This window comes from Streptomyces chlorus (genome assembly GCF_042655885.1).
Lineage (GTDB): Bacteria > Actinomycetota > Actinomycetes > Streptomycetales > Streptomycetaceae > Streptomyces > Streptomyces chlorus.
In genome coordinates, this window is record NZ_JBHSOA010000030.1 from 56,401 (window position 1) to 105,329 (window position 48,929).

At 69.4% G+C, this 48,929-nt stretch carries 46 protein-coding genes, 1 tRNA gene and 1 pseudogene (1 of these 48 running past the window's edge); 28 read left to right on the forward strand and 20 right to left on the reverse strand.

Features of this window, described 5'->3' with window-relative positions; genetic code table 11:
* Positions 1-841 carry the 5' portion of a PucR family transcriptional regulator gene (locus tag ACFPZI_RS15265; RefSeq protein WP_381363360.1) on the reverse strand. The gene continues 365 nt to the left of window position 1, outside the view, so the window shows 841 of its 1,206 coding nt (coding positions 1-841); the start codon lies at positions 839-841; the stop codon falls past the left edge of the window.
* 97 nt (positions 842-938) lie between these two features.
* On the opposite strand from ACFPZI_RS15265, the gene ACFPZI_RS15270 reads away from it, so the two are divergent.
* The gene (locus tag ACFPZI_RS15270; RefSeq protein WP_381363362.1) at positions 939-1,607 is read left to right on the forward strand and encodes a pirin family protein; all 669 of its coding nucleotides are present in this window, start codon (positions 939-941) and stop codon (positions 1,605-1,607) included.
* Positions 1,608-1,678: 71 nt separating this feature from the next.
* On the opposite strand, the gene ACFPZI_RS15275 is transcribed toward ACFPZI_RS15270, so the two are convergent.
* From ACFPZI_RS15275 to ACFPZI_RS15285, 3 genes are all read right to left on the reverse strand, one after another.
* Positions 1,679-4,606: a hypothetical protein gene (locus ACFPZI_RS15275; RefSeq protein ID WP_381363364.1), complete on the reverse strand. Its 2,928-nt coding sequence runs from the start codon at positions 4,604-4,606 to the stop codon at positions 1,679-1,681.
* A 2-nt stretch (positions 4,607-4,608) separates the two neighbouring features.
* On the reverse strand, positions 4,609-6,465 hold the full coding sequence (locus tag ACFPZI_RS15280; protein WP_381363366.1) for an HSP90 family protein: 1,857 nt from the start codon (positions 6,463-6,465) through the stop codon (positions 4,609-4,611).
* Between the two features lie 62 nt (positions 6,466-6,527).
* Entirely contained in the window at positions 6,528-7,514 is a 987-nt protein-coding gene (locus ACFPZI_RS15285) for a hypothetical protein (RefSeq protein WP_381363368.1), read from the reverse strand.
* A gap of 567 nt (positions 7,515-8,081) precedes the next feature.
* Here ACFPZI_RS15285 and ACFPZI_RS15290 point away from each other — a divergent pair.
* Positions 8,082-8,681, forward strand: coding sequence for a TetR/AcrR family transcriptional regulator (locus ACFPZI_RS15290; protein ID WP_381363369.1), 600 nt, complete (start codon positions 8,082-8,084; stop codon positions 8,679-8,681).
* 13 nt (positions 8,682-8,694) lie between these two features.
* Here the strand turns inward: ACFPZI_RS15290 and ACFPZI_RS15295 are convergent, their stop codons facing one another.
* Positions 8,695-9,729, reverse strand: a complete 1,035-nt coding sequence (locus ACFPZI_RS15295) for an SMP-30/gluconolactonase/LRE family protein (protein ID WP_381363371.1) — start codon at positions 9,727-9,729, stop codon at positions 8,695-8,697.
* A 214-nt stretch (positions 9,730-9,943) separates the two neighbouring features.
* On the opposite strand from ACFPZI_RS15295, the gene ACFPZI_RS15300 reads away from it, so the two are divergent.
* Together ACFPZI_RS15300 and ACFPZI_RS15305 are read left to right on the forward strand one after the other, a co-directional pair.
* Positions 9,944-11,755, forward strand: a complete 1,812-nt coding sequence (locus tag ACFPZI_RS15300; protein WP_381363373.1) for a flavin-containing monooxygenase — start codon at positions 9,944-9,946, stop codon at positions 11,753-11,755.
* Positions 11,756-11,976: 221 nt separating this feature from the next.
* Positions 11,977-12,561: pseudogene (locus ACFPZI_RS15305) on the forward strand (IS5 family transposase); the annotation flags it as partial.
* Between the two features lie 45 nt (positions 12,562-12,606).
* Here the strand turns inward: ACFPZI_RS15305 and ACFPZI_RS15310 are convergent.
* Positions 12,607-13,221 (reverse strand): HEAT repeat domain-containing protein, encoded by a 615-nt coding sequence (locus ACFPZI_RS15310; protein WP_381363374.1) that lies wholly within the window; start codon positions 13,219-13,221, stop codon positions 12,607-12,609.
* 153 nt (positions 13,222-13,374) lie between these two features.
* On the opposite strand from ACFPZI_RS15310, the gene ACFPZI_RS15315 reads away from it, so the two are divergent.
* Entirely contained in the window at positions 13,375-13,770 is a 396-nt protein-coding gene (locus ACFPZI_RS15315; RefSeq protein WP_381363375.1) for a contact-dependent growth inhibition system immunity protein, read from the forward strand.
* Positions 13,771-13,815: 45 nt separating this feature from the next.
* Here ACFPZI_RS15315 and ACFPZI_RS15320 read toward each other — a convergent pair whose 3' ends face one another.
* Positions 13,816-14,670, reverse strand: coding sequence for an IS5 family transposase (locus ACFPZI_RS15320; protein ID WP_381363377.1), 855 nt, complete (start codon positions 14,668-14,670; stop codon positions 13,816-13,818).
* Between the two features lie 93 nt (positions 14,671-14,763).
* Between ACFPZI_RS15320 and ACFPZI_RS15325 the strand changes: the two genes are divergently transcribed.
* The gene (locus tag ACFPZI_RS15325) at positions 14,764-15,387 is read left to right on the forward strand and encodes a hypothetical protein (RefSeq protein ID WP_381363379.1); all 624 of its coding nucleotides are present in this window, start codon (positions 14,764-14,766) and stop codon (positions 15,385-15,387) included.
* A gap of 87 nt (positions 15,388-15,474) precedes the next feature.
* On the opposite strand, the gene ACFPZI_RS15330 is transcribed toward ACFPZI_RS15325, so the two are convergent.
* Together ACFPZI_RS15330 and ACFPZI_RS15335 are read right to left on the reverse strand one after the other, a co-directional pair.
* A complete protein-coding gene (locus ACFPZI_RS15330) occupies positions 15,475-15,645 on the reverse strand; it encodes a DUF397 domain-containing protein (protein ID WP_381363381.1) in 171 nt (56 codons plus the stop codon).
* Complete coding sequence (locus ACFPZI_RS15335; protein ID WP_381363383.1) at positions 15,632-16,480, reverse strand: helix-turn-helix domain-containing protein; 849 nt, start codon at positions 16,478-16,480, stop codon at positions 15,632-15,634. Before ACFPZI_RS15335 ends, ACFPZI_RS15330 begins: the two co-directional genes overlap by 14 nt.
* An 87-nt stretch (positions 16,481-16,567) precedes the next feature.
* Between ACFPZI_RS15335 and ACFPZI_RS15340 the strand changes: the two genes are divergently transcribed.
* The 3 genes from ACFPZI_RS15340 to ACFPZI_RS15350 all read left to right on the forward strand — a co-directional run bounded on the left by ACFPZI_RS15340 (position 16,568) and on the right by ACFPZI_RS15350 (position 18,636).
* Complete coding sequence (locus ACFPZI_RS15340) at positions 16,568-17,011, forward strand: ATP-binding protein (RefSeq protein WP_381363385.1); 444 nt, start codon at positions 16,568-16,570, stop codon at positions 17,009-17,011.
* 111 nt (positions 17,012-17,122) lie between these two features.
* The gene (locus ACFPZI_RS15345) at positions 17,123-17,722 is read left to right on the forward strand and encodes a type IV toxin-antitoxin system AbiEi family antitoxin domain-containing protein (RefSeq protein ID WP_381363386.1); all 600 of its coding nucleotides are present in this window, start codon (positions 17,123-17,125) and stop codon (positions 17,720-17,722) included.
* On the forward strand, positions 17,719-18,636 hold the full coding sequence (locus ACFPZI_RS15350) for a nucleotidyl transferase AbiEii/AbiGii toxin family protein (protein ID WP_381363388.1): 918 nt from the start codon (positions 17,719-17,721) through the stop codon (positions 18,634-18,636). Before ACFPZI_RS15345 ends, ACFPZI_RS15350 begins: the two co-directional genes overlap by 4 nt.
* A 140-nt stretch (positions 18,637-18,776) precedes the next feature.
* Here the strand turns inward: ACFPZI_RS15350 and ACFPZI_RS15355 are convergent, their stop codons facing one another.
* Both ACFPZI_RS15355 and ACFPZI_RS15360 read right to left on the reverse strand, forming a co-directional pair.
* Positions 18,777-19,604, reverse strand: a complete 828-nt coding sequence (locus tag ACFPZI_RS15355; protein WP_381363390.1) for a serine hydrolase domain-containing protein — start codon at positions 19,602-19,604, stop codon at positions 18,777-18,779.
* A gap of 18 nt (positions 19,605-19,622) precedes the next feature.
* On the reverse strand, positions 19,623-20,108 hold the full coding sequence (locus tag ACFPZI_RS15360; protein WP_381363392.1) for a GNAT family N-acetyltransferase: 486 nt from the start codon (positions 20,106-20,108) through the stop codon (positions 19,623-19,625).
* 88 nt (positions 20,109-20,196) lie between these two features.
* On the opposite strand from ACFPZI_RS15360, the gene ACFPZI_RS15365 reads away from it, so the two are divergent.
* The gene (locus ACFPZI_RS15365) at positions 20,197-20,673 is read left to right on the forward strand and encodes a MerR family transcriptional regulator (protein WP_381363394.1); all 477 of its coding nucleotides are present in this window, start codon (positions 20,197-20,199) and stop codon (positions 20,671-20,673) included.
* 235 nt (positions 20,674-20,908) lie between these two features.
* On the opposite strand, the gene ACFPZI_RS15370 is transcribed toward ACFPZI_RS15365, so the two are convergent.
* From ACFPZI_RS15370 to ACFPZI_RS15380, 3 genes are all read right to left on the reverse strand, one after another.
* A complete protein-coding gene (locus ACFPZI_RS15370; RefSeq protein ID WP_381363396.1) occupies positions 20,909-21,757 on the reverse strand; it encodes a DUF4429 domain-containing protein in 849 nt (282 codons plus the stop codon).
* 67 nt (positions 21,758-21,824) lie between these two features.
* A complete protein-coding gene (locus ACFPZI_RS15375; protein WP_381363397.1) occupies positions 21,825-23,042 on the reverse strand; it encodes an alpha/beta hydrolase in 1,218 nt (405 codons plus the stop codon).
* A gap of 87 nt (positions 23,043-23,129) precedes the next feature.
* Positions 23,130-23,804, reverse strand: coding sequence for a TetR family transcriptional regulator (locus ACFPZI_RS15380; RefSeq protein ID WP_381363399.1), 675 nt, complete (start codon positions 23,802-23,804; stop codon positions 23,130-23,132).
* Positions 23,805-23,981: 177 nt separating this feature from the next.
* On the opposite strand from ACFPZI_RS15380, the gene ACFPZI_RS15385 reads away from it, so the two are divergent.
* Positions 23,982-25,604: an MFS transporter gene (locus ACFPZI_RS15385; protein ID WP_381363401.1), complete on the forward strand. Its 1,623-nt coding sequence runs from the start codon at positions 23,982-23,984 to the stop codon at positions 25,602-25,604.
* Between the two features lie 259 nt (positions 25,605-25,863).
* Entirely contained in the window at positions 25,864-26,172 is a 309-nt protein-coding gene (locus ACFPZI_RS15390; RefSeq protein ID WP_381363403.1) for a small hydrophobic protein, read from the forward strand.
* Between the two features lie 223 nt (positions 26,173-26,395).
* On the opposite strand, the gene aceE is transcribed toward ACFPZI_RS15390, so the two are convergent.
* A complete protein-coding gene (gene aceE / locus ACFPZI_RS15395; protein WP_381363405.1) occupies positions 26,396-29,143 on the reverse strand; it encodes a pyruvate dehydrogenase (acetyl-transferring), homodimeric type in 2,748 nt (915 codons plus the stop codon).
* A gap of 409 nt (positions 29,144-29,552) precedes the next feature.
* On the opposite strand from aceE, the gene ACFPZI_RS15400 reads away from it, so the two are divergent.
* The 6 genes from ACFPZI_RS15400 to ACFPZI_RS15425 all read left to right on the forward strand — a co-directional run bounded on the left by ACFPZI_RS15400 (position 29,553) and on the right by ACFPZI_RS15425 (position 34,404).
* Complete coding sequence (locus ACFPZI_RS15400) at positions 29,553-29,990, forward strand: DUF3052 domain-containing protein (protein ID WP_055595440.1); 438 nt, start codon at positions 29,553-29,555, stop codon at positions 29,988-29,990.
* Between the two features lie 180 nt (positions 29,991-30,170).
* Entirely contained in the window at positions 30,171-30,629 is a 459-nt protein-coding gene (locus ACFPZI_RS15405; protein WP_381363406.1) for a peroxiredoxin, read from the forward strand.
* A gap of 153 nt (positions 30,630-30,782) precedes the next feature.
* Positions 30,783-31,358 (forward strand): TerD family protein, encoded by a 576-nt coding sequence (locus ACFPZI_RS15410; RefSeq protein WP_055595442.1) that lies wholly within the window; start codon positions 30,783-30,785, stop codon positions 31,356-31,358.
* A 301-nt stretch (positions 31,359-31,659) separates the two neighbouring features.
* The gene (locus ACFPZI_RS15415; protein WP_381212555.1) at positions 31,660-32,235 is read left to right on the forward strand and encodes a TerD family protein; all 576 of its coding nucleotides are present in this window, start codon (positions 31,660-31,662) and stop codon (positions 32,233-32,235) included.
* A gap of 76 nt (positions 32,236-32,311) precedes the next feature.
* Complete coding sequence (locus ACFPZI_RS15420) at positions 32,312-33,451, forward strand: DUF475 domain-containing protein (protein WP_381363408.1); 1,140 nt, start codon at positions 32,312-32,314, stop codon at positions 33,449-33,451.
* 215 nt (positions 33,452-33,666) lie between these two features.
* On the forward strand, positions 33,667-34,404 hold the full coding sequence (locus ACFPZI_RS15425) for a TerD family protein (RefSeq protein WP_381363410.1): 738 nt from the start codon (positions 33,667-33,669) through the stop codon (positions 34,402-34,404).
* Positions 34,405-34,422: 18 nt separating this feature from the next.
* Here ACFPZI_RS15425 and ACFPZI_RS15430 read toward each other — a convergent pair whose 3' ends face one another.
* Entirely contained in the window at positions 34,423-35,325 is a 903-nt protein-coding gene (locus ACFPZI_RS15430; protein WP_381363412.1) for a TerD family protein, read from the reverse strand.
* Positions 35,326-35,529: 204 nt separating this feature from the next.
* On the opposite strand from ACFPZI_RS15430, the gene ACFPZI_RS15435 reads away from it, so the two are divergent.
* The 3 genes from ACFPZI_RS15435 to ACFPZI_RS15445 are packed head-to-tail and all read left to right on the forward strand — an operon-like array spanning position 35,530 to position 40,150.
* Positions 35,530-36,696 carry an HpcH/HpaI aldolase/citrate lyase family protein gene (locus tag ACFPZI_RS15435; protein ID WP_381363414.1) on the forward strand — a complete coding sequence of 389 codons (1,167 nt, stop codon included), beginning with the start codon at positions 35,530-35,532 and terminating at the stop codon, positions 36,694-36,696.
* 32 nt (positions 36,697-36,728) lie between these two features.
* A complete protein-coding gene (locus tag ACFPZI_RS15440; protein WP_381363440.1) occupies positions 36,729-39,338 on the forward strand; it encodes a phosphoribosyltransferase in 2,610 nt (869 codons plus the stop codon).
* Positions 39,338-40,150 carry an HAD family hydrolase gene (locus ACFPZI_RS15445; RefSeq protein ID WP_381363416.1) on the forward strand — a complete coding sequence of 271 codons (813 nt, stop codon included), beginning with the start codon at positions 39,338-39,340 and terminating at the stop codon, positions 40,148-40,150. Before ACFPZI_RS15440 ends, ACFPZI_RS15445 begins: the two co-directional genes overlap by 1 nt.
* A 203-nt stretch (positions 40,151-40,353) precedes the next feature.
* Here the strand turns inward: ACFPZI_RS15445 and ACFPZI_RS15450 are convergent, their stop codons facing one another.
* The 3 genes from ACFPZI_RS15450 to ACFPZI_RS15460 form a co-directional block, all read right to left on the reverse strand.
* Positions 40,354-40,575, reverse strand: a complete 222-nt coding sequence (locus ACFPZI_RS15450) for an FmdB family zinc ribbon protein (RefSeq protein WP_381363418.1) — start codon at positions 40,573-40,575, stop codon at positions 40,354-40,356.
* 105 nt (positions 40,576-40,680) lie between these two features.
* Positions 40,681-42,120 (reverse strand): hypothetical protein, encoded by a 1,440-nt coding sequence (locus tag ACFPZI_RS15455; protein WP_381363419.1) that lies wholly within the window; start codon positions 42,118-42,120, stop codon positions 40,681-40,683.
* A 73-nt stretch (positions 42,121-42,193) separates the two neighbouring features.
* Positions 42,194-43,012, reverse strand: coding sequence for a DUF4097 family beta strand repeat-containing protein (locus ACFPZI_RS15460; protein ID WP_381363421.1), 819 nt, complete (start codon positions 43,010-43,012; stop codon positions 42,194-42,196).
* 252 nt (positions 43,013-43,264) lie between these two features.
* On the opposite strand from ACFPZI_RS15460, the gene ACFPZI_RS15465 reads away from it, so the two are divergent.
* The 7 genes from ACFPZI_RS15465 to ACFPZI_RS15495 all read left to right on the forward strand — a co-directional run bounded on the left by ACFPZI_RS15465 (position 43,265) and on the right by ACFPZI_RS15495 (position 48,438).
* Positions 43,265-43,339 (forward strand) — tRNA-Val (locus tag ACFPZI_RS15465).
* 311 nt (positions 43,340-43,650) lie between these two features.
* A complete protein-coding gene (locus ACFPZI_RS15470; RefSeq protein ID WP_381363423.1) occupies positions 43,651-44,541 on the forward strand; it encodes a tyrosine-type recombinase/integrase in 891 nt (296 codons plus the stop codon).
* Between the two features lie 74 nt (positions 44,542-44,615).
* Positions 44,616-45,065 (forward strand): hypothetical protein, encoded by a 450-nt coding sequence (locus tag ACFPZI_RS15475; RefSeq protein ID WP_381363424.1) that lies wholly within the window; start codon positions 44,616-44,618, stop codon positions 45,063-45,065.
* A gap of 89 nt (positions 45,066-45,154) precedes the next feature.
* Positions 45,155-45,379, forward strand: coding sequence for a hypothetical protein (locus tag ACFPZI_RS15480; RefSeq protein ID WP_381363426.1), 225 nt, complete (start codon positions 45,155-45,157; stop codon positions 45,377-45,379).
* Entirely contained in the window at positions 45,380-45,892 is a 513-nt protein-coding gene (locus tag ACFPZI_RS15485; protein WP_381363427.1) for a hypothetical protein, read from the forward strand.
* Positions 45,893-47,124: 1,232 nt separating this feature from the next.
* Positions 47,125-47,376, forward strand: coding sequence for a helix-turn-helix domain-containing protein (locus ACFPZI_RS15490; protein WP_381363429.1), 252 nt, complete (start codon positions 47,125-47,127; stop codon positions 47,374-47,376).
* Between the two features lie 297 nt (positions 47,377-47,673).
* Positions 47,674-48,438, forward strand: coding sequence for a hypothetical protein (locus ACFPZI_RS15495; RefSeq protein ID WP_381363431.1), 765 nt, complete (start codon positions 47,674-47,676; stop codon positions 48,436-48,438).
* A gap of 315 nt (positions 48,439-48,753) precedes the next feature.
* On the opposite strand, the gene ACFPZI_RS15500 is transcribed toward ACFPZI_RS15495, so the two are convergent.
* Positions 48,754-48,858, reverse strand: a complete 105-nt coding sequence (locus tag ACFPZI_RS15500; RefSeq protein ID WP_381363433.1) for a GntR family transcriptional regulator — start codon at positions 48,856-48,858, stop codon at positions 48,754-48,756.
* Positions 48,859-48,929: the final 71 nt, after the last annotated feature.

Sequence of the window (48,929 nt, forward strand, 5' to 3'; positions counted from 1 at the left end):
CGGCGGCCTGCGCGGACCGGGTCGCCGCCTGGAGGTCCGGCACCACCGGACCCGCCACCACCGGCCCCTGCGCATACGGCCCGATCAGCGACTTGGCCACGGCCAGCGGATTGTCGCTGCCGCCCGCGATCACGACCAGCCGGTCCCCGAGCACCCCCGTCAGCACCTGGAGCTTGGCATGCCGGGCGGCCCGCCGGATCGCCTCCACGGTCAGCTCCGAGTCGCCGTCGGGCGCGGTGCCGAGCAGCACGCACACATGCTCCGGCGAGTTCCACCCCAGGGCGGCGGCCCGTGACACGGCGCCCTCGTCGGCCTCGCCGCTGAGCACCGCGTTCACGACCAGCGACTCCAGCCGCGCGTCCCAGGCGCCCCGTGCCTCGGCCGCCTGCGCGTACACCTGCGCGGTGGCGAACGCGATCTCCCGCGCGTACACCAGGAGTGCCTCGCGCAGCACCGACTCGTCGCCCGGCGCGGCCACCTGGTCGATGGCCGTTTCCATGACCTCGATGGTGGTGCGCACCATCTCCACCGTCTGCCGCAGCGTGATGGCCCGGGTCAGTTCGCGCGGCGCGGTCCCGAAGACGTCGGTGGAGATGGCCTGCGGTGCGTCGGGGCGCCGGAACCACTCGGTGAAGGCGGCGATGCCCGCCTGGGCGACCAACCCGATCCAGGAACGGTTCTCCGGTGGCATCGCCCGGTACCAGGGCAGTGTCTCGTCCATCCGCAGGATCGCCTGCGCGGCGAGGTGGCCGGACGACTTCTCCAGCCGCTTCAGTGTCGCGGCATGCGGGTGGACGGGGCGTGCTGGGGTTTGGGGCTTGCTGGTTTCGGGTTCGGGCACGGGGACAAGACTGCCTCATCCGGACGCCGCAACGCGTCGCCGGGTCTCCCACGGGGTCTCCCCCCGGGGCTCCGGGGGCTCTCGCGCCGGGACTACCGTGGACGGCGTGACGGACGTACGGCGCGCACACGAGCGCTTCCAGGGCGGCGACCCGGCGGCCGGGATCGAGAGCCGGCACGCCTTCTCCTTCGGCCCGCACTACGACCCCGACCACCTCCGCTTCGGCGCGGTGATCGCCTGCAACGAGGAGCGGCTCGCCCCCGGCGCCGGCTTCGACGAGCATCCGCACAGCCACACCGAGATCGTGACGTGGGTGGTGGAGGGCGAGCTGACCCACCGCGACTCCACCGGCCACGAGACGGTCGTCCGCCCCGGCGACGTCCAGCGCCTGAGCGCCGCCTGTGGCGTACGGCACGTGGAACGCAACGACGGCCCCGAGCCCCTGACCTTCCTCCAGATGTGGCTGGCCCCCCTGGAGCCCGGCGGCGACCCCTGCTACGAGGTCGTCCGCGGCATCGCCGACTCCACCCCGTACGCCCTCCCGGAGGCCGGCGCCATGCTGCACGTCCGTCGCCTGACGGCGGGGGAGCGCACGGCGATCCCGGACGCGGCGTACGTGTACGCCCACGTCGTACGCGGCGAAGTCCTCCTGGACGAGGCCCGGCTGGGACCGGGGGACGCGGCCCGCCTCACGGACACGAAAAGGCTCGTGGTGGCGGCGGCGTCGGACGTGGAACTGCTGATGTGGGAGATGCGGGCCGCATAGGCAAGGACCTGTCAGGCGAATCGTGGCCCCCGGTGCCGGGACGGGCTGCCGCCCCGGCACCGGGCCCTCCGTCACTCCTCGTCGCGCAGTTGGGCCGCCAAGGATGTCAGCGGCTCGGTCTCCTCGGTGTGGCCCAGGGCGGTCAGGCGGGAGACCGCCGCGTCGAGGCGGGCGAGGGCGGGGGCGGGGCGTTCCAGGTAGATGCCCTCCACGGCACCCGCGAGGCGGACGCACTCGGCCCACTCGCCGGCACGGTCCTGCTCCGGTCCCGGCTCACCGAGCAGGGTGAGGGCCTTGTCCAGGGCGGTCAGGGCGTCCTCGTACGCACCGGCGTAGGCGTTGATCCGCCCGTGCTCGTAGGCCAGGGCCGTCTCCAGGGAGCGGCCGTGGGCCTCGTACTCGGCGGCGCGGGCCTCGTCGGCGATCCGGCCGGCGTCGGCGAGGAAGGCGCGGGCGTCGGCCAGGCCGTCGGGTCCCTGCTGCTGGGCCTGGAGGCGGGCGAGTTCGCGCAGGGAGTTGCTGAGGTACTCGTAGCGCGGGGCTCGGGCGTGGGCGGCGAGTGCCTGGTCCGCGGCCTTACGGGCCCGGCCGAACTCACCGGACTTGCCGAGGAGTACGGCCGTCTCCGCGGCGATCATGGCGTGGCTGCCGGGATCGTCGTCCCAGCCCGCCGACTCGGCCGCGAGGGCGACGAGCTCCACCGTCGCGGCCTTGAGGTCCTCCCCCGCGTGCAGCGCGCGGGCGCGGGTCAGGCGCAACTGGGCGACGAGCCGGTCGTCCAGCTCTCCGGCGGTGACGTCCGGTTCGGCGAGCAGCGAGTCGAGCAGCGCGATGCAGTCCTCGACGTGGCCCAGGTCGAGGCTGAGCTGGGCCGCGTTGCTGTAGGTGCAGTACGCGGCGAACCGACTGCCGCGGCGGAGGTCCAGCTCCGCGGAGCGCGTCAGGTGCCGCAGCGCCTCGTCGGGGCGGCCCAGGTGCATGCAGACCTCGGCCAGTTCGGCGTGCAGGCGGGAGGTGTCGACCACGTCGGCCGACCAGTCGGCGGCAAGCCGCAGGCCCTCGGCCAGGTCCGCGTGCGCGGCCTGCGGGTCCTGGAGGCCGAGCCGGAGCCGGCCACGCAGGGCGAGCGTGCGGGGCAGGTGCCAGGCCGGGCCGTGCGACCTCAGCCGGTCGAGGAGACCGTCGGTCTCGGTGAGCGCGGCGGGCAGGTCGCCGGACAGGGCGTACGTGGTGGCCCGCAGCAGCAGGGCCCCGGCGATCTGCCCGACGGCGTCGTGCCGGGTGGCGAACCCGTGCAGCAGGTCCACCTCGGCGAGGGCCGGCGCGACGTGCTCCTCACTCCCCGACGTCTGCAGGCGCAGGCCGAGCGCGGTCGCCCGCAGACGCAGCAGGCGGGCCTCCTGGTACGGGGCGAGACCGGACGTCTCCTCGTGCAGGCGGACCAGGGACATGTGGGCGGCGGTCAGCGCGGCGGCCTTCGCCTCGGCACCGTCGGCGTCCTCCGTGGGGATCTCGGCGGCGGCGAGCAGGGCGCAGGCGCGGGCGAGTGCCGCGTGACCCGGCAGTCCGGCGTCGTCGTACAGACCCGCGGCCTCCTCGTGGAGGGCGACGGCGTCGGCGAACTCGTCCTTCTCGCCCGTCCGGCTCGCCTCGTCGGCCAGCAGGTCCGCGTACAGCCGCACGAGCGGGCCCACGGCCTGGTCGTCGGGATGGGTGTAGTCACGGGCGGCGACGAGCGTGCGCAGCCGCGCCCAGCAGGCCTGTGCGTCCGGGTGCCCCTGCTCGTCCCATGCCCGTGCCTGGCAAATGAGTTCAGGCAGCGAATCGGGGACAGTGGCGGCCGTACGGGCGGCGGGTGCGGCGACCGGGGCCACGTCGTCGAGGCTGCGGGTGCGCAGGGTCAGTTCCAGCGCGTCCAGGAGCGGGGCACGGTCGAGGCGGTCCCTGCGGCGGTCGGTGTGGGCCGTGGTTCCGTTGCGGGCGTCGAAGCGGGCGGCGAGGTCGTCGGCGCGGTCCCGCACCTCGGCGCGCAGGCCGGCAACCGTCCAGGTGCGGCCCGCGTATCCGGCAACGGGCAGTTCGCCGTGGCCGAGGAGCTCGACGCGCTGGAGGAGGACCTCCACGCCGGTGAGGAAGTCGAACAGGTCCTGCGGCGAGTCCACTTCGGCGAACAGGTTCCGGTTCTCGGCGAGCAGTTCGAGACCGCGTGCCTCGTTGCCGGTCAGCGCGCAGAACTCCAGGTGTCGGCCGATCTCCCCGGACATCGAGGGGTTGCGGCGGCAGCCGCGGTAGCCGGCGAGGTGCAGTTCGCGCGCCCGGTCGGTGCGGCCGGTGCGCAGCAGGGGCAGCAGCGCGTACGAGAGGGAGCGGGCCGGCTCCTCCTGGCAGGATTCCTTCCCGGCCAGGACCGGCTCCCAGGCGCGCAGCGCCCGCTCGTCGTCGCCCGCCGCCAGGTGGTACAGGGCACGCTCGCAGATCTCGCAGGCCTCGCAGTCGCTGAGCCGGGTACGGGCGCGGCCCGCCCACAGCTCGTAGGCGAGGGCGGTGTCCCCACCGATGTGGGCGGCCAGCTGGTACGCCTGCCCGTAGTAGGGCTGGAGGTCCAGACCGGCCTTCTCGTACCGGTCGCGCATCTCCGTCAGCCACTGGCGCAGGCTGGCCAGCGGTATCTCGGGCAGTGCGCGCAGGGCGTTGGCCACCCACTTGAAACGCCAGAACAGCAGGTGCCGCAGCCGCTCGTCGAAGACGTCGGGCTGCTCGTCGAAGAGGGTCAGCAGGCGGGCGAAGACGACGGGCGACTTCCGGGGTTCGGAGCCGTAGGTGTACGCCTCCTGGAGTTCGAGCAGCGCGTCGACCAGCGGGCGAGTTTCCTCGAACTGCTCCGCGGCGTCGACGAGTTCCTCGGCGGTGACGGTACGGGTGCGGCCGTAGGGGCGCTCGTCGTTCTCCCGGAGCGCCTGGTACAGCTCGTCGGTGGTCTGGGGTGCGGCGGTCGGCATCGTCAGCTGTCCTTGCGGAGTGCGTGTGCGAGAAGATCGAGGAAGGAGCGGTTGATGAGGCTCGACTCGGCGGGTCTGAGCGGACGCCGGGACAGCATCGCGGCCTGCCCGTAGAGGGCCTCGGCGCTGGTGCGGGCCAGCTCGGGCTCGTCGATGGTCACGGCGGTGCGCACCAGCGGGTTGAGCTGGTTGAGGATCAGCTGCGCCCGCGGTGCCTCCTGGCGCAGGGCGCCCAGGATGTCGCCCCACAGGCCGCCCTCCTGCTCGCGGGCGAGCTGGGAGCGGGTGCGCTCGTGTCGTGCCTCGCGGCTGTCGACGAGGAGGGCGGGGGCGGAGGCGGGCTGGAAGGTGCGCAGCGCGACGTCGCAGTCGAAGACGGCGAGGGCGTCGCGGGCCAGGGCCAGGTAGGCCGCCGCGGCCAGTTCCGTCTCCCGGTCGACGGGGTCGAGGTGGGCGGTGAGGGTCGCCGGGTCGAGGTCGGCGACCGTGACCTCGGGCCTGATCTCGGGCAGCCGGTGGACCAGTTCACGGTCGTAGGTGTAGCCGCCGTTGACTACGCCGAGTCCGGCGGCCGAGGCGATCGCCGCGACCTGCCGGAACTCCTCCACGCTCGACGTCACCAGCACGGTGCGGTGAGTGCGCGCGAACTCGTCGAGGGTGCAGTGCCCGTCGGTGGTCTCGAACGGCAGCCAGGGCAGCAGCATCCGCAGGATCTCGTCGTCGTGCACCGCGAGCGACTTCACGGCCAGGTGGTGCGCCTGGAGGAAGCGGCCGAGCAGCTCCGGGTCGCTGGCCGCGGCCCGGGCGATCCACGCGCGCAGCCGCTCGGCGAGGGCGTCACGGACGGCGGCGAGGGTGTCGTCCTCGTACAGGGACTCGCGTGATGCCGTCGGGCGCAGGCTCTCGGCGTCGACGACGCAGCGGACGAAGAACGCCCACTCGGGCAGGATCTCCTCGGCCTGCTCGGACAGCAGCATGCCCTTGACGTGCACGCGGTGGCCGTGGCGGCGACCGACCGGCACCGCCTCGGGCAGCACGCACGCGATGCCCTTCAGGCCCACGGCCGGCAGGTCCAGCTCGATCGTGTCCAGCGGCGTGAACCCGAAGACCTCCTCGCCGTACGCGGCCAGCGCCCGGGAACGGGAGCCCGGCGTGGGGTACGTACGCACCCAGGGCGCCGGCTCGGGGTTCACGGACGCACCCGTGCCGCCGGGGCCGCCCGTACCGTCGTCGAAGGTCACCAGGTGGCGCAGCAGGGAGCCGAAGTGGCGGGCCAGCGCGTGCACCCGCACGGGACGGGTCCACTCGCCGGCGTCCGCGCGCGGGGTCAGCGTGACGGTGGTGCCGGGCCGGGGCCGGGCGGAGGCGGGCAGGACGCGCACGGTGTAGCTGCCGTCGCCGCGTCCCCGCCACTCCACGGCGGGCGCGTCGGGGGTACGGGCGGAGCGGCTCAGGACGTGGATCTCGTCCGCGACCAGGAAGCAGGAGAGCAGGCCGATGCCGAACTGGCCGATGAAGTCGGCACGTTGCTCGGCGATCCTCTCCGCCCGCTTGCTGCTGCGGCCGATGGTGGCGAGGAAGGTGTGCACGTCGGCCTCGGTGAGACCGACCCCGTCGTCCTCGACGCGGACCACCAGACCGTCGGCGTACAGGCGGATGCCGAACGCGTCGGCGGGCGCGTCGGGGGCGAGGCCGTGCCGGGCGGTCAGCGCGTCCACCGCGTTCTGCAGGAGTTCGCGCAGGTAGACACGAGGGCTGGAGTAGAGGTGGTGGGAGAGGAGGTCGACGAGGCCGCGCAGATCCACCTGGAAGGTGCGGTCGGCGCCGGCCGGGTTCGTGGCGGTGTCGGGGAGAGTCATCGTGCCGTCCGGGATGGCGGGCGGGAGGGAGGGAGGGAGGGAGGGAGGGGAGGGTCGCGGGCTCAAGCGTGGCGTCGGAAGCGGGCGTACTGCCTCTCGGGCTGCGCCATGAACGTCCACGGCCAGGTGGTGTAGGCGCCGTCCAGTTCGTGGAAGACACGTCGGCACACGGTGCTCTCGGAGGCCAGCGCCAGGGCCATGGCGAACATGTTGAAGTCGTTCTGCCAGCCCAGGCGCCGCTCGTGGCCGGGGTGCAGGATGCTGCGGCGGGCGGCGTCGCTCAACTCGGCCTGGATCTCAGGTGTGTCGAGGCAGCTCTCGTCGTCCGACTCCACCCAGTCCTCGATGTGCGCCATGGCGATCACACAGCCGAGGTGGTGCCCCTCGGGTGCGCCGGCGAACGCCTCGCGCGCGAACTCCAGAGCCTGGCCCGGCTCGCCGCCCCACCGGGGCTGCAACTGGCCCACCCGCTCCAGGTGGCTCGACAGGTCCAGCGGGTCGCGTCGCAGGGCGGCGTCGAATCGGGTCTCGTTGACGGCGTCGCCCAGCGACATACCACGGCCGGAGGTGAGCAGTTGGCGCCACGGCGTGACCCATTCGGGCCGCAACTCGACTGCCTCGAACAACTGTTCCTCGGCGATGCGGAGCCGCTCGTGGAAGATCCGCCACTGTTCCTGCGTGACGTTCACGGCGCGTGCCGCGGTGCGTGCCTCCCAGCCCCAGACGATGTGCCGCGTCCCGGATATCAGCAGAGCTGTCGCCCGGTGCTCCTTGTCCTCCTCGACGGCCCGGCCGATCCAGTCCTGCAGACCGTCCAGGTCGGCCAGTTCACCGAGGATGTGGTGATCACGGCCGAGGTCGAAGGGCTCCAGCGCCGCCTTCACCCCTTCCCAGTCACCCGCGTCGGCCGCCTCCACCAGCGCGAGCACCCGTACGTCCCCGAGCGCGCGCAGCGTGTACACCCCGTTCTTCTGCCTGCGGGTGGGGGGAAGGGCGTACGGATCCGCCCCCGGTCTCTCCGCACCCCTGCCGAACAGCTTGCCGAACATGCCGTGCCTCCCTGGTCCCGCGTGATCAACCGGTGCAGCATAAGCGGCCCCACCGACACCACTTCCACAGGGTTTTCACCGGCACTTCACGGCCCCGGCCCATCCCTCTCACCCCTCCCGGCCCCGCTACGACTCCGGCTCGTGACCGAGCTGTCATGAGGGCCTGGCAGCCGGGCGTGCGGACGGGGAGACCGGGGCCGGCAGGGCACGGGGCTGCAACTCGCGGTGCCGGAACTGCTCGCCAACGTCATCCGGCACGTACCCGGGCGTCGATGTGGCAGCTGCTTCCTGCTGCTGCCCGGCACGGTACGGGTGGAGGTTTCCGGCAGTTGTTCGCTCCTGGCCGTTCCGGCAGCGGGGACACGCTTGCCGATGGCGGGCGCGGGCTGCTCGTCGAGGCGGTGACCGATCGGTGGGGGGTTAGGCCGTCTCCGGCCGGTGGCGGCCGGACCGTGTGGTTCGAGTGTGCCCTCAGCCCCGCACCTCGGCCGGCGCCACGTCCGTGAAGGGCAGGGGTGTGCGAGCCGACGCGGCGGTGTCGAGCGAGCGTTGCCGTACCCTGCCGGGATGACGCAGCATCCCGTGCCGGACCAGCGGCAACGGCCCGCGAACGACGGGCCCAGGGCCGCCGCCCGCAACCGTGCCGCGCTGGTCGCCGCCGCCCGGGAGATCTACGCGGAGCACGGCCTGGACGCCCCGCTGTCCGCGATCGCGCGCCGGGCCGGCGTCGGGCAGGGCGTCCTGTACCGGCACTTCCCCGACCGGGCCGCCGTGACGACCGCGGTGCTGGAGGAGAACGTCCGCCAGATCGAGCAGGCGGCCGCGGCCGAGGACGCGACCTTCGCCGGTGTGCTCGGTGTGCTCACCTGGCACCTGAAGGAGTCGGCCGCGTTCATCGGCCTCCTGCACGCCGACGGATCGGACCGCCGCTCCGGCGTCCGCGCGCACGCCCTGGCCCTGTCCCAGCGGGTCGAACGCGCCCTGCGCGCCCACCTGCCCGACGACGGCGGCCACCGGCTGAGCGCGGCGGACGACCTCATGCTCGCCGTCGCCATGGTCTCCGGCGCCGTCACCGGCCCCTCCCACGAGGAACGGGAACGCAGGGCGCTGGCGGCCTGGCGACTCCTCGGCGTCGAGGTGGGACCGGTGCGGCCCTTCTACGGGTAAGAGGCTGGGGGCCTCAGCCGCCGTTGGACTGCCGGGTGCCCTTCGCCAGCGCGTCGAAGGTGTACAGGTAGCCGCCCGCGGGCCCGCTGATGGTCATGTACGCCTTGGTCCCGCCGGGCGTGATCGCCACGTTCGTCGCCGACTCCAGGCCCTCGGCGGCGCGCGCGGGCACCTCGACGGTCGCCAGACGCTCACCGTGCCGGTCGTACACGACCATCGCGGGCCGGCCGTGCAGCGCCTGGTAGAGGTTGCCGTCCGCGTCCACGGCGATCGAGTCGGTCTGCGCGATCCCGCCGTCGACCCGGATGGCGGTGTGCCGGGCCGTGACCCCGCCCCTGGCGCCGACGGGGAGGTAGGAGATCCGGTTCTCCGTCAGCTCGCTGAACCACAGCCCGCGGTACTCCGCGTCGAAGGAGACCCCGTTCGTCGCGGCGAGACCGTCGGCCAGCACGGTGGCCTCCTCGCCGTCGCGGTCGATCCGTACCACCCGGCCGAGCGCCTTGCCCTCGGTCAGACCGCGCGAATCGCTGACGTACAGGTTGCCGTCCTGGTCGAAGGCGATGTCGTCGGGGTTCATCCGTGCCCCGTCGACCTCACCGGAGAAGAAGGTCCGCAGGTCGCTGTCGGCCGGATCATCAGGGTTCAGGCTCACGATCTCGCCGTGCGCGAAGTCGGTCAGGTAGAGCCGCCCGTCGTACGGGCTGAACTGCGCCGAGGTGTAAGCCCCGCGCCCGTCGGTGTGCACCGCCCGCTTCGTCTTCTTGCGGACGTCGAAACGCATCACCTTCGGCTCGCCCTCGGGCGCGGTGACGTCGACGACGAACAGACCGCCGTCCGCACCGAAGGTCGGCCCCTCCAGCAGCGTCATCCCGGTCTGCTCGTGCACCGCCGTCAGCCGCATCACCTGCTGCGCCCGGATCGTCCGGTCCGCTCCGGGCACACCGGCCGTCTGCTCGCCGGTGTGTCCTCTCTCCGTACCGCATCCGATGAGGGAGAGGGAACCGAGGGCGGCGAGCACGGCGAGGGAGCGGAGGGGGAGTCGTCGCATGGGGCACTCTTCCTGTCGGCTGTGGGGGAGTGGGGTTGAGGGTGCCGGCGGCAGTGAGGCGGGGACGGGTCAGTACGCGCCACCGCGCGTCCGAATCTCAACCGGACAGTGCTGTCCGGTAGTTGTTACCGTAGCGGAGCCGCCGACCGCACAGGTCGACGCGACCGGAACAACAGAGGATTGAGGCAGGTCCCCCCACGTGACGTTCCCTCACATGTCGCCCCACCGGACCCCGTCCCGCGAGGAACTGGACGCGCTGAGGCAGCGCTACCGCTCCGAGCGCGAGCGACGCGTACGCCCGGACGGCGCCACCCAGTACCAGGCCCCCGAAGCCGAGTTCGGCTACTACGCCGCAGATCCGTATGCCGGTGAGGCTGTTGAGCGGAAGCCGCTGCACGACACCGTCGACGTCGCCGTGGTCGGCGGCGGATTCGGCGGCATCCTCGCCGGGGCGCGGATGCGGCAGCGGGGCGTGCAGTCCGTCCGCGTCGTCGAGACGGGCGGCGACTTCGGGGGCACCTGGTACTGGAACCGGTACCCGGGCATCCACTGCGACATCGAGTCGCACGTGTACCTGCCGATGCTCGACGAGACCGGATACGTCCCGGAGTGGAAGTACGCCCCCGGCGAGGAGATCCGCCGCCACGCGGTGCGCGTCGCCCGGCAGTTCGACCTCTACGAGGACGCCCTGTTCTCCACGTCGGTCACCTCACTGACCTGGGACGAGGCCGGCGAGACATGGCTCGTGACCACCGACCGCGGCGACGCGTTCCGGGCCACGTACGTCGTCACCTCCACCGGCACCCTCTCCACGCCGAAGCTCCCCGGGATCCCCGGCATCCAGGACTTCAAGGGGCACACCTTCCACACCTCGCGGTGGGACTACACCTACACCGGCGGCACCCCGGACGGCGGCATGACCGGCCTCGCGGACAAGCGGGTGGGCGTCGTCGGCACCGGCGCCACCGGCATCCAGGCCATCCCGATGCTGGCCGAGGACGCCGCGCACGTCCACGTCTTCCAGCGCACCCCCTCCACCGTGGACGTCCGCGCCAACCGCCGCACCACCGCCCGGGACGTCGGCGCCGACCGCGAAGGCTGGGCGCACGAGCGCCGCGAGAACTACCTCCGCATCGTCTCCGGCGAACCGGCCGACCAGGACCTCGTCGCCGACCGCTGGACCGAGTCGGCCGGCCTCCTGGAGAAGCTCCTGCCGAGCTTCCGCCGCCAGGACGACCGGGAGGCCTTCGAAGCGGCCTACGAGGCGGCCGACGCCGCCAAGATGAATGATCTCCGCACCCGCGTCGAGCAGACCGTCACCGACCCGGACACGGCGGAGAAGCTCAAGCCCTGGTACCGCTACGCCTGCAAGCGCCCCACCTTCTCCGACCAGTACTACCAGGCCTTCAACCGCGACAACGTCACCCTGGTCGACACCGCGGACACCCACGGCATCGAGCGCGTCACCGAGAACGGCGTGGTCGTCGGCGACACCACCTACGACCTCGACTGCCTGATCTTCGCCACGGGTTTCTCCGTCGGCACCTCGGGCGTCCTCTCCGGCAAGCTCCCCGTCCACGGCCGGGGCGGCACCCAACTCCTGCACGCCTGGGCGCAGCAGGGCCCGCGCACCCTGCACGGCTTCACCAGCAACGGCTTCCCGAACCTGATCCAGATGGGGTCCCTGCAGAACGCCAGCAGCGTCAACTTCACCCACATCCTGGACGAACAGGCCGTCCACGCCGCCGCGTTGGTCGCCGCCGCCGAAGCCGAGGGCGCCCTGGTCGAACCGCCCCGCGAGATCGAGGACGCCTGGCTCGAGGTCCTGGCGAAGGACGCCCCCGACCACGAGTGGTTCCACGCCGAGTGCACCCCCGGCTACTACAACCGCGAAGGCCGAGGCCGCCCCAACGGCCCCACCGCCTACCCCCACGGCGCGTTCGCCTTCCACCGGCTCCTCGCTCAGTGGCGCGAGGAGTCGATCGACGACATCCTCCAGCCGAGGACGCCTGCCCGGGAGCGCTGAGCCGACGGAGGGAGGGGGCGCTGTGACGCTACGAAGTACGGCGGTTCGTGCGTCCTGCGGCGCGGTAGGCCCGGGCCGGGCACGGCTTGCCGGATGCCGTACGGGGCGCGGTAGGGGTGCCGGCGCCCGTCCGGTCCGTACCTGAGCCGGCTGCTGGCGGCGTCGTCGGTGAGCCGGTTGTGTTCGCACACGAGGGGGCCGCGGCGGCGGGGCACAGCGGCTGGATGCGGGCCCGTGTCCGGGCGAGGCTTCACCGCATCGTCCTCGACGAACTCGGCGCCCGCGGAGAGCTGGACTGGTCGCGGTGTGCAATCGACTCGGTCAGCCTGCGGGCCATAAAAGGGGGCCACTGACCGGACCGAATCCGACCGACCGCGGCAAGTTGGGATCGAAGATCCACCTGATCACAGACCGGAACGGACTGCTTCTCTCGCTGGGCATCTCGGGCGCCAACATGCACGACAGCCTCGGTCTTGAGCCGCTGGTGTGCGGGATCCCGCCCATCCGTTCCCGCCGCGGCCCCCGCAGGCGACGGCCGGCGACGGCCGGCGAAACTGCACGCCGACAAGGGATACGACTACGTCCACCTGCGCCGATGGCTCCGCAACCGCAGCATCCGCCACCGCATCGCCCGCAAGGGCGTCGAGTCCTCACAACGGATCGGCCGCCACAGACGGGTCGTCGAAAGGACCGTGTCCTGACTCGCCGGATGCCGTCGGCTCCACCGCCGCTACGAACGCGAGGCAGAACACTTTCTGGCCTTCGCCGGCATAGCCGCAGCCCTCATCGGCTACCGACGACTGAGTCGAACCCGCCCGGCCCAACTATGCGCCAGAGGCCGTTCGGCCATGCTAGAGCGGGCGATAGGTCTGGTACTTGCCTTCCAGCGACGAGGCCGCTGCATCGGCCACGTCCGCCCGCGGAGCTGCCGCACACCTCTCCAGGAATGCGCGGACCCGCTCACCTGGCCATCCGGCTGCTGCCGCTGCGGCCCAGAAGCGCAGTCCATCATGAGACTGCAGCGGTGCAAGAAAGTCGAGGATGTAGTCGACGGTCTCCGGCTCCGGCACCGAGCGCAGCATGGCGACAGCGCGGAGGGCTCCGTCGGCAAGCATGGGCGTTCCGCTGTCCAGGCACCATCGCACAGGGCTTGAGGTTCCCTCTTCGACGCCGCGCAGACGCACGATCGAGTCGCCAAGGGCGACATACACCATCGTGGCATCCAGGGGCCGCTGAGCCAGATCGCTCAGGAACGGGACCGCTGGCCGGTGATCGCACGCTCCGAGAGCCATGACCATCTGGTACTGAGTTTCCCATGTCCGCAGGTCGCGAACCTCGCGCTGGAGGGCCCGCAGCAGCGACGGGCCGGCGGTCTCGGCAGCGAGTCTGCGCAGTCGTTTCGCGGCTGCACGGCGTTTCGCCGAGGACCTGTCGTCAAGCTGAACAACCGCCTCGTCCAACGTCAACACCGCGTATGCCTCCTGATGGGATCTGCTCGAACTGCAACGCTAGGTGCTTCCACTGACACTGAACGGCGGGCAATGACTTCGGGCATCAGACAGCCATAGGAAACGACCTCTGAGACCGCGTTTGAGATCTGGTCGTAGGACAATCGATCGGTGACGCGCCCCTTGAATCGTGACCGCTCCCTTGAAGAGCTTGAACGCGACCGCTGGCCGGCCCCGTCAGCCGACGACACCCGCCTTGTCGCTACTGCACACGCCTTGCGGCGTCGGCCGATCGGCGAGCTGACCGTCGAGGACATGCGCTTGTTGATCGGGCAGGACATAGGACTGCCCCACCTCCTGCCACTGGCACTGGAAGTGCTGCGGGAGAACCCGATGGCAGAGGGGGACATGTACGAAGGTGATCTGCTGTCCGCGGTCCTCACCAGGAACCCATCGGTCTGGGCCGAGTCTTTTGAACTCGGCCGAGAGCTTCGCGTGATCATCTCGAAGTTGACCGACCTGCCGCCTGACCTGCAACAGAAGGTTGAACGGTTCCTGGCTCCATAGAGCACCGACGCAGGACGTTCCCCATGGAAGGGAAGGCCGGCGTGTCTACGGAACGTCTCGCCGGAGCAAGCGCGGGCCCGGCCGCGTCGCCGGCCGGCCACGGGTGAGTCGGCGGACCGTGATGCCGATCATTGCCCAGCGGATCATGGTCTCTGAGCGGGCCGGGCCGGTCTCGTAGTCACGCGCGAGGCGGCGGTGGGCGGTGAGCCACGAGAAGGTGCGCTCGATCGCCCATCTCTTGGGCTGGACCTGGAATCCGCGCTGGCCCGGGGCCTTGCACACGATCTCCAGCTCGCGGCCGAGGATTGTGCGTGACCACTCCATGAGGCGGCCGGCGAAGCCCTGGTCCGCCCAGATTTTCTGCACGCCCGGATGGTCCAGGCGGGTCCACGGCAACGAACGCTTCGCGCCGTCGCGGTCCTGGATATTCGCCGCGACCACGTGAACCGCCAGCAGCAGGCCCAGGGTGTCCGTGACGATGAACCGCTTGCGGCCCTTCACCTTCTCGTCCGCGTCGAAGCCCCGGGTGCCGACGGGGACCGTATCGGCCGTGCGCACGGACTGCGAGTCGATCAGCCCGGCGCTCGGTTCCGCGTCACGGCCGTCAGCCTCACGGACCCGGCCGCGCAACGTGTCGTGGACCTGCTCGACGGTGCCGTCGTCGTGCCACCAGGTGAAGTACCAGTACACAGTGGGCCAGGGCGGGAAGTCCTTCGGCAGCCGGAGCCAGGCGCACCCGGTCCGTACCACATAGAAGATCGCGTCCACGATCCGCCGACGTGGGTGCTTCTCCCGCCGCCCGCCCTTCGGCCCGACCCTCGCCGCCGGCAGTAACGGCTCTACCAGAGCCCACTGCTCATCCGTCAGATCCGACGGATACCCGCCCCCAGAGCCACTCACGCAAGGCTCAACGGCCCCTTTCGCCCCGGGACACGGCAGATCTCAAACGCGGTCTCAGTGAGCCTGTGATGAAGGCTACTTGGCGGGTAGCGAATGCAGGCAGAGCAGGATGCGGCAGGCGGAAGCGGTGATCGCTGCCGGGAGCGGGCAGTGACCTGGTGCGATGCCTGTGGCAGGCTGCGGATCATGGGGTGGTCGTTCAAGGTGCACGGTGGTGTCGCGGCAGGGCTGGGCGCCGTTCTGATGGTGCTGGCCGGGCTCACTCGGCTGCCCGGGACCTTGCTGCTGATCGAGGAGGGGCCGCTGCTGGCGCTGATCGTTGTACTGCTCTTCCCGATCTTCATGGCCGCCCTGGCTCGCCTCTTGCTGGCGCGGGTGGACAAAGCCCAGGTCTGGCAGGCCTTGAGGTGTCTTCCCGGCAAGGTTCAGGCAGGGCTTGCGGTGCTGGTCCTGTCGGGTATGGCGATGATGTTCCTCAGTATGGGGCGGGAGGGGAATCTGCAGTCCGCCGAGGTGAGGGACGGGAAATACTTCGCTTTCGACACCACTGCACGCGGCACGGTCGAACTCTCCCGGGAGCAGTATCAGGCTGTCCTGGAGACCGATCAGCGCAGCCTGCTCACGATGCCCGGCGTGGTCCTCGTCGGTGCCGCATGCGCAGTCCTGGCGGCCGGTGAGTTGCGCCGGGCGGATCGTAGCGTCGTGCCGTCGAGGTAGAGGGTGGCAGCGGGTCCCGTCGCATCGGACGTCGACGAGACCACGCCGTCGTGTTGGGGCGGTTGATGCAGCTCTCGGGCGGAGCGGTCAGCGCAGGCCGTTGACGAAGGTCTGCCAAGCGGGGGCGCTGATGGTGAGGATGGGGCCGGTCGGGTTCTTGCTGTCACGGACCGGGACAGTGACGGTCGGGCAGCCGGCGGCCACCTCGACGCAGTCGCCGCCGGTACTGCCACTGTAACTGGACTTACGCCACTGCATGTTCCTCGGGCTGGGACCGGTCTCCATAGCGCTCCTCCAACACTCGCGCGATCAGTGCCGCTGAGTCCTCCACAGAGAGGGCCGCGGCCTGGAGACGAGCGTAACGGCGGGAAGCTTCCCTGAGGATCTCGGGATTAGCCGTCATGTGACCGGAGATGAGGTCTTCCGTGTAGATGATGTCCGGGTCGTCGTCGAAGCGGAGCAGATTGAACGTCCCGTCAAGGCTGGCGTGTGCGCCTGCTGTGTTCGGGAGTACTTGTACGTGCATCCAGCGGTGACCCGTGAGTTCCAACAAGTGAGCCAGTTGGCGGCGCATGACCTCGCGGCCGCCGATCGGGCGGAGCAGTACCGACTCGTCCAGGACTACCCATGTAAGCGGTGGCTGCTCCCTGTCCAGGATGCGTTGTCGTTCCACGCGAGCTGCCACCAGGCCGTTCAGGTCGTCCGACATCCCCGTGGCGAGCACCGCCCGTGCGTACTCCTCCGTCTGCAGCAGCCCGTACACCACCTGTGCCTGATACGTGGAGATGTACGACGCCTTCGCCTCCATCTCCGCGTACGGCTGGAACCACGTGGGCAGTTGACTGCGTAGCACCAGGCCGATCAGGCGGGAGAAGGTGCCGTCGGTGCCGAGGGCGGCGTCTACGCGTTCGGAGAAGTCGCGGGTGGGGATCTTCTTCGTGGTCTCGATCTGGCCGATCAGCGAGCCCGTGCAGAAGATGATCTCGCCGAGCCGGCCCTGATTGAGGCCGTGGGCCTCGCGTTGGCGGCGCAACTCCCAGCCGTAGTAGTCGAGGGGGGACGCGCTGGGGTCGAGCGTCTGGATGTTGGCCACAGTGGTGCCTCCGGCCTGGTCTTGACGTCTCGCGACGTTGGTTTCGTTGCGTAGTCGAGCGTACGCAGAGCGTCGCATTCTGGTGGTGTGAATCAAGTAACTGGTCCGCGTGCGGCGGACGTCGAGACGCGGTACCGGGCCGAGTTCGCCCTGGGTGAGCACTCGGTACGGCACCTGCGGCGCATTCTGCGGCTCTACCTCAAGGAATCCGGCCTGCTGGAGGTCGCCGACGCGGCTGAACTCGCGCTGTCGGAGCTGCTCGCCAACGTCATCCGGCATGTCCCCGGCCGCCGTTGCGGGATCTGCTTCCTGCTGCTGCCGGGAGCGGTCCGGGTCGAGGTCTCCGACGCGTGCCCGCGACTGCCCGTGGCGGCAGCGCAGGAGGCGTTGGTCGAGGGCGGGCGTGGGCTGCTTCTCGTGGAGGCGGTGACCGACCGGTGGGGTGTTGCGCCGTGCCCCACCGGTGGCGGCAAGACCGTGTGGTTCGAGTGCGTCCTCGGCGCCGCACCCCTCACGACACCGAGTGGGTGAAGATCGGGTTCCTCGTGGTCATGCAACACAAAGAAAACTTTAGTTTTGGGTACAGTGCTACGCAAAACTAAAGTTTACTTTGAGTTTTACGACCAACCTGAGGGCGGATATATGGCCAGAGACCGTGTCGCCAGCCGTGCTGCCCTCTGGCGGATCGCGGCTGGGCAGCGCGGCTACTTCACAGCCGCGCAGGCGGTGGAGGCCGGGTACTCCTACCAGGCCCAGCGCTATCATGCCCAGCACGGCAACTGGCTGGTGATCGACCGCGCGCTCTACCGGTTGCGGGAGTTCTCCGACCTGCCGGGCGAGGGCGACGAACAACTGGTGCGCTGGTCGCTCTGGAGCAGGGGGAGGGCTGTGGTCTCCCATGCCACCGCCCTCGCCGCACACGACCTGGGGACGGCGAACCCGTCCCGTATTCACCTCACTGTGCCGCGAGGCTTCCGGCAGAAGTCGGATGCGGTGATTCTGCACCGCGCCACACTCACGCAGTCGGATGTGGAGGACCGGATGGGATACCGGGTGACGACGCCGTTGCGCGCCATCACCGAATGTGCGGCGGCGGGTGAGGACCAGGATGTCCTGGACGGGGCGGTGAGCGAGGCGTTGGAACAAGGAATGGTGTCCCGCCGGAGGCTGCTTCACGCCGCCCAACTGCTGGGTCCACGAGCGGAACTGGGCGTGGAGCGGGCGCTGGGAGCGATGTCGTGACCGGCCGCTACCGTGACGCCGCCGACTTGCGCCGCGCCCTGGAAACCCGGCTGAAGCAGGAAGCCGACAGATCCGGAACCGATCTGGCCCGCAGGCGGCGCCTCGTCGTCTTCGACCGCATGGCGGCGCGCCTTGCGGAGGATCAGACCAGCGGCTGGGTTCTCAAGGGCGGGGCGGCCATGGAATTCCGGCTCACCGGACGGGCCCGTACGACGAAGGACCTGGATCTGGCGCTGAGGCCCGAGGACGGCTCCGACATGGACGGGAGCGAAGTGCGTGAGCTGCTGATCGACGCACTGGCGGCCGACCTGGATCGTGACGGGTTCCGGTTCCGGGTCGGTCCGCCCGTGTCGTTGACGGCGGACACGGCGGGGCGGGGTGGCTGGCGGTTCTCGGTCGAGTCCCATCTCGCGGGCAAGGTGTTCGCGGGCGTCAGAGTGGACGTCGTGGACCGTGGTGAGGAGATCGCCCGGACAGAATTCCTCCCGCTGCCCAACACGCTTGAATTCGCCGGCACTCCGCAGCGCGTGATCGAGACCGTTGACCGCCGACAGCACTTCGCGGAAAAGTTGCACGCCTTCACGCGTGACTACGGCGACCGTCCCAACACGCGGGTCAAGGACCTGGTGGACCTCGTCCTGCTGGCCGAGGACGGCCTGCCGGGCGACGCGACGCTTGTGCAGGTCGTACGGCATGTCTTCGCCGTCCGCGCCACGCACGAGGTTCCGGGCGAGCTCGCGGACCCGCCGCCCCGATGGCGGGACAGCTATCCCGAGCTGGCCCGGGAACTGGCCACCGAAGCCCCACCGACGCTCGATGCCGCCCTCGAGCTGGTACGAGGGCTGTGGGCGGTGGCCCTCGCCGATGAATCACGCGTCCCGCCTCGTGCCGAAGAGATGGGGCAACCGAGTTGACACGGTATTGGCCAAGAAGGAAGCGGTCGGAATCGGGCCGACATGCCGGACCTTGGTCAGGTCCGCGCGGGAAGTCCTGTCCGCAGGCGCCGCTGTCCGTGGCGGTCAGGTCGCCGCGGGTGCTTCCGCGGAGTGCGTCTTCAGCCGCGCACTTCCGCCAGCACCGCGTCCGTGAAGGGCGGCCAGGCCTCGATCGCCCAGGGGCCGAAGGCGCGGTCGGTGAGGGCCGCACAGGCGACGCCCGCCGCCGGGTCGATCCACAGGAACGTGCCCGACTGGCCGAAGTGGCCGAAGGTACGGGGCGAGGAGGAGCCGCCCGTCCAGTGCGGGGTCTTGGAGCCGCGGATCTCGAAGCCGAGGCCCCAGTCGTTGGGGTTCTGGTGGCCGTAGCCCGGCAGGACGCCCTTGGTACCCCGGTACTGGACCGTCATCGCCTCGGCGACGGTCCGCGGGTCCAGCAGGCGCGGGGCCTGCACCTCGGCGGCGAAGCGCAGCAGGTCGTCCACCGTGGACGTGGCGTCCTTCGCGGGGGAGGCGGTGCCGTCCAGCGACGTCGACGTCATCCCCAGCGGCTCCAGCACCGCCTGCCGCAGGTACTCGGCGAACGGGATCTCCGTCGCCTTCGCGATGTGGTCCCCGAGCTGCTCGAACCCGGCGTTGGAGTACAGACGGCGCTCACCGGGGGCGGAGGTCACCCGGTGCTCGTCGAAGGCGAGGCCGGAGGTGTGGGCGAGGAGGTGGCGGACCGTCGAGCCCTCGGGACCGGCCGGCTCGTCCAGCTCGATCGCACCCTCCTCGTACGCCACGAGCACCGCGTACGCCGCGAGCGGCTTGGTGACCGAGGCGAGGGGGAAGCGGTGGCCGGTGGGGCCGTGGGTGCCCAGGACGGTGCCGTCCGCCCGGACGACGCCCGCCGCCGCGGTGGGAACCGGCCAGTTCTCGATCAGCGCGAGGCTCTTGAGCGACATGCCTTCGAGGGTATGCGTTCACAGCCGCAGCTCGAGCAACGGGTCCGGTCGCCGGGTGAAGCCCATCGAGGCGTAGAGGGGCTCGGCCTGCGCGGACGCGGTGAGTCGGACACGGCGGGCGCCGCGCTCCCGGAACCACTCCAGCAGCGCCTCCATGCAGGCGCGCGCGTGGCCCCGGCGGCGGGCGTCCGGGTCGGTGGCGACGCTGAACACGTAGCCGTCGGTGCCGTGCGGGTCGTACGCGCCGCCGATGCGGTACTCGATCGTGCCGGCCACCAGCGCCGACAGCCCGCCCCGCTCCGGCCGGTCCACGACGAACGCCGCGAACGGGCCGTCCGGCTCGGCGAGCTTCGCGCGCAGCACCGGCAGCGCGTCGGCGTGCCAGTCCGTGGCGGGGGAGGAACGGGCCATCGAGTCGATCATCACCTGACGCAGGCGCAGTACTTCCTCCGCGTCGTCGGCCACCGCACGGCGTACACGAGGTACACGAGTCATGGCCGGCATGCTAATCGGCCAGGGCGCCGGCCCTCCCGCCGTTTTCCCGCCGGCCGTGCTTGCCTGGAGTGCACTCCAGGGATCTAGCGTGGAGGGTATGACGGTGACGGAGACCACGGGTGAGAGCACGGGTGCCAGGACCGACACCTGCGCCGGGCCGCCGCAGGGCGACCGGCGGCCGGACGGCGCGGACAAGTACACGATCAGCGAGGTGGCCGCCCTCACCGGGCTGAGCGCACACACCCTGCGCTGGTACGAGCGCATCGGGCTGATGCCGCACATCGACCGCTCGCACACCGGCCAGCGCCGCTACAGCAACCGCGACCTCGACTGGCTCGCCCTCGTCGGCAAGCTCCGCCTGACCGGGATGCCGGTCGCGGACATGGTCCGGTACGCGGAGATGGTGCGGGCGGGCGACCACACCTACGCCGACCGCTTCGAGCTCCTCAAGGCGACCCGCGAGGACGTGATGACCCGGATCGCGGAGCTCCAGGGCACCCTCGCCGTGCTCGACCGGAAGATCAGCTTCTACGCGGACGCCGGGCGCGCCCTGGCGTCGGAGAGGTCCCGTTAGCGACGGCAGGATCGCGGCGGCGGCACGGGGCGACGGCGGTCCCGACGGGCTGGGCGGCGGACACCGTCGGCCACACCGTTCGGTCGCGGCTCATCTGTGAAGGCCGTGAGCACTGTGCCGCAAAGTGCTCACGGTTTCGCAGGCAATGTGCCTCTGGGGGCGGGATTCTCCTGCATCCGCGAGCCTCCCACCGTGGAACCCGCTGTGGACCCCGGCGGAGCGCCACGACCAGGGCCTACAGCTCCGCCAGCAACTCCGCCTTCTTCGACGAGAACTCCTCGTCCGTCACCAGTCCCGCCTGGTGCAGTTCCCCGAGGTGGCGTATGCGGTCGGCGATGTCCGCGGGGTCGCGGCGCACGGCGGCCGCGGCCACCGCGGGCACCGGCGCGGACGTGCGCGCCGCCGCGAGGACGGCCGCCGCGAACGGCAGTGACTCGTGCACGGGCCCGTAGCCCAGCCCGAACACCACGGCTGCCGGGTCCTGGTCGGCGTGCGGGGGCTGGGCGGGCTCGTCGCGGCGCAGCAGCCGCAGATGCCCTTCGAAGACCTCCGGGGAGCGCCACTCCACGCCGCACAACTCCCCGATGGAGAAGCGCTGGTCGCCGGCCTTCCACTTGGCGGACGAGGCACCCGTCCAGAACCAGCGGAAGGAGACCGTGGTCCCGTCGAAGGCGGCCCTTCCGTCGTACGCCTTGAACCGCAGCGGCGCCTCGGGGGGCGGTACCAGGTGGCGCTCGGCGGGGCCCGACTCGGTGAGCAGGGCGAGGAGTTCGTCGGCGTAGTACTCGGCGAGCGTCCCGCGTTCGGCGGGCAGCACGAGCCGGTAGGGGTCGCAGCTGTCCTTCAGCTGTCCGGCCGCCGCCTCCATCAGCGGGTCGGCGCCGGGCCGCGGCTCGATGCGCAGCACGACGGTGTCGCGTCTGCCGGGGGTCAGCGTCACTCCGGCGATGGCCTCCACGGGGATGCGGCGTTCCCCGAGTGCCTGAAACAACTTGGGTGTTCTGATCCCCCTTTCGTACCGGATGAGCACGGAGTCGGAATCGAACTCCCAGGCAGCGTGAAATCCGGCCAGTACGTCACCCATGCGGCTCATCGTATGCGGCGCGAGCTTTTTCGTCCCCTCCCCGTGCATACCGCGGTTCCTCCGTTCTCTACGCGCGTCCCGATGCGGCGGCGTGGGACAAACCCGCCCGGCATAGGCCGTTCTCGTGTGCGCAGTCCACCGCGCGGTATGCGCCAACGCCGATCTCGGCGAAGTTGCGCAGGCTGTCGGTGCCCGGCACGAAGTACCCGCTGTGTCCCCGGGCCTCACGCGCCGACAGCACGCGCGCTCCGAACGCCGGGGACACCGGGTCGGTCCCGTGTCCCAGCCCGCCGACCTCCAGGTAGGGCACGTCCTGGATCCAGTCGTCGGCGTCCCGCATCGCCCACACTCGTGCGTGGGTGCGCAGGTCGGTGACCGTCCCGGCCCGCATGCCGGGACTGCCGGCCACCGCTATGTCGGTCACCCGGCCGGGCAGCGCGGGCGCGGCGAGCCCGCACACCACGGAGCCGTAGCTGTGGCAGAACAGGGAGACGCGGGCCTCGCCGGGCAGGGCGCGCAGCAGCGAGCCGAGGCGTGCCGCGCCGTCCTCGGCGCGCGTCGCCATCGCCGACTCCATGCCGAGCCCGCTGGGCGCGGTGTAGTCGGCCCAGGCGATCACGGCGGTACGGGTCGAGGGGGCTGCCGTGTGCTCGGCCGCGTAGAGCGACTGGGCCATGCCGACGGGCGCCGCATAGCGACGGTAGGTGCGCTGGAAGGTGAGCAGATCGGTGTCGACGCCGGGGACGACGACCGAGACCCGCTCGGCCTTGCGCAGGTTGCCGAACACCTCGGCGGCCCGGCCGGGGCCCGACGGGTCGAAGGCGAGGATCTGGCGGCCGGAGCTCATCAGGGCCGTGAAGCGGTTCATCCGGCGGCCCGCCTGATGCTGCCCGGCGGGCGTGAGCCGTTTGTCGCGCATCCGTTCCCGCTCGATCTCGCGGGCCTGCCCCAGCGCGATGCGGTTGGCGCGGTAGCGCAGCGTGACCGGGGCGCCGTTCATGTTGCCGACCGCGAGCGGGAAGCGGTGGGCGAGGCCCACCCGCTGCGCCTTGGTGAGGGAGGCGAAGAACCGGGTCAGTTCGGCGGGCGCGGACTGGGGGGCGGGCAGCCGGTGGCCTCCTATGTGGCCCCGCTCCCAGGCGATGAGCGAGGCCGGGAGCGGTGCCGTGTCCCGCTGGTGGCGCAGTGCCGTCCAGCCGGTGGTCGCCAGCATCACGAAGACGACGGCCAGTGCGAGGAGCGCACGCCACACGTTCAGTTGCGGGGTGGTGTCGAAGGAAGTCACTGAAAGGACACACTAGGAGAACGAGAGGGTCTCGCGTCAACCGGGTGACGAGTATCACGTTTTGATGCGTCGGCGTGTGAGCAGTGGTCAACCGGCGGTGGGCCGGGTGCCGCTCCAGGGCCCCGCCAGGGCGGGCCCCAGCTGGTCCAGGTGGGCCGTCGTCAGCTCGCGCAGGGCGGCGAGGCCGGAGTCCCCGGCGGACCAGGACCGTTCCGCCACCCGGACCACGCCGCAGACCGCGGCCACCAGGATGCGTGGCCGGGGATCGGTGTCCAGGTCGACGCCCTCGCGGCCGGCGATCACGCGGGCCAGCCGCTCCTCCAGTTCGCTCGAGCGCCGCAGATGGGCGGCGAGCAGCGCGGGCGTCGACTCGATCGCCCGGTACACCCGCAGGTGCAGCTCCAGCGGCACGACCTGCTCGACGACCTCGTTGATGCCGTCCCAGCTCTCCCGCAGGGCGCCGCGCAGCACGTCCAGCGGAGGCTCGCCGGGCGGGCGCCCCCGTACGGCGTCGACGACGAGGGACTCCGCGAGGTGCGGGACGTAGAACGCGACCTCCTCCTTGCTGGCGAAGTAGCGGAAGAAGGTGCGCTGCGAGACGTGGGCGGTCGCCGCGATGTCGTCGACCGTCGTCCCCTCGTAGCCGCGGGTCGCGAACAGTTCCAGGGAGGACCGGACCAGTGCGTCGCGGGTGAGCCGCTTCCTGTGCTCCCGCAGCCCCGGCGCCGGTACCGCGCCGACGACGGTCCCGACCGTCTCCATGGTTCCTCCCGTGGCTCTCCGGATCCTTTCCCCCGTGGTTCCCCGCGGTTCCCCGTGGTTCCCTCGGGGCGCTTCCGGAACTGTTCTCCCATTTCAGGCTATACGGGCATGTCGACCGAGTTAATGATCGGTGAATTGGTTTGTCAACTGTCAGTGGCTGTCATTAGCCTCGAAGGCATGACTAGTCAGACCACCATCGACGCGACGGGCCCCGGGGACAGGACTCCTCCGGACGCCCCGTCGGACGCGGCACCCGGCAGAGGGCTGCGCGGCCATCCCTGGCTCACCCTCTTCACCGTCGCCGTCGGCGTCATGATGGTGGCCCTCGACGGCACCATCGTCGCCATCGCCAACCCTGTCATCGCCCGTGACCTGGGCGCCAGTTTCGCCCAGGTCCAGTGGATCACCAACGCGTACTTCCTCGCCCTCGCGGTCTCCCTGATCACCGCGGGCAAGCTCGGTGACCGGTTCGGCCACCGGCAGACCTTCCTCATCGGCGTCGTCGGCTTCGCCGCCGCCTCGGGAGCGATCGGCCTGTCCGACAGCATCGCGTCGGTCATCGTCTTCCGCGTCCTGCAGGGTCTGTTCGGCGCGCTGCTGATGCCGGCCGCGCTGGGCCTGCTGCGCGCGACCTTCCCGGCCGAGAAGCTCAACATGGCCATCGGTATCTGGGGCATGGTCATCGGTGCCTCCACCGCCGGTGGCCCGATCCTCGGCGGTGTCCTCGTCGAGCACGTCAGCTGGCAGTCGGTCTTCTGGATCAACGTCCCGGTCGGCGTCGTCGCGCTCGCCCTCGGCGTGTGGATCCTGCTCGACCACCGCGCGGAGAACCGCCCGCACTCCTTCGACGTGCCCGGCATCGGCCTGCTGTCCGGCGCGATGTTCTGCCTGGTCTGGGCGCTGATCAAGGCCCCCGAGTGGGGTTGGGGAGACCTCAGGACCTGGGGGTTCATCGCCGTCTCGGTGGTGCTCTTCGCGCTCTTCGCGTTCTGGGAGAAGCGGGTCAAGGAGCCGCTGATCCCGCTGGCGATGTTCCGCTCCGTCCCGCTGTCCGCGGGTGTCGTGCTGATGGTCCTCATGGCCATCTCCTTCATGGGCGGCCTGTTCTTCGTCACCTTCTACCTGCAGAACGTGCACGGCCTGAGCCCGGTCGACGCCGGTCTGCACCTGCTGCCGCTCACCGGCATGATGATCGTCGGCTCCCCGCTGGCCGGCGCGGTGATCACCAAGGTCGGTCCGCGCATCCCGCTGGCCGGCGGCATGGCCTTCACCGCGCTCGCCATGTTCGGCGTCTCCACGCTCCAGAAGGACACCGGCAGCGCCGTGATGTCGCTCTGGTTCGCCCTGCTGGGCCTCGGCCTGGCCCCCGTCATGGTCGGCGCCACTGAAGTCATCGTGGGCAACGCGCCGCTGGAGCTCTCCGGTGTCGCCGGTGGTCTCCAGCAGGCCGCCATGCAGGTCGGCGGCAGCCTCGGTACGGCTGTGCTGGGCGCGGTGATGGCCTCCAAGGTCGACAGCGACCTCGCGGACAACTGGGCGGGCGCGGGACTTCCCCCGCTCACTCCCGAACAGGCCGCGCAGGCCGCCGAGGCCGTCCAGGTCGGGGTACCCCCGGTGAGCGAGCAGATGCCCCCGGACATGGTCGCGACGGTCACCGACGTGGCGCACGACACCTTCCTCTCCGGCATGAGCATGGCTTCCCTGGTCGCCACCGGAGTCGCCGTCGTGGCGGTGGGCGTCGCCTTCCTCGCCAAGCGCGGTGAGAACGTGGAGGCCGGCGCGGGCGTCGGCCACATCTGACGGACCCGGTGACCGGGTTCGCTCATCAGGGTGAACCGATGCGGTGATCCCTCCCGTTCGGAGGGGGCCGCAGGTGACAGTGGGTCATGCCCTCCGTAGGGCCTGGAGGATGCCGGCTGCGGCGCGCTGCTGGAGGGGGGGGCAGCGCGCAGGCAGCGGCCTGCCCGCCATCGCTTCGGGGGCATTCACGCCCCGAGCGGGGGTACCCGCATGTCGAACCCCACTGCAACTCCAACCAACCCAGGGGTTCTGGGAGTTGATGATGGCGAGTTTCGGAAACGGCACGCGCAGGCACCCCCGCTCACGTGGCCGGACGTGGTCAGGGAGCGGGACGGATCGCGCGACGCTCGGAATCATCGGAGTCATCTGCGCGGTCGCCGGATTCTTCGTGCTGGGCATCGTTCTCGGCCCGGTGGCGATCGTCTGCGGCTGGCTCGCCATGGGCCGCAGCTGGGGCGGCGCTCGCCCGGTCCCGGCGCTGATCGCCGTGGTCCTGGGCGCCATCGACACGCTGCTGGCGGTCATCTGGCTGGCCTCGGCCACCGGCCCGGGCTACGGAGTGTTCTGACGACCCGGGAGATCCGGGCCCGGACGGAGGACTCCGGGTCCGGACGGACGAAGCCCCGGGCATCGGACGGACGCCTCCGGGACGGAACAGGAGTGGGGCCTCCGGCGACTCGCCGGAGGCCCTTCTCCATGCGCTCTGCGCCCCGCACCATGTGAGGCGCTCCGCGCGCCCGTGGGCGGCGTCCGACGCCCGTCACAGCCGTCGGGCCCCGCCCGTCACGGGGTCAGGCGTCGCCGCCCGCCGGACCCGGTTCGGCCGCGGCCACGTCGAGCAGCCGGTAGCGGTCGATGGCCTGCTTCAGCACGGACCGGTCGACGTGCCCCTCGCGGGCCAGCTCCGTCAGCACGCCCACCACGATCGACTGCGCGTCGATGTGGAAGAACCGCCGGGCCGCCCCGCGCGTGTCGGCGAAGCCGAAGCCGTCCGCGCCCAGCGACTGGTACGTCCCCGGTACCCAGCGCGCGATCTGGTCCGGCACCGACCGCATCCAGTCCGACACCGCCAGGACCGGCCCCTGCGCCGAGGACAGCTTCCGGGTGACGTACGGCACCCGCTGCTCCTCCTCGGGGCCCAGCAGGTTGTGCCGCTCGCACTCCACGGCCTCGCGTCGCAGCTCGTTCCAGGAGGTCGCCGACCAGACGTCGGCCCGCACGTCCCACTCCTCGGCGAGGATCCGCTGCGCCTCGAGGGCCCAGGGCACCGCGACACCGGAGGCGAGGATCTGCGCGGGGAGCGAGCCCGCGGTGCCCTCACGGAAGCGGTACAGGCCCTTGAGGATGCCGTCCACGTCCACGTTCTCCGGCTCGGCCGGGTGCTGGATGGGCTCGTTGTAGAGGGTCAGGTAGTAGAAGACGTCCTCGCCGTGCGGGTGCTGCTCGTCGCCGCCGTACATCCGGCGCAGACCGTCCTGCACGATGTGCGCGATCTCGAACCCGAAGGCCGGGTCGTAGGCGACGCACGCCGGGTTCGTGGACGCCAGCAGCTGCGAGTGGCCGTCCGCGTGCTGAAGACCCTCACCGGTCAGAGTCGTACGCCCCGCGGTCGCACCGAGGACGAAACCGCGTGCCAGCTGGTCACCCATCTGCCAGAACTGGTCACCGGTGCGCTGGAAACCGAACATCGAGTAGAAGACGTACACCGGGATCAGCGGCTCGCCGTGCGTGGCGTACGCCGAGCCGGCCGCGATCAGCGAGGCCGTGCAGCCGGCCTCGGAGATGCCGTCGTGCAGCATCTGCCCGTTCGGCGCCTCCTTGTACGCGAGCAGCAGATCCCGGTCCACGGACTCGTACTTCTGACCCAGCGGGTTGTAGATCTTCGCGCTCGGGAAGAACGAGTCCATGCCGAACGTGCGGTACTCGTCCGGCGCGATCAGTACGAACCGTTTGCCGATCTCCTTGTCCCGCATGAGGTCCTTGAGGAGCCGGACAAAGGCCATGGTCGTCGCGATGGACTGCTGGCCCGATCCCTTCTTCACGTTCGCGTACGTCTTGTCGCCGGGCAGCGTGAGTGGCTCGGAGCGCACCACGCGCGTCGGCACATACCCGCCGCAGGACTTGCGGCGGTCGTGCATGTACTGGATCTCCTCCGAGTCCCGGCCCGGGTGGTAGTACGGCGGCAGGCCGGACTCCAGCTCCCTGTCGGAGATCGGCAGGTGCAGCCGGTCGCGGAAGCCCTTGAGGTCGTCGACCGTCAGCTTCTTCATCTGGTGCGTGGCGTTGCGGCCCTCGAAGTTCGGGCCCAGCGTCCAGCCCTTGACCGTCTTGGCGAGGATCACCGTCGGCTGGCCCTTGTGGTCCAGGGCCGCCTTGTACGCCGCGTAGATCTTCCGGTGGTCGTGACCGCCGCGGCCCAGGTGCAGGATCTGGTCGTCGGTCATGTTCTCGACCATGGCGCGCAGCCGGTGGTCGTCACCGAAGAAGTGGTCGCGGATGTACGCCCCGGACTCGGTGGCGTACGTCTGGTACTGGCCGTCCGGCGTGGTGTTCATCCGGTTGACCAGTACGCCGTCCCGGTCCTGGGCGAGCAGCGGGTCCCAGGAGCGGTCCCAGACCAGCTTGATCACGTTCCAGCCGGCACCCCGGAAGACCGACTCCAGCTCCTGGATGATCTTGCCGTTGCCGCGCACCGGCCCGTCCAGGCGCTGCAGGTTGCAGTTGACGACGAAGGTCAGGTTGTCGAGGTTCTCGCGGGCCGCGAGCGTCAGCTGGCCCAGCGACTCCGGCTCGTCCATCTCGCCGTCACCGAGGAACGCCCACACGTGTGACTTCGAGGTGTCGACGATGCCGCGTGCCTGCATGTAACGGTTCATCCGGGCCTGGTAGATCGCGCCGATCGGGCCGAGGCCCATCGACACGGTCGGGAACTCCCAGAAGTCCGGCATCGAACGCGGGTGGGGGTAGGACGAGAGCGCTTCGGGCGCCTTCGACTTCTCCTGCCGGAAGCCGTCCAGCTGCCGCTCGCTCAGCCGGTCCAGCAGGTACGCGCGCGCGTAGATGCCCGGCGAGGCGTGGCCCTGGAAGAAGACCTGGTCGCCGCCGTCGCCCTCGTCCTTGCCGCGGAAGAAGTGGTTGAAACCCACGTCGTAGAGCGACGCCGAGGAGGCGAAGGTGGCGATGTGGCCGCCGACGCCGATCCCGGGCCGCTGCGCGCGCGAGACCATCACCGCCGCGTTCCAGCGGGTCGCGTTGAGGATCCTGCGCTCGATCTCCTGGTTGCCCGGGAAGAACGGCTCCGCGCTGGTGGGGATCGTGTTCACATAGTCCGTGCTGCGCATCTCGGGCACGGCCACGCGCCGCTCGCGGGCCCGCTCGATCAGGCGCAGCATCAGGTAGCGGGCCCGCTCCCGGCCGCGCTCGTCGACTGCGGCGTCGAGGGAATCGAGCCACTCCTGGGTTTCCTCGGGGTCGAAGTCAGGAACCTGACTCGGAAGGCCACCAATGATGATCGGGGTGCGATCGGATGCGGAAGCCACGCTGTTCCTTACCTGTCGAAGGGCCGTGAGGAGGCCGCTGCTTCACTGATGCAGCCGGGTCTGCGCGCTCCCCATGGTCCACCCCCGGGCCGCACACGTCATCTCTACCGATAGGTAACCCGCACGCGACACCGGTACGGTGGCGTACGGACCGAAACTCAAATTCATGCGAGTCTCGTACCCGTACGCAGTTCCCAAACGCCCATTCGGGGCACAAAGGTGTGGTGTGAGTCACTGTGGGCCAGGATGATGTGCCTGGAGTTGCGGTGACCCGGTCAGAATCGTCACCGTTTAGGCGGTCCGGACGGCCGGGTACTTGCGCGATTCGCCCCGCCCGTGTGGACTACGGCCAACGCCGCGCGCCCGCGCGTGGCTGAGATATTCCCAAACCATGATCAGGAGGCAAACCGTGAGCGCGACCGCGGACCACGCGGAGGAGCGGACGAACCCTGCCGCCAGGCTGGGGTTCCAGCCCGGGCAGGTGGTCCAGGAGATCGGCTACGACGACGACGTCGACCAGGAGCTCCGCGAGGCCATCGAGGGCGTCATCGAGAGCGACCTTGTCGACGAGGACTACGACGACGTGGCTGACGCCGTTGTGCTGTGGTTCCGCGACGACGACGGCGACCTGACGGACGCGCTGGTGGACGCCGGCACGTACATCGAGGAAGGTGGGGCGATCCTGCTCCTCACGCCGAAGACCGGCCGTTCGGGATACGTGGAGCCGAGTGACGTCTCGGAAGCCGCCACCACAGCCGGCCTGACCGCCGCCAAGAGCGTCAGCGTCGGCAAGGACTGGAGTGGCAGCCGACTGGCCACGCCGAAGGCGGCCAAGTCCCGGAGGTAGCAGTGGCCAAGTCCCGGAGGTAGCAGGGGCAGCGGCACCGCCCCCACGGGCAGCCGTACCCCGTTTTCAACCCGGACGGGCTGACCAGCTCAGCCCGTCCGGACCATTTTCGTACCCCTTGCGTAGGGTGTTCCCAAGGAACAGACCGGGCACAGCCCCCCCGAAGGGACGAACCAGGCGATGACGATCCAGGTCGGCGACCAGGCCCCCGACTTCGAGCTCAAGGACAACCACGGCGCGCCCGTACGGCTGTCCGACCACCGCGGCCGTCAGAACGTGGTGCTCGTCTTCTACCCCTTCGCCTTCACCAGCGTGTGCACCGACGAGCTGCGCGCCCTGCGCGACGGCCAAGGCCGTCTCGCCGACCGCGACACGCACCTGCTCGCCGTCTCCACCGACTCCGTCCACACCCTGCGCGTCTTCGCCGAGCAGGAGCGCCTGGAGTACCCCCTGCTGTCGGACTTCTGGCCGCACGGGGACGTCTCGCGCGCCTACGGCGTCTTCGACGACAGCAAGGGCTGCGCCGTACGGGGGACCTTCGTCATCGACCGGGAGGGCCTCGTACGGTGGACGGTCGTCAACGCGCTGCCCGACGCACGCGACCTGAACGACTACGTCGAGGCGCTCGACACGCTGTGAGCACGCCCGACAGCGGTGATCCTTCGGCCCCGGGGTCTGCGGTGGCCGGGAACCCATTACTAGGATCGACTCGTTGATCCGATATCCGATATCCGATATCCGACATCCGACGCACGACGGGGCTTCCTGCCCCCGGACATCAAGGGAGGACTCGTGGGAGTCAGCCTCAGCAAGGGCGGCAACGTATCGCTGACCAAGGAGGCGCCGGGCCTGACCGCGGTCATCGTCGGACTGGGGTGGGACGTCCGCACCACGACCGGCACCGACTTCGACCTGGACGCCAGTGCGCTGCTGGCGAACAACACGGGCAAGGTCAGCAGCGACGCCAACTTCGTCTTCTTCAACAACCTCAAGAGTCCCGACGGCTCGGTCGAGCACACCGGCGACAACCTCACCGGCGAGGGCGAGGGTGACGACGAGCAGATCAAGGTCAACCTCGCGGGTGTCCCCGCCGAGATCGAGAAGATCGTCTTCCCGGTGTCGATCTACGACGCGGAGAACCGCCAGCAGTCCTTCGGCCAGGTGCGCAACGCGTTCATCCGCGTCATCAACCAGGCCGGCGGCGCCGAGATCGCCCGCTACGACCTGTCCGAGGACGCCTCCACCGAGACCGCCATGGTCTTCGGAGAGCTGTACCGGCACGGCGCCGAGTGGAAGTTCCGCGCCATCGGCCAGGGCTACGCATCCGGTCTGCGCGGCATCGCGCAGGACTTCGGCGTGAACGTCTGAGACGCTCGCCTCCTGGGCGTTCCCGCCCGGGTTCGGCCGGCTCGCACGGCTGTTCCGTCCGGCGCCGCACGGTTTACGTGTGGCGCCGGACGTGCAGGACCACCTGAGAAGCTGTTGTCCCACCCCTTTCCGGGGCTGGGGAGCCTGGCACCGCCGTCTCCGGCGTTGTCGTCGGTCGCCGACGCTCCGCGTCGACTCCCTCCTCCGCCTTGGATCCGACGGCACCAGGCTCCCCAGCCTGATCCGAAACCGGGCGGGCCAACAGCTTCCAAGAAACATCACCCGGGGAGGGACCAGCATCATGGGCGTCACGCTCGCCAAGGGAGGAAACGTCTCCCTGTCCAAGGCCGCACCGAACCTCACGCAGGTGTTGATCGGGCTCGGCTGGGACGCGCGCTCCACCACCGGAGCCCCCTTCGACCTCGACGCCAGCGCACTGATGTGCAGCGGCGGCCGGGTCATGGGGGACGAGTGGTTCATCTTCTACAACCAGCTCCACAGCCCGGACGGCTCGGTGGAGCACACCGGTGACAACCTCACCGGTGAGGGCGAGGGCGACGACGAGTCCCTGCTGGTCGACCTCTCCAAGGTGCCGGACCGGTGCGACAAGATCGTTTTTCCGGTCTCCATCCATCTGGCCGACGACCGCGGCCAGGCTTTCGGGCAGGTCAGCAATGCTTTTATCCGAGTCGTCAATCAAGCGGACGGTCAGGAACTCGCCCGCTACGACCTCTCGGAGGATGCCTCCACGGAAACCGCGATGATCTTCGGCGAGCTCTACCGCTATCAGGGCGAGTGGAAGTTCAGGGCGGTGGGCCAGGGGTACGCGTCCGGGCTGAGGGGCATCGCTCTAGACTTCGGAGTCAATGTTTCGTAAAGCCGACTACGGTGGCGGGGAGAGTCTCCTCCGGAGGACGTCCGGGGGGAGCCCCCCACACATGATGGGGTAGCCAGTGGTTCTGAAAACCTTCGGCTGGTCGTTCGCGGTCACCGCGCTCGGCCTGGTCGCAGCGGTCCTTTTCGGGGGGTGGACCGCCTTCGGCATCGTGGCGATCCTCTCGATCCTCGAAATCTCGCTGTCCTTCGACAACGCGGTGGTCAACGCCGGAATCCTGAAGAAGATGAATGCCTTCTGGCAGAAGATCTTCCTCACCATCGGCATCCTGATCGCCGTCTTCGGTATGCGACTGGTCTTCCCCGTCGTGATCGTCGCCATCAGCGCCTCGCTCGGACCCATCGAGGCGGTCGATCTTGCCTTCAGTGACAAGGACCGCTACCAGCAACTGGTTACCGACGCCCACCCGTCGATCGCCGCCTTCGGTGGCATGTTCCTGTTGATGATCTTCCTGGACTTCGTCTTCGAGGACCGGGACATCAAGTGGCTGACCTGGATCGAGCGCCCGCTGTCCAAGCTCGGCAAGGTCGACATGCTGTCGGTCTGCATCGCGCTGATCGTCCTGCTGACCGCCTCCCTGACGGTCGGGGCCAACGCCTACCAGCACGGCGGCATGCACGTGGACAAGGCGGAAACCGTCCTCCTCGCCGGTATCGGCGGTCTGATCACCTACATGATCGTGGGCGGGCTCTCCGGCTACTTCGAGAACCGGCTCGAGGAGTCGGAGGAGCGCGAGCACGAGGAGGAGGAGCAGGCCGCGCGGGCCGGCAAGCCCAAAACGGCCCTCGCCATCGGCGGCAAGGCCGCGTTCTTCATGTTCCTCTACCTCGAGGTCCTGGACGCGTCCTTCTCCTTCGACGGCGTGATCGGCGCCTTCGCCATCACCAACGACATCGTGCTGATGGCCCTGGGCCTCGGTATCGGCGCCATGTACGTCCGTTCGCTGACGGTCTACCTGGTCCGCCAGGGCACCCTCGACGAGTACGTCTTTCTGGAGCACGGCGCGCACTACGCGATCGGCGCCCTCGCCGCGCTCCTGCTCATCACGATCCAGTACGAGATCAACGAGATCATCACCGGTCTCGTCGGTGTCGTCCTGATCGGCCTGTCCTTCTGGTCCTCCGTGCGCCGCAACAAGGCCCATGCGGCGGCCGAGGGCGCCGCGGGCGAGAAGACCGAGGTCTCCTCCGGGGTGTGACAGCCCTCCGGGTGAGGAACGCTCTGTTCGGGGCGGCCATCGAGGACCAGTCCTCGGGGCCGCCCCGACGGCCGTCCGGAGCCCGCACGGACGCCGGGCGACCCGTGGGGGCGGGCGGGGCAGCAGGGGCGCCGGCGGGGCAGCGGGGCAGCAGGATCGGCGGGGCAGCAGGATCGGCGGGGCAGCGGGGTTCGACGAGTGGACTTGGGGCGGGAATGGGCTTCCTGGACGGAATGTGGCGCGGAAACGACAGCGCCTTCGACTCGGGCAACGCGGCGACCAACGCCATCGAGCTGAGGAAACGGTATGCGCAGGTCTCCCTGACCAAACAGGGCGCGGCCACCGGAAATCTCCGGGTCAACCTGAGCTGGCGGATGCGGACCTCCGACCTGGGCGGTTCCCAGCGGGAGAGCCTGCTGCGCCACCCCTTCAGGGCGCTCAAGCCCCCGGAGGTCATCGCCCACAGCCAGAGCATGGTCAACGTCGACCTGGACCTCGGCTGCCTGTACGAGCTCCAGGACGGCACCAAGGGCGTGGTCCAGCCGCTCGGCGGCCTCCTCGGCGACGTCAACGGGCCGCCGTACGTCAAGCTCAGCGGCGACGACCGGTTCGGTTCGGGCTCAGGGGAGACGCTCTACGTCAACCTGGATCAGCGCGAGAACATCAAACGCCTGCTGGTCTTCGTGTACATCTACGACCAGACACCCGCCTTCGACCGGACCCAGGCCATGGTCACGCTCTATCCCGGCAACGGCCCGCGGATCGAGATAAGCCTGGACGAACGCCACCCGCAGGCCCGCTCCTGCGCGGTGGTGATGATCGAGAACATCAAGGAAGAGATCATCGTCCGCCGCGAGGTGAAGTTCGTCTACGGCTTCCAGGGAGAGCTGGACCGCCTCTACGGCTGGGGCCTGCAGTGGGGGCGCGGCTTCAAGTCGAAGACGGGGCGGTAGCCGGCGGCCGGACGGGCCCTACCGCCCGATGAACTGCGGCCCCTGCGGGGGCAGGCGGAAGTCGGGGTCGGGGGTGTGGGCGGCCGGGGGCGGGTAGCCGTAGCCGGACGGGGCCGCCGCGGCGGCGGGCACGGGGGACGTCTGGGGGTAGCCGTAGGCGGGCCGGCCGGTCGGCTGCGGGTAGCCGTAGGCCGGCTGGGTGGCCGGCGGCTGCTGGGGCGGGTAGCCGTACGCGGGCTGCGCCGGAACCCCCGGCGGCTGCTCGGGCGGCAGCGGGACGGAGAGATCGGCCGCGGCGGGGGCATGCGCCTGGGTCAGCGCCTCGGAGGGGGCCGAGGGCGCGGGCGTGGCGGCGGCCACAGGCTCCTGTGCGGCCTCCGACTCGTCCACCGAGATCCCGAAGTCCGTCGCCAGGCCCTTCAGCCCGTTCGAGTAGCCCTCGCCGAGCGCCCGGAACTTCCAGCCGTCCCCGCGCCGGTACAGCTCACCGCAGATCAGCGCGGTCTCCCGGCCCGTCTCCGGCGTGACGTCGAAGTACGCCAGCGCCTCCGCGTCCGGGGCCTGCGCGTCGTACAGCAGGATGCGCAGCGTGTCCACGGCGTCGAAGGTGACACCGTCCGCCGACGCCACCAGCAGAATCCGCCCGACGCCCTCCTCGACCCCGCCGAGATCTGTCTGGATCGTGTCGGTCAGGCTCTCGGCGACGCGCTTCTTGCCCAGTCGCCACACCTTGCCGGACGGGTGCCGGGGCTGGTTGTAGAAGACGAAGTCCTCGTCCGACCGGACCCGGTCGTCGAGCCCGAGGAGCAGAGCGGACGCGTCCACGTCAGGTACCCCCTGGCCGGGCGACCAGCGCAGGACTGCGCGTACCGTGGTGGCTCGGAGCGGGACGTTCGACCCCTTCAGCATGGCGTGCGTCATGCGGTCATCCTGCCCTCTCCGTCCTGGTCACGACAATGCGGGGTGCCGGCGCGCGCCGACGCCGACCGGCACCGACATGACCGGGTCACCTGAAGTTCACGCCCGGCGGGAACCGCCGACATCGATACGTACGTACTATTACCGGCCACCTTTCGACATTCCACAGCCATTCCACAGCATGCCCAACGGTCCCGGGGGAGTTCAATGCATCACTTCGGACAGGTCGCCCCTGCGGTGCGGAAACGTCTCTTCCACCGGGAGCCGGGCCTGTTCACGGCCCAGTCCCCGGCCCGCCTGCTCTCCATGGCCCTCGGCGCCACGCTGTACAGCCCCGCGACCCGTCCCCGGCTCGCCGACGACATCGTCAAGCAGGCCGGGAACGGCGTGGTCTCGATGGTGCTGTGCCTCGAGGACTCCATAGGCGACGACGACGTGACCGCCGGCGAGGCGAACCTCGTGGCCCAGTTCGCCGACCTGGCCGGCCGGCCCGGGGCCGATCTGCCGCTGCTGTTCATCCGGGTCCGCACCCCCGAGCAGATACCCGACCTCGTCCGGCGCCTCGGCCCCACCGCCGGGCTGCTGTCCGGGTTCGTCCTGCCGAAGTTCACCGAGGAACGCGGCGTGCCCTTCCTCGAGGCCCTCACCGTCGCCGAGGCCTCCGCCGGGCACCGCCTCTTCGCGATGCCGGTGCTGGAGTCGCCGGAGCTGCTCTACCGCGAGACCCGGGTGGAGACCCTCGAAGGCATCCTCCGCGCGGTCGACAAGTACCGCGACCGGGTCCTCGCCCTCCGCCTCGGCGTGACCGACTTCTGCTCCCCGTACGGGCTGCGCCGCGGCTCCGACATGACGGCCTACGACCTCCAGATCGTCGCCTCCGTGATCGCCGACGTGGTGAACATGCTGGCCCGGGTCGACGGCACCGGATTCACCGTGACCGGGCCGGTCTGGGAGTACTTCCGGGTCCAGGAGCGCATGTTCAAGCCGCAACTGCGGCAGAGCCCGTTCCTCGAGGTGCAGGCCGTGGGGCTGCGCCAGTCACTGATCGAGCACGCCATGGACGGCCTGCTGCGGGAGATCTCCCTGGACCGGGCCAACGGACTGCAGGGCAAGACCTGCATCCACCCCTCGCACGTCCTGCCCGTGCACGCGCTGTCCGTCGTCAGCCACGAGGAGTACAGCGACGCCCAGGACATCCTGCGGCCGGAACGCGGCGCCGGCGGTGTCATGAGGTCGGCTTACACGAACAAAATGAACGAGGTGAAGCCGCACCGCGCCTGGGCCGAGCGGACCGTGCTGCGCGCCGAGGTGTTCGGCGTCGCCAACGAGGAGATCGGGTTCGTGGAGCTGCTCGCGGCCGGCCTGGCCAAGTGACCCGACCCGACCGGACCGACGGCAAGGAATCCATGGAGAAGGCAGTGAACGAGGGAGTGCGCCGCGAGGCGCGCGACGGATCGCGAACCGGCGAGGACATACCGGCCGGGAACATACCCGCCGGGGACGTCTGGTCCGGGAGCTGGGTCGCCGAGCGCCTCGGCGTCGAGCTGGCGGGCGACGACCGGCTGACCGGGCTGCTCGGGCTGGCGCTGCGCCGCAACCCCAAGCGGGCGCACCTGCTGGTGTCCCACGTCCTGGGCAAGCACGTACCGCAGTCGCCCGCCGTCGTGTACGGCCACGGCGTCGCCCTGGGCCGCCGGGTCCGGGAACTGCTCGGCGAACAGGCGCATCGGGCGGTGGTCCTCGGGTACGCCGAGACCGCCACCGGCCTCGGCCACTCGGTCGCCGACGGCCTGGGCGTCGCCCCCTGCCTGCACTCCACCCGCCGCCCGGTCCCCGGGGTCGCCACGGCGGGCGGCTTCGAGGAGTCCCACTCCCACGCCACCTCGCACCTGCTGCTCCCCGAGGACCCCGGGCTGCTGGCCGGGGACGGGCCGCTGGTCCTGGTCGACGACGAGTTCTCCACCGGCAACACGATCCTGAACACCATCCGCGACCTGCACGCCCGCCACCCCCGGCGGCGGTACGTGGTGGTCGCCCTGGTCGACATGCGCTCGCCCGCGGACACCGGACGGCTCGACGACTTCGCCCGCCGGATCGGCGCCCGTGTCGACCTGGTGACGACCCTCTCGGGCACGGTACGGCTCCCGGAGGGCGTGCTGGAGAAGGGACGGGAGCTCGTGGCCCGGCAGGAGGCGGAGACGGCGTCGCGGGTGGCGGCCGGGACGACGACGCGGACCGGCCGGGTCGCGCGCGTCGAGCTGGGCTGGCCGGACGGACTGCCCGACGGCGGGCGGCACGGGTTCACGCCCGCGCACCGCGCCCGCCTGGACGACGCCCTGCCCGCCATGGCCGGCCGGATCGCCGACGCGCTGCCCGACGGCGCCCGCCGCGTCCTCGTCCTCGGCTTCGAGGAGCTGATGTACGCCCCGCTCCGCCTCGCCCACGCGCTGGAACAGAGGCTGGAGCAAAGGCTGGAGCAGACACCGGCCGCCCGGGAGGCCGGTGCCGAGGTCCGCTTCTCGACCACCACCCGCTCGCCCGTCCTCGCCGTGGACGACCCCGGCTACGCGATACGCACCCGGCTGGCCTTCCCCGCCCACGACGACCCCGCCGACGGTCCCGGCGAGCGCTACGCCTACAACGTCGCCGACACCGGCTTCGACACCGTCGTCGCCGTCGTCGACTCGGCCGCCGACACCCCCACGCTGCACGCGCCCGGCGGGCTGCTGGCCGAACTCGCCGCACACACCCCGCAGGTACTCCTCGCGGTCGTACCGTCGTACGTACCCGCCCCACCTGACGTGCCCGCCGGACCGGACGCCCCGGATTCCCCGGCCGCCCCCGAAAGGCCCGCCTCCATGCTGCCCGAGCCCCTTCGCGGCCCCGCCTTCTCCTCGTACGCGTCCGAGGAGGTCGGCTGGCTGCTCCAGGACCTCTCCGACGTCACCCTGGAGGCGCCGACCGAGGAGCGCGAGGAGGCCATCCAGAGCGGCGGCGCGCACTACGCCGAGTCGCTGCCCGTCGAGTACCAGCCGAGCGTGCAGTACCAGGAGCTGTTCCGCGCGGCCCTGCACACCTCGGCGGCCCGCCTCGCCCACGCGGTCGGCGTGGTCACCGAGACCGTGCTCGCCGAGCGGTCACCCCGCCCGGTGCTCGTCTCCCTGGCCCGCGCCGGCACCCCCGTCGGCATCCTGATGCGCCGCTGGGCCCAGTACCGGCACCAGCTGGACCTCCCGCACTACGCCGTCTCCATCGTCCGCGGCCGGGGCATCGACGCCAACGCGCTGCGCTGGCTGGCCGCCCACCACGACCCCCGGGACGTCGTCTTCGTCGACGGCTGGACCGGCAAGGGCGCCATCACCCGCGAACTCGCCCAGGCCGTCGAGGAGTTCGAGAAGACCCACGGCGTCACCGGCTTCGACCCGGAGATCGCGGTACTGGCCGACCCCGGCTCCTGCGTGCGGACGTACGGCACCCGCGAGGACTACCTGATCCCGTCCGCCTGCCTCAACTCGACCGTCTCCGGCCTCATTTCACGCACCGTGCTCCGCGCCGACCTGGTCGGTCCGGACGACTTCCACGGCGCCAAGTTCTACCGCGAACTCGCCGGCGCGGACGCCTCGGTGGCCTTCCTGGACGCCGTCTGTGCCCGCTTCCCCGAGGTCACCGACGCCGCCTGCGCCCAGGCCAAGGAACTGCTCGCCGCCGATCGCACCCCCACCTGGGAGGGCTGGGCCGCGGTCGAACGCATCAGTGAGGAGTACGGCATTCACGACGTGAACCTCGTCAAGCCCGGCGTCGGCGAGACCACCCGCGTCCTGCTGCGCCGGGTGCCGTGGAAGATCCTCGCGCGCGCCGGAGCCGGCCACGACCTCGACCACGTACGGCTGCTGGCCGACCAGCGGGGCGTGCCCGTCGAGGAGGTCGCCGAACTGCCGTACACCTGCGTCGGTCTGATCCACCCCCGCTACACACGCGGCGCGACCGGCGCCGACGGCAAGGCGGTGACGGCCTGATGACCGTCCTCGTCGCCAGCGACCTCGACCGCACCCTCATCTACTCCGCCAACGCCCTCGCCCTGACCGTGCCTGACGCGCAGGCCCCGCGCCTGCTGTGCGTGGAGGTCTACGAGAGCCGCCCGCTGTCCTACATGACGGAGACGGCGGCCCGGCTCCTCACCGAACTCGGCGACGCCGTCGTGTTCGTACCGACCACCACCCGTACCCGGGAGCAGTACCGGCGCATCAGCCTCCCCGGCCCCGCACCGGCGTACGCGATCTGCGCCAACGGAGGCCACCTCCTGGTCGACGGCGAGTCCGACCCGAACTGGCACGCCCGGGTGAGTGCCCGCCTCGCCGCCGAGTGCGCTCCGCTCTCCGAGGTGCGCGGCCATCTGGAGCGGACCGCCGACCCGGCCTGGACGCGCAAGCACCGCGTCGCCGAGGACCTCTTCGCCTACCTCGTCGTCGAGCGCGAACTGTTGCCCGAGCAGTGGGTGAAGGAACTCGCCGTCTGGGCGGAGAACCGCGGCTGGACGGTCTCCCTCCAGGGCCGCAAGATCTACGCCGTACCCAAGCCGCTCACCAAGAGCGCGGCCATGCGCGAGGTCGCCCGCTGCACCGGTGCCGACCTCACCCTCGCCGCCGGCGACTCGCTCCTCGACGCCGACCTGCTGCTCGCCGCCGACCGGGGCTGGCGCCCCGGCCACGGCGAACTGGCCGACGCCGACTGGACGGCCCCCGGGATCACCGCGCTCCCCGAGCGCGGGGTCGTGGCCGGGGAGGAGATCCTGCGGGAGTTCCTGGAGGCGGCACGCCCGCGCCGGTGAGGCGGCCGCACTGAGGCCGAGGCGGTTTCGGTGCGGTCGCGCGGGAGCCCGAGCGGGGTCAGCCGTGGCGTCCCCGGCGGGCCAGGTCGTACCGGCCGGCGGGGTCGTCCTCCCCGGGGGAGTCCGACGGCCGTACCTCTTCCGTGCCCGACTGCCGGTCGCACCCGCCCGCGGCCGCGCCCCGGCGCCCGGGGCGGGGGCCGTCAGCCGCAGCAGCCCCCGCCGCAGCAGCCACCGCCTCCGCCGCCCGCGCGGGGAGCGGCGGCCGGTGCCGGGGCGGCACCGCCCACGGCGACCGTGGACAGGAGCTTCACGGTGTCGTCGTGTCCTGCCGGGCAGTCGGCCGGAGCGGCGGATTCAGCCATGGGACGGCTCAGTTCGAAGGTGTCGCCGCAGGTCCGGCAGCGGTACTCGTAGCGAGGCATGCGCACAGGCTAACCGGCGGACGGCGGTTGTGGCCCGTGGCGGTGGCCGCCGGCTGCGGGTTGCGGGTTGCGGCGGGGGAGCGGGGGCGGCCGGATCCGTACCGGTCAGCCGGCCAAGCCGCCCCGGTCCTCGCGGATCAGGGCCACCACCTGCGCCACCGACTGGCGGACCGCTTCCGTCTCCGTCAGGAAGTGCCAGTAGTCGGGGTGGCGGCCCTCCAGCCCGGCGACGGCCCGCTCCAGCCGGGCCACGGCGCTGTCCAGCGGGTGTGCGTGGCGCGGGTCCGGGGTGTGGCGGCCGGCCATGGCCAGGCGCTGGGCGTCCCGGATGGCGAAGCGGGTGCGCTCGATCTCCTGTTCCGGGTCCTTCTGCACGGCGTTCAGCTGCCGCAGCCGGTCTCCGGCGGCGGACACGGCCTCGTCGGTCGTGTTCAGCAGCGCCCGTACGGTCGACAGCACAGCGGTGGCGTCCGCCCAGCGCTGCTCGTCGCGCGCGGTGCTCGCCTCGGCGAGCTTGCTCTCGGCCTGCCGCACGTTCTCGGTGGCCACGTCGGGGACGCCCTGGAGGTCCTGCCAGCAGGCGGCGCTGAAGCGCCGGCGCAGCTCGCTGAGCACCGGTTCCACCTGCTCGCAGCGGGTGGTGAGGGCCTGCGCGCGGGTGCGCAGGGAGACCAGCCGGCGGCCGGTCTCGGCGGCCAGTTCCGGCAGCCGGTCGGCCTCCGCGCGGATGGCCTCGGCCTGGCGGATGACCCGTTCGGCCCGCTCCAGGGTCTGCGGCACGCCGTGCTGTCCGGCGCCCTGGTTCAGCTTGGTCAGCTCCGGGGAGAGCGCGGCGAGCCGGGCGGCGAGACCATCGGCCCGCAGCCCCGACGCACGGGCGGTGTCCAGCGCGTTAGACGCGGCGAGCAGCGCCTGACGGGCCCGCTCGACGGCGGGGGCGAGCCGGGCCAGCTGGGTCTCGGCCTTGCCGAGGAGGGGGCCGAGCCCGTCGGTGAAGCGGTCCAGTTCCCGCTTGACCCGGTCCAGCTCGCCCTTGGCGGCGGTCAGTTCGGTGCGGGCCCGGGAGGCGGCGGAGGCCTCCAGGTCGTCGCGGTCGAGATCATGGGCGTCGACGGCGTCGATGTACGTGCGGCTGGCCTCGTCGATCCGGCGGCCGAGCGCCTCGAAGTCGGCGACGGCGCGGTGGGCGGCGGGGGAGTTGTCGACGGCGGTGATCGTCTCGATGGAGATCCGCAGGTCCCGCTGGGCGGTGTCCAGCTCGTAGAACGCGGCCGCCGCCGCGTCCTTGGCGGCCTGCGCCTCGGCTCGCTGGCTCTCGGCCCGGCCGCCGAACCAGCGCCGGGTGCCGCCGCCGGCGAACGCGGCGGGCAGGGCCAGCGCCGCCACCAGCGGCAGGACCGTCAGCGCGAGCATGTCACGGAGCGGACCGGCGACCCGGCCCCGGGAGACGGGGCCCCGGGAGACCGGGCCCCCGGACAGAAGACCACGCGTGCGGCACACGCGGCGTCTCGACGGCGAGTACGGCTGCCCTGGTATCGCCGTCACATCCCTCTCCCGTATGTCGTTCACCCTGCCCGATGGCCATTGTCCCACCGGGAAGGACGAACACACGGGTCGGTCAGTTCGCCGTACGGACCGTGAGACTCCCGTCGCCGGTGCGGACGTCCACCACATGGGAGCTGGTGTCGTCGCGGGGCACCGACACCTTCTCGGCGCCGTCACCTGTCCCGGACGTCACCCGGTAGGTGGCCCGGGGCAGTTCGACGGTGACGGAACCGTCGCCGCTGCGGGACTCCACCAGGTCGGGTACGGCGCTCAGTTCCAGGCGGATCGAGCCGTCGCCGGTCCGGGCGCGCACCGTGCGGGACGCGACCTCGGCCCGCACCGATCCGTCGCCGGTGCGCAGGGTCAGGGGGCCGGTGGTGTCGGTCACGTGGATGGAGCCGTCCCCGGTACGGATGTTCAGCGCGTCGCGGAAGCCACGGGCGCGCACACTGCCGTCGCCCTCCTCGACCTTCACGGCGACCCCGCGGGGCACCTCGATACGGTGCTTGGCGGAGCAGTTGGCGACGATGCCGGAGCACTTGATCCGCAGCTTCAGCCGGTCGCCCTCCAGCGACCAGGTGGCCTTCGGGTCCGTGCCGAGCGCGACGGTGCCCTGGAACCACCGGGTGACCTCGACCTTCCCCGACGGGGTGCGGTCCGCGGCGATGATCTCGAGCGCGGAGTCGCCGGAGTCGACGGTGAGGGTGCTGCCCGGCAGGTCGAAGGACCGGCGGTCGGGGTCGGTGTCGTCCGCGGCCGACGCCCCGCAGGCCGTCAGCCCGCCGACGAGCACCACGGCGGCCCCGCCGAGGGCGACCGCGCGCAGGCGCACGCCACGGGAGGAGCCGGTGGTGGCGCGGGTCGTGCCGGTGGTGCTGGACGTGCGGGTCATGAAGGTCTCCCCCTGGGACGGACGGTCGCGCTTTCCGGCGCTCTTCGACCGTACGGAAACGGGCCCCGCCGGGGGATCCGGGCCACTACCGGAATCGAGGTGGGGTTACCCCCCGGACGGAACCGGGGAAGACCCCCTGAGAGGCCTCGGAGGGAACCCCGCCCGGACGGATCGCGGAAGGACCCGGGCACCCGGATCGCTCCCCGGGCCATGTAGGCTGTCGAATCGGCCTGGGCGGTGCGCCCGGGTCCCGGGTGCGTAGCTCAGGGGTAGAGCGCCTGCCTTACAAGCAGGATGTCGGCGGTTCGAAACCGTCCGCGCCCACCAAAACGCCTCTGACCAGGGAAGACCCGTCAGAAGGATCTTGGAAGACAGAGGGACTTACCTACCGGACACGGCTAGGTAAGGAGACTGTCCGACCACTCCTTGCCTAGCCAGGACACAGGCACCTCCGGTGCCGGCTAGGAAGTCATCCAGTGGCGACAGCAGCCAGGAAGTCACCCCTCCGAAGCAAGACCACCAAAGCCACACCGGCCACACCCGACACAGGGACCAGGGCCAAGGAAGCGGCATCCTCGGTAGCACCTGTGATGTCCAGGGCAGCGATGCTCTCGGAGTACGCAGTTCACCTGAGGACCGTGAACAACAAGCACGGTCGGCCCTACCAAGAGAAGACGGTCCGGACCTACTCCGAGGCAGTACGAACCCTGGAAGCATGGATGACCAGGGAACGGCTGGAAGGAGACTTCACTGGTCTGGACACGGCCACCCTGAACAACTTCTTCCGGGCCTATTACGACAGCCACGACCGAGGCGGAACGAACTCGGTACAGCGCAATCTCAGGACGTTCTTCTCATGGCTGGAAGATGAGTTTGACGCACCCAACCCCTACCGGGACAAGCGACTCCAGAGGTACGCCGCTCCGACAGGAGCCACGCCCAAGACACTGGCACCTGAGTTCGTCACGGACCTCTTGAAGGTGACTGGGAACGGATCTCCCAGGGTCCGGGAGTTCGAGAAGGTTCGGGACCACGCCATGATCCGTGTCCTGACAGAGGGACTCAGGGCAGAAGAGTTGCTGTCACTGCGCCTCGGAGACTTGCACCTGAACCAGGGACTCCTTCAAGTCGTCCCGTTGAAGGATGCCAGGGCAGCAGGAGAGGGCCGTGTCATCCCGCTACAGCCCAAGACAGTCATCGCACTGACCCGGTACCTGAGGGCCAGGGAGCACCACAAGCTGAGTGACAGTGACTGGCTCTGGCTTGGCAGCAGGAACCGCGGACACCTGACGTACTCCGGTCTGTATCGAATGGTCAACCGGCGTGCTAAGGATGCCGGCTACGCCTCGGTAAGCCCTCACCAGTTCCGACACACCTTTGCTGATGATCTCCTGTCAGCAGGAGTGGCAGAGGGCGACGTAATGACACTGGCCGGCTGGAAGTCCCGGAGCATGGTCGACCGCTATGCCTCGGACATGGCCACGACCCGAGCCGTCAAGGCAATCAAGCGCATGGGTGACCGGTACTAGGTGACCAGGACCACACCAAACACGGGTAACGGCGATGGCACACAGAGCGATGTGCTTAGTAGGAGGGGGAAATCATGGACGATGCGGCATGGGGCGCAGCAGTGATGGGGGTTGTGCATCGGTTGTCCCCGGCATTGGTGATGGAAGTTGACAGGGGGGAACTGTCACTCGACACGGCAATGCAGATTCTGCAAGAAACAACCCAAGGGGCACTGACCGGAGCCAGGGAGTTCCTGGAAGGCTGTCTGTCCGACCTGATGGACTACCGGCTTGACGGGACCGTGCCTGAGGCGGAGTCGAACGAGAGCGAGACAGCAGAGGGCCTGTGTCCAGATACTACGACAGAGACCCTGTCAGAGCTTGCATGGAGCCTGGTCTATGCCGTGGGAGGTGGGAAGCTGGCACTTAATACGGCAGTCTTCCTGTACTCCATGGCAGCAAACGTGCACAAGGACACGGCAGAGGAAGTAATCTCCTTTGTCTCGGCGGAGTGCCTGACAGGGCAGATGGAAGACGCTGGATAGCTGTCCTGGTGACAACCGAATAAGCAGTACCCCACAGGGGCCCGTGACAAGGAGTTGCGGGCCCTTTCTCATGTCAAGGAGGCAGGGAAATGACAAAGGCAGAGAAGGAAGCTCTGATTGCAGGGCTCGGGGAGGGCGTTGCGGCAGGGGCTATCGAACCGGAATACGCCGTGTGGCTGCTGAACAAGGTAGCCAAATACGCAAAGGTCACGGCCCAACGATCCATTGAAGACGCCGTGGCACCGCATGTAGTGGCTGCTGCCGAAGCACTGACTAAGGGTGTCCAGGCACCGGATGATGAGAGGAACGACTGAATGGAACTCACAGAAGAGAAGGTGGTCACTACCTCCCAACGATCCTGGGAGACTCCGGAAGGGCAGCCGGCGGAAGCAGGACTGTTCACCAAAGTCCACAAGCACAAAGGAACACACCCCATCGTGTCGAATACCGCTCTCAGTACTGACACCAGGCTTATGCATTTCGCTTACGACCGGATCAACAACGTAGGGCATGTCCACCTGGGAACCGGTGAACTTGAGGCAGCATTCCCAGACCTCAACAGATCTACTCTTTACCGTGGGCACAAGAAGCTGTGTGAGGCAGGGTTCTTTGCCCCGGTCTCTACGAAGCTATTCCTGGTTGTGCCCACGGAGATTGCTTCCGTGGCGCTCAGGAAGCGCAGAGGTTGCCCGAGGGACTGTGATGGCAAGTTCTGGTCAACCAATCTCGGAGGGTGGGTCGATCCGCGGGACATGAACCGTACCGGCATTGAAGATGCCACGTGGGCAGCAGGAGTACGGGACAAGGTGGCGCAGAATCCCAGGTGAGAAGGGGTGTTGCATTTTTGCAACACGGGATCGACCTGACCTGCACCTTCTTGAAAGACCCTCTCTAATATAGGGGTTTGGCATCCTGTCGGATGCTTGCCGGGGAGAGGCAAGCAATATAAACCTTAGATGCCAGGGAGCTATTGGGGCTCCCTGGCTCATGGATTGAACAGAAGTACTTACAAGATCACTTAGGTATATCAAGTCAGAGGGGCCCTGGTTTAGAGCCAGGGCCCTTACTGTTCGTCTGAGTAAGAAGTAGACAGAAGGGCCGCGGAACTTAGGGAGCGGCCCCTACTAGTGTCAAGATCATTTGGATATGCATGATGCCGGGGAGTCTTTGGGGATCCCCGGCTATAGATGTTGAGAGATCATCTTGTGTCTGTCGTGGCCCTGGGTGCGAAGGGCCACTCTGTGTGGCTCTGTAACGGCCTCTGAGAGTCTTCCTGGTCTTCCTTGCCTAGGGCTACGCCTGTACGGCCCTTAGGAGGCCGTACAGAGCTTCCAGGGGAAGCCAAATTAGTAACGTGGCTATCACCCATCCGATGGGGGGTTACTCCGCGGAACAGGGTGGGTCTGACCCACCCTACTTACATCCTTGCTGGTCAGAAGGCATGAGTCCGGCCCTGGTTCTGCTAGAGCCGCGGAAACCTCTGTGTGCGTCTGGCGCACAGAGTCCAGACCCTTCCTGGTCAGAAGCTTCTTCTCTGTCTGCTGCTCCCCGGTGTGCCGGCTCTGACCCTCCAGTCCAACCGGGGGGTCAACCAATGCTCTGACCCACGACAGTGTCGTGGGTCAACCGGATGTCTGTTGGTTGAACCAACACACCACTTCTGACCTGGGACGATGTGAACAGGTGGGTTAGTAACCCATCTATCCCTAAGGGGTTCTTCGGCAGGAACCACAAACAAGGGACTTGGTTCCTGTGCCGGCTCTGCACTCCGAGGCTCTGAAGCCTTGGGGACGTCTTCTCATGTGATCTGGCTCTCAGTTTCCCCCATGGTGGTCACAAAGGGGGGTCGATTGTCAGCGACATCATAGATAGAAGGAGAAAACACAGGCTTACTCCTTCTCTGGTTCGTAGTCATGCATTCCTCTCCTTGCCCGGTTCTGGTCTACGGGCATCCCTGGCCCTGGTATCCGTCTCGCCGTGTGCGGGTGCCAGGGCCTTTTTCTTGGGCTCATGCCCTCCCCTAATCACCCTCCGACACGGCAGTAAGGATGTGAGCACCATGAAGGATGTCAACCTGTTTGATCGAGTGAGCTGGAAAGCGGTGAAGGAAGCCAAGGGGCTGACTTACTGGCAGATCAGTGAGGAACTAGGGCTTTACATAGGGTCCGTTGAGAAGTGGTTCAGTGGCGAGAAGAATCCGTCCATCCTCCATGCCATAGCACTTGCCCGTGTCTTGGGTATCCCTCTCTCTAAGTGCCTGGACAACATCAACGATCCCGATGTTAGAGCGCTGCTCAGCATCACTCTCTAACGATTGGAAACACGGCGATATGAATAACTCTCACACTCCGATGTATGCCAGGCTTACCGCGGCCTGATAAGGAGACACACCATGGAAGACACAGAACGACAGACCAATGCAGAGATCAATGACATGACACCCCTTGAAGTCTATGAGGCTTATAAGGCTGGACAATTCAAGGCCAGGGGTGATGAATAATGGATCCCCTGTCCGTTGCTGGTTATCTGATATTCTTCATCTGCGTTTTGGTAGATGGGGCTCTTTGTTTGAAGGAACGCAACGACATTACGAAATATTGGAGCGCTAATGGCTGATTACATTGTTGAACCTCCCCGTGACCTTCCTCTGTCGACCAAGGTAAAGGCGCTCCGTAAGGAGTACGAGGATGCCAAGGCGAAGCTGTCCACGTATAAGCAGGAGAATGCACGGTACCGGACCCGTGATGTTTCTCAGGTAGGCGAGATCAAGGCCCGGTACAGCACTCCTGCCCTTGAAGATGCCAAGGCGGAACTGAAGCAAATGGAGATTGCCGCGGTCAAGGAAGGTAAGGCACTTCCCGATAAGGAAGCGTTCCTTGGCACGGTCAAGGCTCTGGCTGAAGAGTATGACCGCACTGTGTCGGCTCTTGAGGTTCTTATGGCCAGGGCCCGTAAGGCGTTTGATGATGGGGTCAAGGAAGAGCTTGTTCCCATGGGCCGTAAGGAAGCTGCCAAGGCAGCACAGGCTAGGGATGTGTGGGAGAAGGCATATAAGGCTGCCATGGCTGCCAGGGAGACTCTGGAGAAGCATGCCGGCCTGTTCAGTTACTGCGTGACTGCCGGCGGTATGGACGTCCACCCGCGGCATGGACATTCCCAGGGTGACCGGCTGGAATGCTGGGAGCTTAATGAGGAAGGGCTACTGACTTGGGAGGCTTCCCAGGAACTGGATTATGACCAGATTCCGGAGAAGATCGATGGGCTTATCGAGCCCGATCCTAATCCGCCGGTTATCGAGGAATTCAACTACAATCCCAAGCCCCGGTATTTCATTGCGTCGTCTGACGGCTACGGAGACAACTGGGAACATTGACATTTACGGGGCCCCTGGCGTTGCTGGGGGCCCCTTTTTGGCGTTTCAGATCACTCAGATTCTTGAAACCCGTACGCGATCGAAGGAAGGTGCTCCCGGCGGGTTCGCTCGATGCATTCCCAGGCATTACCCCACCCCTGTGCGCACAGACATATATCCGTGGGAGCACAGACAATGCCGGCATGACATAAACGGATGGCACCTGAAACAAGCCCAGGAAATGTCAGATGAGATGCCAATGGGAATGTCAATGATGATGGCAGGCAAAGGCATTGTGATAAACGAGTACAAAGCCTGTCAGGGACCTAGGAAACGTCAGACGACAAACGTTCCCCAACCAGGGGAGGCAGTAACCAGCCCCCGGCGTTTGAGGTCCCGTACAGCCTTGGCCACGGTCGAAGGTGCAACCCCGAACTCCACACCCAGGGGCAATGCCGTTCAGTTAGCGGGTGTTGAGTCGTCCGCTGGTGCTCTGTCGGCGGGTCGTGGGT

What these genes read in the sequence shown, in the direction of transcription:
- ACFPZI_RS15275 (WP_381363364.1), bottom strand. Translation starts at nt 4,606, where the DNA reads ATGCCGACCGCCGCACCCCAGACCACCGACGAGCTGTACCAGGCGCTC.
- ACFPZI_RS15280 (WP_381363366.1), bottom strand. Translation starts at nt 6,465, where the DNA reads ATGACTCTCCCCGACACCGCCACGAACCCGGCCGGCGCCGACCGCACC.
- ACFPZI_RS15285 (WP_381363368.1), bottom strand. Translation starts at nt 7,514, where the DNA reads ATGTTCGGCAAGCTGTTCGGCAGGGGTGCGGAGAGACCGGGGGCGGAT.
- ACFPZI_RS15290 (WP_381363369.1), top strand. Translation starts at nt 8,082, where the DNA reads ATGACGCAGCATCCCGTGCCGGACCAGCGGCAACGGCCCGCGAACGAC.
- ACFPZI_RS15295 (WP_381363371.1), bottom strand. Translation starts at nt 9,729, where the DNA reads ATGCGACGACTCCCCCTCCGCTCCCTCGCCGTGCTCGCCGCCCTCGGT.
- ACFPZI_RS15300 (WP_381363373.1), top strand. Translation starts at nt 9,944, where the DNA reads ATGTCGCCCCACCGGACCCCGTCCCGCGAGGAACTGGACGCGCTGAGG.
- ACFPZI_RS15325 (WP_381363379.1), top strand. Translation starts at nt 14,764, where the DNA reads ATGCAGGCAGAGCAGGATGCGGCAGGCGGAAGCGGTGATCGCTGCCGG.
- ACFPZI_RS15330 (WP_381363381.1), bottom strand. Translation starts at nt 15,645, where the DNA reads ATGCAGTGGCGTAAGTCCAGTTACAGTGGCAGTACCGGCGGCGACTGC.
- ACFPZI_RS15345 (WP_381363386.1), top strand. Translation starts at nt 17,123, where the DNA reads ATGGCCAGAGACCGTGTCGCCAGCCGTGCTGCCCTCTGGCGGATCGCG.
- ACFPZI_RS15355 (WP_381363390.1), bottom strand. Translation starts at nt 19,604, where the DNA reads ATGTCGCTCAAGAGCCTCGCGCTGATCGAGAACTGGCCGGTTCCCACC.
- ACFPZI_RS15360 (WP_381363392.1), bottom strand. Translation starts at nt 20,108, where the DNA reads ATGCCGGCCATGACTCGTGTACCTCGTGTACGCCGTGCGGTGGCCGAC.
- ACFPZI_RS15365 (WP_381363394.1), top strand. Translation starts at nt 20,197, where the DNA reads ATGACGGTGACGGAGACCACGGGTGAGAGCACGGGTGCCAGGACCGAC.
- ACFPZI_RS15370 (WP_381363396.1), bottom strand. Translation starts at nt 21,757, where the DNA reads ATGGGTGACGTACTGGCCGGATTTCACGCTGCCTGGGAGTTCGATTCC.
- ACFPZI_RS15380 (WP_381363399.1), bottom strand. Translation starts at nt 23,804, where the DNA reads ATGGAGACGGTCGGGACCGTCGTCGGCGCGGTACCGGCGCCGGGGCTG.
- ACFPZI_RS15385 (WP_381363401.1), top strand. Translation starts at nt 23,982, where the DNA reads ATGACTAGTCAGACCACCATCGACGCGACGGGCCCCGGGGACAGGACT.
- ACFPZI_RS15390 (WP_381363403.1), top strand. Translation starts at nt 25,864, where the DNA reads ATGATGGCGAGTTTCGGAAACGGCACGCGCAGGCACCCCCGCTCACGT.
- ACFPZI_RS15405 (WP_381363406.1), top strand. Translation starts at nt 30,171, where the DNA reads ATGACGATCCAGGTCGGCGACCAGGCCCCCGACTTCGAGCTCAAGGAC.
- ACFPZI_RS15415 (WP_381212555.1), top strand. Translation starts at nt 31,660, where the DNA reads ATGGGCGTCACGCTCGCCAAGGGAGGAAACGTCTCCCTGTCCAAGGCC.
- ACFPZI_RS15425 (WP_381363410.1), top strand. Translation starts at nt 33,667, where the DNA reads ATGGGCTTCCTGGACGGAATGTGGCGCGGAAACGACAGCGCCTTCGAC.
- ACFPZI_RS15430 (WP_381363412.1), bottom strand. Translation starts at nt 35,325, where the DNA reads ATGACGCACGCCATGCTGAAGGGGTCGAACGTCCCGCTCCGAGCCACC.
- ACFPZI_RS15435 (WP_381363414.1), top strand. Translation starts at nt 35,530, where the DNA reads ATGCATCACTTCGGACAGGTCGCCCCTGCGGTGCGGAAACGTCTCTTC.
- ACFPZI_RS15440 (WP_381363440.1), top strand. Translation starts at nt 36,729, where the DNA reads ATGGAGAAGGCAGTGAACGAGGGAGTGCGCCGCGAGGCGCGCGACGGA.
- ACFPZI_RS15445 (WP_381363416.1), top strand. Translation starts at nt 39,338, where the DNA reads ATGACCGTCCTCGTCGCCAGCGACCTCGACCGCACCCTCATCTACTCC.
- ACFPZI_RS15450 (WP_381363418.1), bottom strand. Translation starts at nt 40,575, where the DNA reads ATGCCTCGCTACGAGTACCGCTGCCGGACCTGCGGCGACACCTTCGAA.
- ACFPZI_RS15460 (WP_381363421.1), bottom strand. Translation starts at nt 43,012, where the DNA reads ATGACCCGCACGTCCAGCACCACCGGCACGACCCGCGCCACCACCGGC.
- ACFPZI_RS15475 (WP_381363424.1), top strand. Translation starts at nt 44,616, where the DNA reads ATGGACGATGCGGCATGGGGCGCAGCAGTGATGGGGGTTGTGCATCGG.
- ACFPZI_RS15480 (WP_381363426.1), top strand. Translation starts at nt 45,155, where the DNA reads ATGACAAAGGCAGAGAAGGAAGCTCTGATTGCAGGGCTCGGGGAGGGC.
- ACFPZI_RS15485 (WP_381363427.1), top strand. Translation starts at nt 45,380, where the DNA reads ATGGAACTCACAGAAGAGAAGGTGGTCACTACCTCCCAACGATCCTGG.
- ACFPZI_RS15490 (WP_381363429.1), top strand. Translation starts at nt 47,125, where the DNA reads ATGAAGGATGTCAACCTGTTTGATCGAGTGAGCTGGAAAGCGGTGAAG.
- ACFPZI_RS15495 (WP_381363431.1), top strand. Translation starts at nt 47,674, where the DNA reads ATGGCTGATTACATTGTTGAACCTCCCCGTGACCTTCCTCTGTCGACC.